This window comes from Thermosyntropha lipolytica DSM 11003 (assembly GCF_900129805.1).
Lineage (GTDB): Bacteria > Bacillota > Syntrophomonadia > Syntrophomonadales > Syntrophomonadaceae > Thermosyntropha > Thermosyntropha lipolytica.
Genome location: NZ_FQWY01000009.1, coordinates 1 through 57,671, shown reverse-complemented (window position 1 = coordinate 57,671; position 57,671 = coordinate 1). Strand labels below are relative to the sequence as shown.

Sequence of the window (57,671 nt, the reverse complement as noted above, 5' to 3'; positions counted from 1 at the left end):
ATTGAAGCCTATGTTGACCTTACTGGTTTAGCGGAAGGAAATTACAGGCTTCCGGTTAAGGTAAAGACTTTAAAAGGGGCTTTACTGACTACCGTAGAGCCGAAAGAAGTGGAAGTAAAGATAAACAGGATAAGCAAACATACTTTTAGTATAAATTATCGCCTGACCGGAAATTTACCGGAAGGCTACGAACTTTTAGGAGTTGATATTTTTCCCTCTACCTGTCTGCTTAAAGGGGAAGAAACTGATCTCAAGAAGGTGAGTGAAGTAATCTGTGATATCAACCTGTCCGGAGTAAGGGAAACAGCCATCATGGAACTTCCCCTGCGGGCCGTAGATGGCAAGGGGAACGAAGTTAAAGGAGATTTTAAGCTTCTTCCCCCCAAGGCTACGGTATATGTGGTGGCAGGCCAGATGCTTAAAAACAAAGAAGTGGCGATAAATCTGGTAGTGGAAGGGAATCTGGAAGCCGGTTTTACTCTGGGGGAAGTAAGCGTAATACCGGATAAAATTACGGTATTAGGTAATCCTACTATTATAGAAAACCTGGAAAAGATCGATACTTTGCCGGTAAGTTTAGAAGGCAAGACACTTTCCTTTAGTCAGAAGGTAAAGCTGGCCCTTCCGGATAAGGTAAAGGCTTATCCCGCTGAAGTGCTGGTAAATGTGGAAATAAAGAAAAAGGAAATCGAGTGAGGTATATGCGCATAAGAGTAAGGGATATAAGACTGCCTTTAGACCATACGGATGAAGAAATAAAGAGGGAGGCTGCTTGTAAGCTTAAGATAAGGCCGGAGGATATACAAAATCTTACTCTGATAAGAAAGGCAGTAGATGCGAGAAGAAAAGAGGTTTTTTTTACTTATATCGTCGATGTAGAACTGGCAGAAGGAATAAGAATAGAGGAAGCTTTATGGGCTTCTCCCCATATAGCACGGATAGAGGAGGAAGAAGAGGCTAAGCTGGTGCCGGGTGATGCCTTGCTCCCTTTTTCACCCGTAATCATAGGTTCGGGACCGGCCGGCCTTTTTTGTGCCCTCCTGCTGGCTCGCTATGGCTATAAGCCGGTAGTTATTGAGCGGGGAAAGGATATAGAAAGACGGATAAAAACAGTTAACGATTTCTGGCAAAAAGGTATACTAAATCCCCAGTGCAATACCCAGTTCGGTGAAGGAGGGGCTGGAACCTTTTCCGATGGCAAGCTTACTACCCGCATTGGGGATAAAAGAGTAGAATATGTTTTAAAAACTATGGTGGAATTTGGCGCTCCCTCAGAAATTATGTACCTGAAAAAGCCGCATGTAGGCACAGATAATATACGGCGGGTAGTACAGAAAATAAGGGAAGAGATTATAGGCTTAGGCGGTGAATTTTATTTTGATGCCTGTCTTACCGATATAAATATTAACCAAAAGTGTCTAAAAAGCATAGTAATAAATAACAGGTATGAACTTCCCTGTTCGGTGCTGGTGCTGGCCATAGGGAATAGCGCCCGGGATGTTTATCACCTGCTCAGGCGAAAAGGGATAGAGCTAAATCCCAAACCGTTCGCCGTAGGGGTCAGAATAGAACATCCCCAGGAATTAATTGACAAGCTGCAGTATGGTGATTTTGCCGGGCATCCCAGGCTTAAAGCGGCTGATTATCATCTTACCTATCAGGATAAAATAACCGGCCGTTCGCTTTATACCTTCTGCATGTGCCCAGGGGGATATGTTATTGGAGCAGCTTCGTCTCCCGGGCAGGTAGTAACCAACGGCATGAGCTATTATGCCCGGGATACCGGTATAGCCAACAGTGCTCTGGTTATTACGGTTAAGCCGGAAGACTGGGAATATGATCCTTTAGGAGGGATAAGGCTGCAGGAGGATCTAGAGCACAAAGCCTTTATTTTAGGAGGAGAGGATTATAAAGCCCCCTGCCAGAGGCTGATTGATTTTCTAAAGCGCAGGCCTACCACTTCTCTTAAAGGTAGTATTGCTACCTTCAGGCCAGGAGTAAAACCGGCTAATCTCTGGGAACTTTTGCCGCGGGAGTTTTGTGAAGTTTTACAGCGAGGCATTTATTACTGGGATAAGAAAATGCCCGGATTTATAGACGGGAGGGCAGTTTTAACCGGGGTAGAAACTAGAACTTCATCTCCGGTAAGGATAGTAAGGGATGAAAACTTAACTTCCGTAAGCAACCCTTTTATATATCCTTGTGGAGAAGGAGCTGGTTATGCAGGTGGTATAGTAAGTGCCGCCGTTGATGGGTTAAAAGTAGCCGAAATGATCATAAAAAGATATGCTCCTCCGCAGAAGGCAGTGGAGTTAAGAGGAGAAGAGATAGTAAGGGGGAGCCTTCTCTAGAATATCTTTATTGGAGGGAAGAAAGTGGGTACACTTTTTGGAACTGATGGGGTAAGAGGAATTGCTAATGCCGAGCTTACACCGGAAATGGCTTTTGCTTTAGGCAGGGCAGGGAGTTATGTCCTATCTGCCAGCAATTACCGCGCCAAACCTTGTATTCTGGTAGGCAGGGATACCCGGATATCAGGTGATATGCTGGAAGCTGCACTTATTGCCGGCATATGTTCTACCGGAGCTGATGTGTTGCGGGCAGGAGTTATAACTACACCGGCGGTAGCCTATCTGACCAGGGCTTACAAGGCTTCATGCGGTATTGTTATTTCTGCCTCCCATAATCCGGTAGAAGATAATGGCATAAAATTCTTCGGACCGGATGGGTATAAACTGCCGGATGAGGTGGAAGAAGAGATTGAAAAGCTGGTCAGGGAAGGAACTGATAGTTTACCCCGTCCAGTCGGTGCGGCAGTTGGCAGGATATATGAATTAGATGATGCCTTGTCGAAATATATAGATTATCTACAGGGGGCTTACGAGCTGGAGGAGGATTTAAAAGGGCTTACCGTAGTGCTTGATTGTGCCCATGGCGCTGCTTATAAAGCAGGTCCTATGCTCTGGGAAAGGCTGGGAGCTAAAGTAATCCCTATAAATAATAAACCGGATGGGGTAAACATAAATTATAAATGCGGTTCTACCCATATGGAAAGCCTTAAAGAGGCAGTAAAGCTTTACCAGGCGGATCTGGGTATAGCCTACGATGGCGATGCTGACCGCTGCCTGGCAGTAGATGAACGGGGAAAAGAGCTGGATGGGGATCAGATAATGCTTATTTGTGCCCTGGACATGAAAAGACGGGGAATTTTAAAGCCTCTGCAGGTAGTAGCTACGGTTATGAGCAATATCGGTTTAGAGGTTGCCCTGCGCCGGGAAAATATTTCTGTTATAAGCTGCAAGGTAGGTGACCGCTATGTTTTAGAAAAGATGAAAGAGACGGGAAGTATAATAGGAGGAGAACAGTCAGGGCACATAATTTTTTCCCGCTATGCTACTACCGGAGATGGGCTTTTAACCTCCATAAAGCTGGCTGAAGTGGTAAAACGGAGTGGCCTTCCGCTTTCCCAGCTGGCAGGAGAAATGACTAAATATCCCCAGATTTTAGTAAATGTAAGGGTGGAAAACAAAGAGGAGATTTTAAAAAGGCCTGCAGTGGTGGAAGTATTAAAGGAAGCGGAAGCGAGACTGGGGGATTGTGGAAAACTGGTAGTAAGGCCTTCCGGAACTGAACCTCTGGTGAGAATAATGGCCCAGGGTCCGGATGAAGCCCTTTTAAAGGAGGTGATTGCGGAGATAAAAGAAGCCGTAGAAAAAGAATCCTGATAGCCCTTAAAAGGGCAAAAAGCGCCTGACCCGAAGATACTTCGGGTGACGAGGAGAGGGTTTATCGAGTTTTCGGCGGGTGCCCTCCGGTGAGCCGCCACCGTAAGCCTGGCTACAAAACCGGCTAGCAATAGCCGGGACAAAAAGCCCGGCCGCGGCCATTTTCATTTGGGGACGGTTCTTTTTTTAAAAACTATTTCGATTCGAAATAATTGGGATAAAAACTTAGCTAATTAATGATAAATAAATAACAATAGATTTTTGATGGAGGTTTTTATATGTGTGGCATTATGGGATATATAGGCAAAAATGAAAGTTTGCCGGTAATAATAGATGGGCTCAGTAAACTGGAATACCGCGGCTATGATTCAGCCGGGGTAGCTTTTTATAAAGATGGTGAGATAAAGATAATAAAAAAGAAGGGGCGTTTAGCTGATTTAAAACAAGCTATTGAGCAAATGCCGGAAAGCGGTATTGGAATCGGCCATACCAGGTGGGCTACACATGGAGTGCCGAGTGATACCAATGCTCATCCCCATACCGACTGCAATGAAAGGATTGCTGTAGTGCATAACGGCATAATTGAAAACTATGCCCAATTACGCAAAGATCTAATACTGGAAGGACATGATTTCGTATCGGAAACTGATACCGAAGTTATTGTTCATCTTATTGAAAAATATTATGATAATAATTCGCTGGAAGAGGCGGTGCGCAAGGCCCTTAAGCATATGCACGGCTCTTTTGCCATTGGGGTTATATCCAAAGATGAGCCGGATAAGATTATTGCCGCTAAAAAAGACAGCCCGCTTATTGTAGGCATAGGAAAAGGAGAAAACTATATAGCTTCCGATATTCCCGCTATTTTAGGACGGACTAATCAGGTATATATAATGGAAGATAATGAGTTTGCGGTGGTTACAGCTGATAAGGTAGAATTTACCGATTTTGAAGGCAAGCCGGTAGAGAAAGAAATTTTTCAGGTTACCTGGGATCCAGTAGCAGCGGAAAAAGGCGGCTATGAACATTTTATGCTGAAAGAGATACATGAACAGCCGGAAGCCCTGCGCCAGACTTTGCGGGGAAAAATACGGGATGGAAAAGTAGATTTAGGAGATTTAGGCATTAAGCCGTCCAGGATTGGCAAAATTTATATAGTAGCCTGTGGAACAGCTTATCATGCGGGAGTGGTAGGAAAACTGGTTATTGAAAAACTGGCCCGGATACCGGTAGAAACTGACATCGCTTCGGAATTTAGATACCGGGATATCCTTTGGCAGTCTGATGATCTTATGATAGTGATAAGCCAGTCCGGAGAGACGGCTGATACCCTGGCTGCTCTGCGTGAAGCCAAACGTCAGGGCATAAAAGTTCTGGCTGTGACTAATGTAGTAGGAAGTTCTGTAGCCCGGGAAGCGGATAAGGTTATCTATACCCATGCTGGACCAGAAATAGCGGTTGCTTCTACCAAGGCATATTCTACCCAGCTTTTAATAATGTATCTTCTGGCTCTTTATCTGGCTCAGGAGAGAAAGACCCTTACGACAGAGGAAATAGAAATAATTACTTCCGAGCTTATGAAGATAGATGAAAAAGTGGAAGAAGTTTTAAAACAGGAAGAAAAAATAAAAAAATTAGCGGAAAAATATCAAAAAGTTGAAAGCACCTTCTTCCTGGGCCGCAGCTTTGACTATGCAGTAGCCATGGAAGGGGCATTAAAACTGAAAGAAATATCTTATATCCATGCCGAAGCCTATGCAGCCGGGGAACTGAAACACGGTCCTTTAGCCCTTATAAGCGAAGGGGTACCGGTTTTAGCCCTTATAACGCAGGATAATCTGGTAGAAAAGAGTATGTCAAATATAAAAGAGGTAAAGGCCAGGGGAGCAGTTGTAGTAGCTATTTGCAAATCCAATCTGCAGGAAGCATGTCAGGAATGTGATGAACAGATATTATTACCGGAAGTCCAGTCATTATTAACTCCTATTCTCTCGGTAGTCCCTTTGCAGATATTTGCTTATTACATGGCCGTATTCAAGGGAGCAGATGTTGATAAGCCGAGGAATCTGGCGAAATCGGTGACGGTGGAGTAGATGGGGGTTAAAAACTCTTTCCCTATGCGCAAAATAGTTCTTTTGAGGCAGGGGAAAAGAATAAGGGAGGATAAGTGATAAGGGCTTGAGAAATCAAGATTTTGCATCACTTATCCTTTTTTCCTTATTTTTTGTAAAAACTGCTTATAAATGAATAGCCTATTATAATGCCGATAGCATCTTTAAAGAAGCTGTTAATTACCACATGATAGCGAATAAAGATGTTTTGAACATTGAAAATTAATATTAGATAAAATACCAGAAAAGGAATTGTAAATACCGCTATTTGCAGTTTATCGATTTTCCATTTGCCATAAATATTATACTGGCGTGTTATGTGTATAATACCCAAAATGATGCCTAACATAATGTAAGCCAGATTAGTAATAGTTAACTGAACTGCAGCATTATATGTTTTGGAGTAATATTGATTAGAAAAATATACAACAGCAGACAGGATTCCTGTTGTCAACAAGACTATTAATAAAGCAAATAAATGTTTTTTAAGTTGCATGGCGAATAACCTCTCTTTTGTAGTTTTTATAAAGTTGGCGGGGGATTATTTGGCAGTTGTAAAATTCGACTGTTTGTTCCTGGCTGTTAAAGTAACACAAATTATTTTTTTGTATCACCTCCACGTAATTGTTGTCGTGAATCCGGCTCGAATAGCACCCCGGTCTTAGCTTGGATACATGAGGATATCCCTTCTGTATAATTCATAGAGACCAATATTTTGTTTTTATAATTTTTTGCTACTTTTTCAAAAATTTATCACTTTATTTCCTTTGTTTTAAGATAAATAAATTAAAAATGGCTGTCAACAAATATTTTGTCGACAACCTGATGTAGATGTATTTCAATTTTTAGCCATTTATCCCTTTTTTTCTTTTTCTCTTGCTTCCGTTTCTTCAAATAACTTTTTTCCTCAAATTACATATCAAATTGGAATTTATTCGGGAGTTTATTTACATATAACATATAACGAAAGCCTTCCAGAAAATGATATACAGGCTTTTACGGGCTTAAAAGAGCGAAAATGGAAAGGGTTTATTATTTAAGCAGTGGACATTTACAGCGGTAGCAGTAATCTTCGTTGATGTCGCAAAGGGTTCCACAGGCATTACAGAAAATGATAGTATCTTTTGATTTATCGTATTTTTCGAAGGAGTTTAGAAAACCGTGATAGCGGACTTTATCTCCGACCTGGTAGTAGTTATAAATTGTATCGTTGTCTTCTACGCTTATTGGGTGGATTTTCCCGTCTTCTCTGCGTATAAGGACGGTGTATAAGGTATAGTGTTCCACATATGTTCTTCTGTTATTTTCACTATCATATTCATCTCTGATGCGCTTTTTGTGCTCAATTTTTTTGTCTATTACTTCTCCATCCCAGGTTTTAGCTTTTTGCCTCCAGGAAATCTGAATAAGGGCAATAGCTATAAACATTCCGCCAATACCAAGCCCGATAAGTAAAGCTTCAGGGTTACTCATTTCGGAACTCGTCTCACCTGCAATGTAAAATCCGATAACAGCAATGAAAGCAAGTATTAGAGCAAAAATCAAGGACCAGCGGTTAGTTTTTCTCACATATTCCTCAAAAGCCGGATCGTTTATCCGGTAGGAATAGCCGATGCGTTTTAAGCCAGTTGACATAAAAATCGCCTCCTAAATATTAAAAATTGAGGGTATAAGGACGGTGGCAGAGAAACTTTAAATAACCTGATTCAATTTTATCATTAATACCTGAAGAAATGTACCAGGCTGGCATGTTTGTCATTGATATTGTCTACATAACATTTGATTACTTTGTGGATAAAAGGGTCATCTGCGTAGTAGTCGACATTTTTCCGCCATTCTAGGAAAGGTTGAAAAGTATAGGTATTATTGTGGTAAGGAACATACAAAGCTTAACCCTCCTTTAAAAAATTTTTATTCCTTACTGCTTTATAGAACTTATGCTCTTTTATGGATGCCATATGTGTTATTACGCTTGTAATAAATATATCATATTGTAATAAAAAGTTTACTTGCAGAAAAAATTTTTCCAAACTAAAGTTATCCGAAGATTATAGGTTTTGGGGAAATGGTGGTATAATTTTATAAATTGTTCTATTGGGGAAGGGAGACGGTGATGAGAAAAAGATGGTGGTTTTTTATAGTAGTTTTAATAGCTTTATCTGCCGGCATATATGCGGGTTTTAAGCTTTTGTACTATTTGCCTCCTCCGGCGTCCCAGGATTTTGCCGGAAGGGGCGAGCTTATTTTTTTACCGGGGCCGGTCTATAAAAGTGATGTTTCGCTTGAGGAAGCTTTAAAAAAGAGAAGATCGGTCAGAGATTATGCAAACCAGCCGGTAACTTTGCAGGAGTTAGGACAGCTTCTGTGGGCAGCCCAGGGAATAACCGATGAAGAAAGGGGATTAAGAACCGCGCCTTCCTCTTTTGCCCTTTATCCGGTAAAGGTATATGTGATGGCTGAGAATGTGGAAGGCTTATCTCCTGGTTTTTATGGCTATTTTCCCGAGCGTCATGCCTTAACCGCTTTAGATGCCCACAATTATAAAAACCAGATTTTCTTGGCGGTAAAGCAGCCGGCAATAAGAAGGGGAGCTGTTCTCCTGGTTATTGCCGGACGTTATGAAGAGATGAAGGAAAAGATGGGAAAAGGAGAAGATAAGGAAAAGCTGGCCGAGTTCTGCGTACATGCAGAAGCCGGCCATATTGCCCAGAATATTTATCTGCAGGCAGTCTCCCTGGGATTAGGTACGGTTTCGATTGGAGGATTTGATGATGCGGAAGTAAAAAAGATTTTGTCCCTGGATGAAAATGAGGACATTTTTTATATCATGCCGGTAGGCAGGTTAAAGGAATAAATAGCTTTCATTAACCTACTTTATGCAGGGCCTGGTAGGGGATTTCTACTATTACCCGGGTGCCTGGTTTTAGATATTCATATCCAGCCTGGTTAAGCTTATCTACCCGGATGAGGGAAGAGCCTACGGCTATGCTGTATACTACAATGTTTCCGCTCATATTAACATCGGTTATTTTGCCTTTACATATTATACTGTGAGGGTGGAGGGGAAAAGCTTCTTTTCCTTCATGGCAAGGGTAGATATTTATAGTTTCTGGACGCACGGCGTAAAAGGTGTTTTCTAATTTTTGCCTTCCGATTTCCCCTATGTCAGCGGGGGAGAACAGGTTGTAGTTGCCTATAAAGCCAGCGACAAAAAGATTACGGGGGTGGGTGTATATTTCTTCTGGTGTTCCTTCCTGTTCAATTTTACCTTCATTCATTACCAGTATGCGGTCGGAAATAAGCATGGCTTCTTCCTGGTCATGGGTTACGAATATGCTGGTAGCTCCAGCTGCTTTTATGATTTTGCGCAGTTCCAGGCGCAGGTTTTTGCGGATTTTGGCATCTAAGGCACTCAGGGGCTCATCAAGCAGAAGCAGCCGGGGATAGGGAGCTAAAGCCCTGGCCAGGGCTACCCTTTGCTGTTCGCCACCGGAGAGCTGGTGAGGCAGGCAGTAAGCCTTTTCCCGCAGGTCTATAAGATTTAGCATTTCCAGGGTTCTTTCCTGTATAACCTGTTTATTAAATTTTTTCATTTTTAAGCCGAAAGCAATATTGGCAAAAACGTTGAGATTAGGGAAAAGGGCATAGGATTGAAAGACTATGCCTATTTCCCTTTTTTGGGGGGGAAGATCAGTTATATCCCGGTTTTCCAGATAGATTTTACCGTTTGCCGGCTGGATAAGGCCGGTGATTATTTTAAGCAGAGTGCTTTTACCGCATCCGCTGGGACCTAGGATGCTTAAAATCTCATTGGGAGCCAGGGAAAAGGAGATATCATGCAAAACCGGTTTGTTATCATAATGATGGCTTATTTTTTCAACTTTAAGGAAGCTCAAGAAGATCACCTCTTTGCTTGATTTTAATCTGAGAAACAGGATTGAATTCTTTGGCGGCAGCTGTTTCTGCTTTTGTCTGGAAACGGTAGTCTTTAAGCTTAAAAGCCAGTATCGAAATGAGGCTTATGAGCAGAAAATAGAAACTAACGATGGCACTTGCGAGGTGCCCGTTTTGTTTGAGGGATTTAAAAAGATAAACCTGCACGGTTTCATAGGTTCCTCCTACCAGCAGATTGGCCAGAACAAATTCGCCCATAAGAAAAGAAAGGGAGAGCAGGGAGACAATTATGATACTCGTAATTATGTTAGGTATTATTACATAGACAAAACTTTGGAGGGGGGAAGCGCCCAGGCTGAGGGCGGTGTAAAACAATTCTATGCTGTTGCCTGATTTAAAGGCATTTTGCAGACCTTGATATATAAAAGGCATTATAATTATGAAATAAGCTCCTAAAAGGAGTAAAAACGGGGGGAAGGAAAAATAATTGTTATATAACCTTATTAAACCTACTGCCAGCATTATTCCTGGAAAAATGAAAGGAAGCATGGCGGTAAGAGAAACATATTTTTCTTTTTCCGGGTAGTATAGATTGATGGTGAAAACAGCAGGCAGCAGGACGATAAGTCCCAGTATTACGGCACCTGCCCCTACAATAAGTGAACGCATAAGGGCAGCTATAAAGCGGGGATCCCCCAGGAGTTCCTTATACCAGTTCAAGGTAAGGCTGGCTGGTAATATGCTGTTTTGCCACTGAGAGGATATAGAGTACAAAAAGGTGGCTCCTATGGGAAGCAGGATGTATATTAAAAAAAGGGCAATAACAAGATTATTTTTGGCTTTAAACATTATGAACATTCCTCCTTGCATAAGAAAGGCTTTTCTGATATATAAACATGCTGGCTATGAGCATTAAACCAAGGATGACGGTCATGGCTCCTGCCAGATGAGGATTTAAAAACAGGTCTCCTGCTATAAGCTGGGCTATGCGGATAGTAATCAGGTTAAAATTGCTTCCTGCCAGAGCATAGGCGGTGGCATAAGCCCCCATAGCATTGGCCAGCAATAGGGATAAAGTACCTAAAAGGCTGGGAAGCAAAAAAGGAAGTTCTATTTTTAAAGTAAATAGAAGAGGGTTAGCTCCCAGTGTAAAAGCTGCCTCGCGCCATTCTTTTTTTACATTGGCCATAGCAGGCAGGAGCAAAAGGACGGCCAGCGGAAGCTGAAAGTAAACATAGATGAGAATAAGCCCCCTCCAGGAATAGAGATCAAATCTGGAAGCCAGATCAAAACCAAGCTGGCCTAACAACAAGGTAAAAAGCCCGTTGGTACCCAGCAGGATAATAAAAGCGAAGGCAAGCGGCACACCGGCAAAATTAGATACCATGTTGGTGATTACCAGGAGTTTTTCCTGAGTGTTTGGGCTAAAGCCCAGTATAGATTTTACGATTATGATACCTGCCAGTAATGCAGCCAGAGAAGAAGCTATGCTTATGAGAAAGCTGTTTTTAAATGCCTGCATGTAAAAGGGGTTCTGCCATAATTCCTCATAGTGGGCAGTTGTAAACCCACCAGAGGAGGCAGAAGAAAAGCTGTCTTTTATTATAGAAAACAGGGGGGCGATTTGAAAAAGAGCAACCAGGATTATAAAAGGAAGTAATGAGTATAAGAGCTTTTGTTTTACTGCCATTGTTTTTACATCCTTTCTCTAGCGCAGATGGGATAAAACTTTTTCCTGCCAGAGAGCAGGCAGGTTTTTGGCACTTTCTTCCCAGGCTTTAAAATCGCGAATGGGGCGAGCATTTTTGTACTGTTCAGGAGGCAGAAGCTTTGCTTTAACCTCGGGTGGAAGTTCGACTTTTTCCCGGATCGGACGGGCATATCCTTTAGCCAGGTTTATCTGCCCCTTATCGCTTAAGATAAATTCCCGGGCCAGTTTGGCAGCATTAGGATGAGGAGCATATTTATTTATGATGGTGGCATAACCGCTCACTATACTGCCATCCTGGGGGATTACGACTTCAAACTGCTGGGGGTCGATCTGGTCGCGATAGCCTAAAGCGTTAAAATCCCAGAGAAGAGCGATGGGAATTTCCCCTTTTTCTATGTTGGTAAAACTCAGATCTGCTTTTAGCAGCTGTCCTTTCTTTGCCAGCTGGGTAAAATATTCGATTCCCGGCAGGATATTTTTTTCATCACCGCCGTTAGCAATAGCAGCAGCCAGCACGGCATGTTGTGCCTGAGAAGCTTTCATGACATCGCCCACGGCTACTTTGTAATTGCTGTTTAAGAGTTCGGCAAAGCTTTGGGGAGGATTATCTACCAGTTTTTTATTAATAAGGAAAGCCATGGTTCCCTGATAGCCGACTATCCAGTGTCCTTCTTTGTCCTTAGCCCAGTCGGGAATTTCATCCCAGTAGGAGGTTTTATAGGGCTGGGTTACTCCTTTGGCTACGGCTACAGGAGCAAATGCTATACCTACATCGCCGATATCAGCAGTAGGGTTATTTTTTTCTGCTTCAAATTTAGCAATTTCTTCCGCACTTGACATGTCGGTATCTGTATGTTTAAGACCATATAGTTCTTCAATATCACGCCAGGTTTCGCCCCAGTTGGCCCAGTTGTCAGGCATGCCTACACTGGCAATCATACCTTCTTTTTGCGCCTGTTTGATGATTTCTTCCAGGCTGGCTGGTTCTTTGCCGGCATCGGCAGTCGAAGAGTCGGCGGGACTTTTTTTACAGCCGGCAACAGGTAAGGTTAGAAGAAACAAAACAAGGGAAATTAACAGGATTTTTTTCGGTTTTTTCATTTCGGTACCTCCTAAAAAATAGTTATTTTTATTTACTGCCATTTTAGTCGGTGAAGTTTAAATAGATGTAAAAATCTGTATAGCAGTAAGTAAAAAAATGGCTAAAAATTAGCGGGCTTTTTTGAAAGCTACAATTTTTTCTTCCTGCCAGCCAGGCCAGGTTTTAAAGGGAAGAGGCATAACATTTTCCAGTTGCATCATTCTGGCAGCCAGAGGAGCTATTGCTGTCTGGGGAATTTCATGGCGGTAGTATCCTGCCTCAATAAGAGGAGTGATGGTGAAAAGAGGAACCTGTCTTTCTTTTAAGGTATTTCCCCCATGCATACCTTTTTCATCCATGCCGTGATCGGAAGTTATAATTATGTGATAACCTTCCCTGCACCAGACGGGAATCAGGCTGGCCAGGAGGCTATCTACAAACATTACTTCCTGCTGGTACTCTTTGGAATCGCCGCCGTAAAGGTGGCCTTTAAAATCGATGCTCATGGGATGGATGAGAAGAAGATGGGGATCATACTTCTTTCTTAGACTTTCCGCATCAGCAAACAGATGGGTACAGGGATAACTGTCTTCAAAATAAAAGCGGCCAAACTGGATGGGGTTTTCTTCATTTTCCTGTTCCCGTTCGGTTAATGGGTTGAAAGGAGCCCGGTTGTAAAGCTCACTTATCCAGGAATAAGCGGCAGCAGCAGTACGCAGGTTTTTTTCCCGGGCCAGGTGAAAAAGGCTGGGCACCGGTGAAGGTTTTAGATAAGTGTTGGTGGTTATTTCATGGATGGAAGAATTAGTTCCGCTGAAAAGGGTGGCATAACCGGGACGGGATAAGGTAGGCAGTTCAGCTTTTACAAGATAGAGGGCAGCTTTATCTGCTTCGATCAGGTGGTTAAGAAACCCCATGGAAGATAAAGCAACATCATAACGCAATCCATCTAAGAGTATAAAAATAAGCCGGGACATAGATTTTCCTCCTTCACTTAATTAAGATTTTTGGTACCTGATTGTATTCTAGAGCGTGTTTTTAAAATTACTTTTAAAATATCTGCAGTTGCAGGTAAAAACTTTTTTAAATAAGGAAAACTTTTTACAGGAAGTATTTGCTTGCTTGAAGAAAGGCATACCTCGCCAGGGTATTTTTAAGCGGTTATGATTTTTATCTGGACCAAGTTATTATGATGGAGTAGTAATGGGATGCGGAACTTATAATACAACTGCAGGCAGGGATAGAGAGAAGAAAACCAAAATAAATATCCCCCGGAGAACGAGGGAGAGGTTTTCCGGGGGATGGGGGGATGGACAAGAATATTTTTTGTAAGCCGTATCATTAGGCCACAGCCGGTTGGGGGATGCGGTCTAGTTCCTTTAATTCTCTGTAAGAACCAAGATCGGTGTGTACTTCTTCGCCCTTGAGAATATTTTTCTTGTATTTGAAGACTTTGTAGTAATGATATACAAATACAGCTATATTCGAAGCCAGAGACAATCCACTTACCACCATCAGGGCAGCAGGATCATGGGAAGATTTTACCGCAAATATTGAGGTATCAACAAAAGCCGGGAAAGTCATTACAAACATCATCCATATACCCAGGGTGTGAGCCCTGTGCTGCAGCCAGGCACCCTTGCCGCCGCTTAAGAAGGCAGGTATAGTACAGGAAAGCAGCAGAGCAGCTCCGGCATAGAAAGAATGATCAGGTACACAGTTATAAACATAGGCAAAGTTCCAGAGGTCATAAGCAATTATCCAGAACCAGAGCTGATCAGGCCATATCATATCCCGGCGCTTGCGGTTTTGGGATATATAAATACCAGCCCATCCGGAAATAGTTATAATATTTAAGATACCGGCAATCCCATTCATGATATTCCAGGGACCACCTATAATTAACATGCCGTCCACAAAACCGTTAAAGCTGAAACATTGAAAATCACGGATAACAGCTTCCAGGATATTAATAGAAAGAATAGCAGGGGGGAACATAAGGAAATATTTGTTTTGTGCAGCTCCTTTTACATAGCGTAGTGCTAGAAAACCCAGACATCCTGCCAGCGAGGAGTAGACTTTGGCCCAGTGAAACCAGGTGCCGACACTGCTGCCGGGGACTGCCGTTTTTGTCCATACGGCAAAAGTTAGTATCAAGGGGACTACAAAGAAGAGCAGAATACCGGTCCAGAGATTAGCCCGGCCAAATTCATTGAGCAGCATAAGGCCGCACAGTACAGCAATAAACATGAGGATTTGATACCAGGTAAGCGGTTCCCATAAAAACATAAGCTTTTTCCCTCCTTAAATAAAAAATAGAAGCAGATGATTTATCTGCCCCTATATTAAAAATCTATTTTTACAACCAGGTTAATTTTTTTTAACAATTTTGTAATAAATTTAACCCTGAACAGAAGAAAAAGCCTGGGGAAGGGAAAAATAAAAGCATACTCCCTTGGAGGTGTTTTTTACTCCATAATGGCTTTTATGGAGGTTAAGTATATTTTGGGTGATGGCAAGTCCTAAGCCGGTGCCTCTGTATTCTTTGCTGTGTGATTTATCAGTTCGGTAAAAAGGTAGCCATACTTTTTGCAGGTCTTTCTCTGCAAGATGTGATCCTTCATTTTCAATAGCCCAGAGAATATGTTTTTCTTCTTCTTGGATGTGAATAGTTATTTTTTGGCCGGGAGGAGTATTTTGAAGGGCATTGGTTATAAAATTAGTAAGGCATATTTCGATTTTTGAGTAATCACCGATTACCCGGGGATATGCTGTTTGGTTTATAATCTGGCACTGCAGGTTTTTCTCTTCTATCCAGCTTTGCCAACGCTGAATTATTTTCGCCGTGAGCTGATAAATATCAAATTCCTGTTTAGTTATTTCGGCATAGCCGTTTTCCAGTCTTGATAGATCAAGCATGTCATTTACCAGTTTACCCATGTAGGAGGTTTCATTGATTATGGTGTTCAGGTATTGTTCCTGTTTATTAGGTTTTAAGCCGTCTCTTAGAGCTTCAGCATAACTCTGTATAATACCGAGAGGGGATTTTAACTCATGGGAGGCAGCGGCGATAAAATCTTTGAGTATTTGTTCAAGTTTTTTTTCTTTTTCGATATCTTCCTGCAGACGATCATTGGTGTATTTAAGTTCGCTGGCTAGATGCAAAAGCTGCCGCATTGTGTAGGTTCCCATGCTTCCAGCCATTCCTGCCCAGGTATAGTTGAGATAGCGGATAAATTGTTCGGCTGCTGATCCCCCAGTAGGTATGGACTGAGGAAAAAATAAGGAAAACACATAATCACCGGCAATACAGAGAAAGGTAGCATATATAACCAGACGGTAATCGAAATAGAAAATAGAAAGTATTATGGTTAGATAAAGTATGGTATGTACTTCTAATGCCGCATAGGCGGCAGTGCGGAACATCATGAAAATAGAAAATATTGAGGTTATGACCAGCCACTTGCTGGCATTATGTTTACCGTAAACCTTGAGAATAGAACGTAAAAAAAGCAGAATCAGGGCGCTTGCGGTAACGACTTTTACTATATTGGTCAGGGAAAGATTAGGAGTAGTAAGGCCGCTGATTTTCATCAGGATAGTAACCGGAACGATCACGGCTAGCAGGAAAGAAACAAGCTTAAGTATAAAAAAGTTGTGATGCTGGGTGTTGTCTTCCAGCAGATGCGATATAAGACTATTATTCATGTTTTGTTCCTCCTTTAAGATTAAGGTTTTCTTTCCTTAAGGCTTATAGAGCTGAACTTATAACCGAATCCACGTACAGTTTGTATGAGATCGGCAAAAGAGCCTAATTTTTCACGAAGCCGGTTAATGTGAGTATCTACCGTACGGACATTACCGTAATAAGAACATCCCCATACGCCAGCTAGCAGTTGTTCGCGTGATAAGACTATTTCGGCATTGTTTATCAGGTAAAGCAGAAGTTCATATTCTTTAGGAGAAAGATAGATTTCTTCACCGTTTAAAAATACCTGGTGGGACAGACGGTCTATTTTGATAGGACCTACTTGCAGAAATCCGGTAGAAGAAAGATTTTTGTCGTGTACTCGTTTAAATAATGCTTTTATTCTGGCTACCAGCTCACGGGGGCTGAAAGGCTTGGTTACATAATCGTCAGCTCCCAGTTCAAAACCAAGCAGGCGGTCTTCTTCCTGGGAGCGTGCGGTCAATATTATAATAGGTATATCCGAAAAACTTCTGATTTTACGGCATACACTCCAGCCGTCCAGCCGGGGAAGCATTATATCCAGGATTATCAGATCAGGATTTTCGATTTTCATAAGGGTAAGGACATTTTCCCCGTTATCTGTTTCCAAAGCCGTAAATCCTTCTGCTTCCAGATAATCAGCTATTATTTCGCGCATTTTAGCATCATCTTCTACTAACAGGATCTTTTTTTTCATTTTGCCTCCACCTTTATTTCAGTTTGTAAATAATTTTAAATTTTTTGCCCTTCCTTGAAAAGAGAACAGTAATTTGCTTGCGAAATATGGCAGATTTTCTCCCCTATCTGCATGTTGACATCGATTAATATAATCATTAACATTATTGACATAAAAATTTAAAAAATAAATATTTTTTCAGGTTCTTTGCCTAGTGAGCAGGTGCTGCTTTTTAGCGGCTTAATAGGGAAAGCGGTGCAAATCCGCTGCAGCCCCCGCTACTGTAAGCACTGACCTTTCTTGGTATGTATGCCACTGGAAGATGGGGTTCTGGAAAGAGGGCTTATCTTCTGGGAAGGCTTAAAGAAAAGGGATGACGTGTAAGCCAGGAGACCTGCCTGCTTGGGATGCTGTGACTTTCTTCGGTGGGAAGTTAAAGTCATGGTGGTAAAGGCATTAATATTTTGTTGCCTTTTTGACTTATAATTTGTAGTTAATATATTAAGGCAAAAAGCCTTTACTGCCTGACAGTTTGAATTTTTTCCGGCAGTAAAGGCTTTTTAAATTTGATAAAAAAGATTAAGGGGGTTTTATCTGTGAAGTCAGTAGTAGGTTTTCCACGTATTGGTCCTCAGCGGGAACTTAAAAACTATGTGGAAGGATATCTGGAGGGGAAGGTAAAAAAGGAAGAATTAGAAAAGGCGGCTAGGGACTTAAGAAAATATCACTGGTTGTTGCAGAAGGAATATGGAATAGATCTTATACCCTCGAATGATTTTTCCTTTTATGATCATTTTTTAGATCATGCAGTAATGCTGGGAGCAGTACCTGCAGCGTATAGAATATTAGAGGACGAGATTGACTGCTATCTAGCTTTGGCCAAAGGTTATCAGCGGGATGGTATTGATCTGAAGGCTCTGCCGATGAAAAAATGGTTTTTTACAAATTATCACTACCTCGTTCCTACCTTAACCGCCGATACAGAATTTAAGTTATCTTCAGATAAGCCTTTTACTGAGTTTAAGGAAGCTTGGCATGAAGGCATAAAAACTAAACCGGTGCTACTGGGAGCATTAACTTTTTTAAAGCTGGCACGCAAAACAGGGGTTGATATTTATAATAAGCATTTCTGGGAAAAAATGCTTGAGGTGTATATAGAGATTTTATGCCATTTTAATACAGCAGGTGCAGATTTTGTGCAAATAGATGAGCCGGTGCTGGTTATGGATTTAGAAGAAAGAGATCGCAGGTTTTTAAAGGAATTTTATGGAGCACTTTTGAAAAACAAAGGCAAAACCAGGGTTATACTGCAGACTTATTTTGGAGACATAAGGGATGTTTATCAGGAGATAGTCTCTCTTGATTTTGATGCTTTAGGCCTTGATTTAGTAGATGGAAAGCTAAATTTGGAATTGATAAGCCAATATGGTTTCCCGGAAGACAAGCTGTTGCTGGCAGGAATAGTAAATGGGCGTAATGTATTTCGCAATAATTATCAAACCAGCATAGATATTTTGCAGAAATTAGCCCACTATGTTGACAAGGGAAGAATAGTGCTTTCTACTTCTTGTTCGTTATTGTTGGTTCCTTATTCACTGAAGTATGAAAATGAATTAGATGAAAAAGTTGTACCGTATTTAGCCTTTGCGGAAGAAAAACTACAAGAATTGTCGGAAATAGAAGAAATTTTCCTTTCTGGAGATTTCTCAAAACATTCTTTTTATTTAAAAAATGCGGAGCTTTGGAATCTTGTCGCTACTGATCAGAGTGGGGAAAAAGAAAAAGAGGAAGAAAATGAATATATAAGGGTTCCTGCATGGGAAGAGAGAATAAAAGTACAAAAAGAGGCTTTACAGCTTCCATTCTTGCCTACTACCACAATTGGCTCTTTTCCCCAGACACCTGATGTGAGGGCAATGCGGGGACGCTTTAAGAGGGGGGAAGTTACAAAAGAAGAATATGAAAGTTTTATAAAGGCCAAGATAGAAAGAGTTATAAAATTCCAGGAAGAAATAGGCCTGGATGTCCTGGTACATGGCGAATATGAACGCAATGATATGGTGGAATTTTTTGGCGAAAACCTGGAAGGCTTTGTAATTACGAAAAATGGATGGGTACAGTCTTATGGCACGAGATGTGTAAAACCCCCGATTATATTTTACGATATTAAGCGCAAGAAGAAATTAACAGTTGATTATATTAAGTATGCCCAGAGTTTAACTTCTAAGCCGGTAAAAGGTATTTTGACTGGTCCGGTTACAATTTTGAACTGGTCTTTTGTGCGCGAAGATATGCCTCCAGACCGGGTAGCTATGCAACTGGCGCAGGTTATAAAGGAAGAAGTTTTGGATCTGGAAAAAGAAGGGATAAAGATTATTCAGATTGATGAAGCAGCTTTGCTGGAAAAATTACCTTTAAGGAAAAGTGAACATAAAACATATTTTGACTGGGCAATAAAGGCTTTCAAAGCAGTTTGTGCCGGAGTAAAGCCACAAACCCAGATCCATACCCATATGTGTTATAGCAATTTTGACGATTATCTGGATGAAATTGCCCGCATGGATGTGGATGTTATTACCTTTGAAGCTGCCAAATCCGATTTTACACTTCTGGATGGTATACGGGAAAGTTCTCTGCAGGCAGAGGTGGGACCGGGTATTTTTGATGTTCATTCTCCCCGCATAGTACCGGTAGAAGAAATGGAGAAATTGATAACCAGGATGCTGGAAAAAATAGAGAAAGATAGACTGTGGATAAATCCGGATTGTGGTCTCAAAACACGCAAAGAAGAAGAGGTATTTCCTACTCTTAAAAATATGGTGGTGGCGGCAAGGGAAATAAGAAAGAAGTTTTAAACGGCCAAAGGGGTATAGTATTCCTCTATGCCCCTTTGGTTTTGTGTTAAAATTAAATAAATTAAAACTAAAGTGAGGTTGAAAATCATGAAACAAATATCTGATTCAACACATATTACCAGTGATGATTTGCAAAATGTCGCTTTACATCTGAGCTAGGCCATCCACATATAAAGCAAATGGTATTTTAGTGGACATATTGCTTTTTTAAATAAAATAGACATAATTTCTGGTAAGGAGGAAAAACATGGCTATTCAGCAGGTGCGGGAATATTTCAGAAAATGGGGACGGGAAAATGATATAATGGAATTTCCGGTTTCCAGTGCTACGGTAGAGCTGGCAGCCAGAGCATTAGGAGTTGAACCGGCACGGATTGCCAAAACCCTGGCTTTGCGGAATAACGGGGAAGGGGCCTTGCTTATAGTAACTGCGGGTGATGTTAAGATAGATGCGAAGAAGTTTAAAAGTGAATTTGGATTTAAACCTAGAATGCTTAATGAAAAAGAAACTCTTTTTTATACCGGACATCCGGTGGGAGGAGTGTGTCCTTTTGCTCTAGCGCAGGAGATTCCCGTTTATCTGGACATATCGCTTAAAAGGTTTGCTACTGTTTTTCCCGCCTGCGGTAGCAGTAATTCAGCTATCGAACTTACACCCGATGAACTGGCGGAATATGCCAGGTGCCAGGGATGGGTAGATGTCGCTAAGGCGCAAATTTGATAATTTTTCTCCTGGGGCATAAAATATTTTTATATATTAACTACTTTAAATTAATACATATTAGTGTTATCATAAATATCACAAAATAAAATATTTTACAAAATTTAGAACAATTTATAAGGAGGAGGCTGATTTCATGATGATGTGGGATCGTGAAAAGATGGAAAACATGTGGGCAGCAGGTATGAAAATGAGCGAAAGTTACTGGAGTATGTGGAAATCAATGATGGAAAATATGAACCTGTGGCAGGAAAAAGGACAGGAGATGTTGAATACTTATATGGCAAATAGTAAAGAAGTATGGGGAGAACAGGCTAAATGGCTGGATGCCTTTATCATGCAGGCCAGCAAAAGCCAGCAGCAGATGCAGACGATTATGAAGGAAGCCTGGATGGTAGCTATGGAAAATATGAATAATCCCCAGTATAATCCCTGGATGATGTGGAGCAAATTTTTAAACAGCGATAAACAGGCTTAAATCAATTTTGGGTGGATGATGATAATGGAGCTAAAAGATAGGCAGTATCAAGAGTATGCAGGTTTTTTGCGGGGTAATGTAGATTTTACCATCGGCAAAAAACTCGAAAAGGTAGCAGCACAAAAACCAGATTATCCGGCTTTTATTTACCAGGACAAACAGGTTAGCTATCAGGAATTCCATATAAGAGCGAACCGGTTTGCCTGGTTTTTTGTTTCTGAAGGGATAAGAAAGGGTGATGTGGTGGCCCTCTGGCTTAATAATTCCCCGGACTATCTGGCTATGGTCATAGGCTTGAGCCGGATAGGGGCGATTGCTGCCCTTATCAGCACAGAACTCAAGGGAGAAAAACTGGCCGAGGATATTAATCTAAGTGAAGCGCGCTTGCTCATCGTAGAAGACGGATTTAAAGAAAAACTGGAAGAGGCTAAAGATTTTCTGCGTCTTCGCTATCCCGGTAAAATACTTTTCTATTCCGAAGTATTAAACCTTCTTCCCGAACAGACAGAAAATCCCTCCTGCAGTGAAGTTAAGAATTTTGAACCTTTTGTCTATCTCTATACCGCAGGGGGGGTAAGCAGCCGCAAGGTAGTTCCCCTTAACCATTACCGCTGGCTCCTAACCGGAGAGACGGTAAGGATTTATGCCGATTTAACCCCGGAGGAAATAGGATATACCTGCATACCTTTCTGGCTGAACAGCGGTTTTAGCGGAGCTTTTGCTGCTATGCTGGCCAGTGAAAGCACGCTGGTTCTAGCACCCGGGTTTTCCGCCACGGCTTTTTGGGATAATATATGTAAGTACAATACTTCCTATTTTTTAGGGACAGGACAGATGTTTCGCTATCTCTGGGCGGTAGAGCCAGGTGAAGCCGAGAAAAAACACGGGGTAAAAAAGGTCTTGAGCAATGGGATGCCGGCAGATCTTTTTACCCCTTTTAAAGAAAGGTTTAATATCCCCCGCATAGTGGAAATCTACGGCACAACCGAAAATGTGGGTATCCTGGTTAATATAGACGAGATACCAGGCATGTGCGGATGCTTGTATCTGGGAGGAGAAAAGCAGGCTGAGGTTGTGAGATATAATGAAGAAACGGATGATTTTGCCCGAGATGAAGAAGGTAGGCTTATTAGATGCAGTGCCGGGGAAGCTGGCATTTTGCTGTTAAAGGTGGACGAATATGAAAATTTTGAAGGGTATATAAATAATTTTGAAGAAACCGAGTACCGGCTGCTAAAAAATATATGGGAAAACGGTGATCTATATTTTAATACCCGGGATCTGGTCAGATTACATGCCAATGACTATATCGAATTTGTAAAAAGGCTGGATGAGATTTACAGATGGAGAGGGAAGACAGTTTCGGCTTACCGGGTAAGGGATGTAATACGTAAGTTTTTCGGACCAGTTGATGATGCCTATGTGGTAGGCGTGCCGGTCCGCGGCTATGAAGGAAGAGCAGGCCTGGCTGTAGTAAAGCTTCTGGCAGGAGAAAAGCTGAACTGGGATAAGTTTACCGAATATCTTAAAAAGAGGCTTTCGCGAGCGGAAATGCCGGTTTTCATACGCTTGACCACGACAGGCAAGCGGCTTAAGGACAACCGAAATAGATATATAGAAGAAGGCTTTGATCCTTCCCGGACAAAGGAGGAGTTATTTGTATACGATCAGGAAAAAGAAGCCTATGTGCATCTTGATGAGCAGATTTACCAGGATATTTTATGCCATAAATTCTGGATATAGTTAAGAAGGGGGGATAATATGTTGGGGCCGGCGGTAGATGAAAAAATGCTGAAAGCGAGCATGAACCTCTTTTTTATGCCCTGGGCCATGTGGTGGGATAAATACCAGAAGCTGGAAAGATATTACCAAATTCTATCCAGCCTTAAAAATCCGCAAAACGAATGGTGTACTCCCAATAACATAATATATGAACATCAGACTCTACGCTTAAGACATTTTCCTAATCCCGAAGAGACAACAGCTAGAAGGCCTATTCTCATCCTGCCACCTCAGGCAGGACATAGTTCTCATCTGGCTGATTATTCTCCGGCTCAGAGCCTGGTGAGAGTATTTCACCGCTATGGCTATGATGTATATGTTACCGAATGGTTGTCAGCAACCCCTGAATATAAAGATCTAGGGATAGCTGATTATATAAGGCTTACTGATGAGGCAGTAGAAGAGATCAGGAGGAGAACAGATATTTATAAAATTCACATTATAGGCCAGTGTCAGGGAGGATGGCAGGCGGCTATTTATACCTCCCTTTACCAGGAAAAAATAGCTACTCTGGTTATATCAGCTTCTCCCATCGATGTCAAAGCAGCTCCAGCTGAGATAATAGAGTATGCCCAGCTGCCGCTGGAGTTTTTTGAATATCTGGTGGCCAGGGGTAATGGCCTTATGGACGGAAGATATATACTGATGGGTTTTAAAAGTTTACAGGCCGATGAGCATTATGTGCGCAAATATAAAAGGCTCTGGGATATGATTGAAAAGGGAGATGAAGATGGCATAAAACGTTTTATTCGCTTTGAAAACTGGTATGAATATACCCAGTTCTTGCCGGGTAAGTTTTACCTTGATGCCATAAGGAATATATTTAAAGATAACAATCTGACTAAACCGGGGGTATGGAAGCTGGATGGCAGGGCGATAGATCTGGGTAACATAACCTGTCCAGTCATAATAATGGCCGGGAAGAAAGACCATATAACCCCGCCCCCGCAGGCTTTTGCCTTACGCAAATATGTGAGCACTCCGGAGGAGAATATAATCGAAATACTTACCGAAGGGGGCCACATTGGCACCCTTATGGGTACAGAGTCTCTGCGGGAAGACTGGACCCGGGTGGCAGAAGTGATGAAACTGGTGATATAAATTATGATGTTAATAAAAAAAGGCTGTTTCCTTCTTTAAAGAAGGAACAGCCTTTTTGCGTGCCCTGGTTTAATTAATGATTACCGGTGTTTTCCATGAGACATACTTTCTCATCGGTACATTCTTTGTCTGTAGTGAGAGAAAGTGTAATTATACCAATAATGGCTGATAGCAAAGATGCGCTTAAAATCCCGATTTTGGCTTCTTCAATATATACCGGATTTACAAAAGCCAGATTAGTGATAAAAAGTGACATGGTAAAACCTATACCAGCCAGGCAGCTTACTCCGTATATATGCTTGAAAGTTATACCAGATGGGAGAAAAGCTATTCCGGCTTTTACACCTAGATAGGAAAATAGTGTAATACCCAGCTGCTTGCCTACTACCAGTCCTAGAATTATACCCAGAGTTATGGGGTTTAAAAAGTCTATATTTGCTTCTGAACTGGTAAAGTTTACACCTGCATTAGCCAGTGCGAAAACAGGAATTATAAAATATGATGCTACAGGCTGCAGGGCATGTTCCAGTCTTTGCAGAGGAGTATTGATTTTATTTAAAAGATATTTCAGTTCTTCAATAGTACGATACTGGTTTTCATCTGTACACATAATCTGAAATTCTTTTTCTGGAAACTGTTCTAAAAGATAATAAGTTTCATTTTTAAATTCTTCAGCCCCAATTTTGGCCCGGGAAGGAATGGTAAAGGCCATTAGGACACCGGCAATGGTGGCATGTACTCCTGATTGCAGGAAAGCAAGCCACAGGAATAATCCCAGTAGTGCATAAGGCCAGGTTCTTCTTACTCCCATAGCATTTAAGACTAATGATATTCCTAAAAATACGAAGGCAGTAATAAGACTGGCTGTACTTATCTGTTCTGTATAGAAAATTGCAATTACCAGTATAGCTCCTAAGTCGTCAACAACCGCCAGGGCTAGGAGAAATACTTTCAGGGCCAAGGGCACCCGATTGCCAAGCAGCATAAGGGCTCCCAAAGCGAAGGCGATATCAGTAGCCATAGGTATTCCCCAGCCGCTTATGCTGTCGGTTCCGGCATTTAAGATAATGTAAAAAATGGCAGGAACTACCATTCCTCCCAGGGCAGCCAGCATAGGCAGGCTTGCCTTTTTGAAGCTGGAAAGTTCGCCTACCATGAATTCTCGTTTAATTTCCAGTCCTATTACGAAGAAGAAAATCACCATAAGGCCGTCATTAATCCAGTGCCCTAAAGTGTCAGATAGGACAAAATTGCCAATTTGAAAACTTACTTCTGTTTTCCATAAGGCAAAATAGCTGGCTGCATATGCTGAGTTGGCCCAGATTAAAGCGGTTATGGTAGCGAGGAGGAGTAATCCGCTACTTAAAAGCTTGGCATCCAAAAACTTACGGATAGGCTGTAAGAGATAGAGGTCAAACGGAGTTTGTTTTTTCATAGCAACTTCCTTCCTTCGTTAGTATTTTTATAATCTTTCTACATTTTAGCACATCTTAATAAATTTATTAAATAATTAGTTTTTTATAGTGCTTTGAGCAGGATTTATATGAGAACAGGGAACTCCGCTTATACATTTGCCGCATACATCAGCAAAACCGAGCCGGGAATGGAATTCTGCATTTTTTAGCAGATATTCATAACACTTAAAGCGATCAAAACCTTCAATAGTCAGAGCATTGACCGGGCATCTTTCCACACATTTCATGCAGCTGCCGTTAAGGTAGTAAAGGCAGTAGCTGGGGGCAGGTTTGGTTTCAATAGCAAGTGGAACATTAGTAACTATGCTTCCTAACCTTCCACTGCATCCTGCTTCGGTTATGAGCAGGCGGTGCAGTCCTAGGCTTCCCAGTCCTGCTAACTGAGCTATATGCCGGTGCGACCAGTTGCTGATAAGTTTTTTTTCGTCAAAATTATGGGTAGCCGGCAGGTTGCTGCAGGTATAACCGTAATAAGATAATTTTTCATGCAGATAATGGTTGATTTCTCCTATAAGCTTATTTGTTTGTATATAGGCATAAGCCCATTCTCTAGAGCTTAATTTGCCATTTTTATTACTTGCGGTTATGCTGTGGTTAAAAGGTATGAAATATACTATTAATGACCTGGCATCAGGCAGCAGATCTTCAGGCATGAGGTGAGAAGGGCTTACGGTTTGTTTCAGGGTTTTAAACCTTTCATCATCAGCTGGCATAAAAGCGACAAGTGGTTTTTGCCAGATATTGAGGGGGAGCGAATGGCCCTTAGCATATTGGGCAATGTATTCTTCTATCCAGCTTTGCATCAGTTCTTGCATGATGAAATAACCGGCCTCCTTTCAAGCTCATGTTTTAATTGTAGCAGATCAGGGGTATTTTCAATTTATAAAAAAATTATGATAAAGTTCTACAAAATAATGAATAATATGTTATAATTATATATTATTTGCAAAAAATTCTATGATCTTGTAATTTTCAAGCAAAGCACATATTTCTTAGCCAGGAAGAAAGGAGCAGGATGGGGATGGGGAAAATGAGTAGAAGAACTACTTTGCGCCGCCGTTTTTTGCTGGCGGTATTGCCGTTAGTTTTAGCGATTTTTATTGCCCAGGTGGTTTTAAGTACAGTAAATTTCACCAGTGCTCTAGAGAGCAAAACCAGAGAGGCTTTGCAGCTGCAGGCGGAAAATGAAGCTAGAAGACTGGAAGGCCAGTTTGAGGAAGCAGCTTTGGTAGCCAAGGTTTTGGCTGATAATCTGGAAGTAGCTTCGAATTATGATGTTAAGGGTTTTGAAGCCTTGATGAAAGAATACATAAAGGAAAATGAAAATATAATCGGCACGGGATACTGGCTGGAGCCTTATATGTATAGCCCGGAATACAAGTATTATGGGCCTTATGTTTATCGTGAAGGTGAAAATATAAAGCTTACCTGGGATTACAGCAATGAAGAGTATGATTATTTCCAGTATGACTGGTATAAATTAGGTTTTACCGGTGGAAAAGAGGTGAAATGGACAGAGCCTTATCTGGATGAAGTCAGCGGGGTGGTTATGATAACCAGCACTAAACCTGTTATAAAGGAAGGGAAAATAATAGGGGTTACTACCTGTGATTTAGGGCTGCCCGGCCTTACCGATTATATGAAGGCCATAAAGGTGGGGCAGACCGGATATGCTTTTTTACTCAGCCGGGATGGATATTATCTGGGATACAGGGATGAAGGAAAGAATTTTAAATTGAAGATGGAAAATGAAGAAGATGAAAGAACTGCGGTTTTGGGAAGAGAACTTACCAGGGCAAATGGTGCTGTTGTATTGAAAGGCTTTTTGGAAGGAAAAGAAGTGCTGGTGTCTGCTGCTCCGGTAGGCAACAGCGGGATTAAAATGGTACTGGTAATTCCAACTAAAGAGGTCTATGCTACCAAAACCCGGGTTTTGACTTTGGTGGCTGTATCTCTGGTTGCTGCTCTTATGCTTTTGGGATGGCTCTTATGGTTTATGATAACCCGTTATATAGCCAAACCGCTTAAGGAAGTAACTGATTATGCTGATTTAATGGCACAGGGGGATTTTACCGGGACGCTTTCTTCTCGATATGCTGAACAGGGTGATGAAATAGGCAGGCTGGTTTTAAGTTTTGGCAGATTAAGAGATAATGTTCATCTGGTAGTCAAAAATATAAATAATATATCGGAAGCTCTAAGCCGGTTCAGTTTAAAGGTAGCTGATATGGCTCAGGACATAGCTGCTTCTATGCAGGAAAATACAGCTTCTATTGAGCAGATTGCTTCAGGTATGGAAGAAATTGCTTCAGCTGCGGAAGAGATAAATGCTTCCGGGCAGGAAATAAAAGGCACCCTGCTGCTGATAAATGAAGAGGCGGCAAAGACTAATCAGAACATTAAAGATATAGAAAAGCGTGCCTATGAAGTAGAAGAAGGGGCTAACTCTTCATGTCGGACGGCAGTCCAGATGTACAACCAGATTAAGGAGGCTCTGGAAAAAGCTATTACAGATGCCCGAATAGTAAATGAAATAAGTGCTATGGCCCAGAATATTGCCGGTATTGCTCAGCAAACCAATCTTCTGGCACTTAATGCGGCTATTGAAGCGGCAAGGGCCGGTGAGCAGGGAAAAGGCTTTGCGGTGGTGGCCGATGAGGTGCGAAAGCTGGCAGAAAATTCAGCTACGGAAGTAGAGAATATTCAGAGGATAACGCTTCAGGTGGGAGAAGCCATCGACAGGCTTATTTATGACAGTCAGCAGATGCTTCAGTTTATAAACAGCCAGGTGATACCTGATTATGAACTTATGGTAGATATAGGGAAAAAATACCGGGAAGACAGTCAAAATATTGGCGAGCTTACTTACAGGATAACCAGCAGTCTGGAAAAGGTTATGCAGGCGATGGGAGATATAGTTGATGCTATGGAAAATACTGCAGCCAGTGTAGAGGAAGTCAGTGCCAGTTCACAGGATATTTCCAGAGCCAGCGAAGGATCAGCCAGCAAAGCTGTGTCTCTGGCGGAAATAGCGGATAAATTAAAAGAGAGTGCGGAAAAATTAGAAGAGATGATGCAGAGTTTTAGGCTTTAAAATAAGCATAAACATATAGCCAAGAGAGGGAAACCTCTCTTTTTTTTGGTATTCAAATCATATATTGGAAAAGAGATGGCAAGGGACAACCTTGCCATTTATAGGTATATAAGTTAAAATTCTTTGTATTAATGGGACATTTTTATTTTTCGACTGGTATTTTGTGGTATAAATAAATTATGAAAAAGTAAAAAATAGATAAGGGGGAAAGCTGATGGACAGTTTTTATGAAGGGTTTTACATAGAAGGAGCACAAGGGGAGAAAATCTATCTGCACAGCTGGGCAAAAGTTAGCAGCCCAAGAGGGGTGGTGCAGATTTTTCACGGCATGGCCGAACATGGCAAAAGATATGAAAGATTGGCCAGGTATCTTAATGAGCAGGGGCTGGTTGTTTTTGCTGATGATCACCGGGGGCATGGCAGGACAGCCGGCAGCCTTGAGAATCTGGGGTATATAGGGGAGGATGGCTTCAATTTAATTGTGGAAGATGAATATAAAATAAGCTGTTGGCTGCGCGAAAAATATCCGGGGGTGCCCCTCTTTATAATCGCCCACAGTTTTGGTTCTTTTATAGCCCAGGAATACATAATACGGTATGGCAAAGAAATAGAAGGGGTAATTTTATGCGGCTCGGCGGCGATGGATACGATAAAAGCGAAGGCAGGATATATAGTAGCCTCCCTGGTTAAAATGATAAAGGGGGAAAAGCATAAGAGCCCCTTTTTAGACTACCTCAGTTTTGGTTCTTTTAACCGGAAAATAAAAGACAGCAGGAGCAAATTTGCCTGGCTTAGTACCGATGACGAAGAAGTAAAAAAATATGAAGAAGATCCCTTTTGCGGCACTCTTTTTACTGCAGGTTTTTTTTACTACCTGGCCCGGGCTTTTTTGCATCTTTACAAGCAGGAGAGGTTAAATAATATTCCTGCTGATCTGCCTATATTAATAATAGCCGGCAGCGATGATCCGGTGGGAGAATATGGAAAACTGGTGCAAAAACTCTATTATATGTATAAGAATATAGGCTGCAATGATGTGGATATAAAGCTTTATCCCGGCAAAAGGCATGAGCTTTTTAATGAAAAGGGCCGTGAAGAAATATATAAGGATGTTAATGCCTGGCTGCAGAAGAAAATAAACAGGTATTAAAAAATATTATACTGCTAAAAAAATACAAACTATACAAAAAATCTCCATAATATGCTAAAATGAACTGGAAAATGGAAATTACGAAGATCAAAGGTGGTTGACAAGGTGAAGGAAGATCTCTGCCGGGAAGTAATCGAAAAAGCTCCTTTTGGCTATGCCCTGCATAAAATATGCCTGGATGAGGAAGGCAGAGCCGATGACTTTGTCTATCTGGATGTTAATCCGGCTTTTGAAAGGATAATCGGCCTTTCCCGGGAGTCGGTGCTTAATCGGCGGGTAACCCAGGTTTTACCCGGAATTAAAGAAGACAGTTTTGACTGGATAAGCATCTATGGCCGTATAGCCCGGGAGGGAGGAGAAGAGGAGTTTAGCCGCTATTATAAGCCTCTTGATCGCTGGCTTCGCATAAAAGCTTTTTCTCCTGCTCCAGGGTTTTTGGTAACCCTTTTTGTCGATATAAATGAAGAAATGGCGATGATAAATGAGCTGGCAAGACAAAAAGAAGAGATTGAAAGCTTAAACAGCCAGCTTAAACTCATTTTTGAAAGCACGCAGGATGCCCTGTTTCTGGCCAAATATGAAAGAGGAAATTTTTATTATCTGCATTCTAACCCTACCCACCAGAGGCTTACTGGCTACCGGCTGGAAGATATTAAGGGCAAAACCCCAGAAGAGGTGCTGGGAGAAGAACTAGCCAGTAAGGTTAAAAAAGGCTATATGCAGTGTATCGAAAAGAAGGCTCCAGTAACCTATGAGGAAACTTTGCTTTTGCCGGGAGGAGAGAAGACCTGGCAGGTTTCCTTAACCCCGGTTTGTCATGAAGGAGAAGTCTGTTATATTATAGGTTCACGTCAGGATATTACCCTGCAGAAAAAACAGGAGGATAAGCTGCAAAAAAAGCTTACTTACGAAAGGATTGCAAGTACCATTTCCAGGCTGGCTCTTAAGGAGCAGGATAAAGATACTTTTGTAAATCAGGCTTTACGGATAATAGGGGAAGGGGCAGGGGTCAGCCGGGTTTATCTTTTTGAAGAAGATCCAGGGAAAAATACGGTAAGCAATACTTATGAATGGACAGCTCCTGGGGTGGAATCACAGCAGGAAAAGCTGCAGGAACTTAAAATAGATCTTTTTGATTGGTGGATGGAAAGGATCTATAACAGGGAAGTTATAAGTTTTAGGTCAGTAGAGGAGATACCTGATGAGTTTACCCGGCTTTTTCTCAAGGAACAAATGATAAAGTCGATTCTGGTTTTGCCTGTATCAGCGGAAAAAGGGGAAGTAAGCTTTATTGGTTTTGATGAATGCCTGCAGGAGAGGATATGGGACGAAGATGAGGTTATTCTTCTCAGCATAGTAGCCGATATTTTCAACCAGTATCTGAAGCTGCGCCGCTATGAAGAAGAAATGGTTTATAAAAGCTATCATGATGCTTTAACTGGACTCTATAACCGGAGGTTTGTGGAGGACAGGATAAAGGACCTGGATATACCGGAAAATCTTCCTCTAGCTGTTCTTGTTCTGGATGTGAATGGCCTTAAAGTAGTAAATGATGCCTTAGGTCATGCCGCTGGTGATAAGATGCTTAAAGCAGCATCTGAAGTGATCAAAAAAAGCTGCCGCCGTCATGATGTCGTTGTGCGCTGGGGTGGAGATGAGTTTTTAGTGTTTCTTCCCCTGACGACGGCGGAAAAGGCTGAAGAAATAGTGGAAAGAATAAGCCGTAACTGTGAAAAGGTTAAAGATTTGCCGGTTAAGATAAGTTTGGCGGCTGGTTTTGCGGTTAAAACCCGGAAGATACAAAAAATCGACAAGGTTTTGCGCGAAGCCGAAGAGTGGATGTACCGCAATAAATTGTTAAAGGAAAAAAGCAGCCGGCGGGCGATTATCGATACTTTGCTTTCTACCTTGATGGAAAAAAGCGCTGAGACCAGGGAACATGCTGAACGCATGCGGGACTGGGGGATAAAGATAGCCAAACACCTTAGGCTTTCTGCGCGCGAGCTGGATGAGATTTCCCTTCTGGCCCTGCTGCATGATATAGGCAAAGTTGGTGTTAAAGAGGAAATCCTTAAAAAACCGGCTCCTCTTACTGAAGATGAATGGCGGGAGATGCGCAGGCACCCGGAGATTGGTTGCCGCATAGCGCAAAATACGGCGGAGCTGCTCTCAGTAGCTGATTATATACTGGCTCATCATGAACGCTGGGATGGCAAAGGCTATCCCAAAGGGCTAAAAGGGGAGGAGATTCCGCTTTTAGCCCGCATAATTGCCGTGGTCGATGCCTATGATGCCATGACCAGCGACCGTCCTTATCGTAAGGCTTTGACACATGAAGAAGCCCTGGAAGAAATAAGAAGGAATGCCGGAACCCAGTTTGATCCGCGAATAGTGGAAATTTTTATAGATATAATTGAAAAGGAAAAAAATGAAGATACAAAGTAGTAGCTGCATTAAATAGAATAAATAGTGCGGAATCCCTGCTGTTTTCCTGAATAGGATAGGGCAGGGATTTTTGTTTAGACGGAATTTATAATTTGGGTAAATTCTCCGCCAGCATATTGTATTATAATGGATTAAAGAGGGAAGATGATAGGGGGGAATTTTATAAATACTTTAGGAATTTTATCACTCCTTGCTGCCATGTTTTATTTATGGCTGGGTATTTTTGGTTTCTACCTTTATACTCAGGGCAGGATAAATAAGCTTTTTTTGGGGATAAGCCTGTGTCTGGCCTGGTGGTCTTTTGCCTATGGATTTTTTTATGCTGCTCCGGATAAAACGGCCGCCTGGTTCTGGTTTCGCCTTTCCTCACCGGGCTGGATTTTGTTGCCGGCGTTCTTGCTTCTTTTCGGGCTGGAAGTGGCAAGAAAATTGAAACTGATGAAAAAATATATAATAGGGCTTATATTTTTGTGGCCAGCGATTGAACTTTATAGAGCAATAACCGGTGTACTGACAGCCGAAGATTTTGGATTTAAACCTTATGGGACCGTAGAGGTTATTTCTCTTACCAATCCCTGGTACTGGTTGCACATGCTTTACTATATTTTATATGTAGGTCTTATGTTTTTGATTATATACCGGTGGGGAAGACGAAGTCCCTTAAAAAGAGAAAAGATGCAGTCCTTGCTTATTATTTTGTTTGGACTAGTTATACTCTTGAGCGGGATATTTACCAACCTCGTCATGCCCGCTTTGAGCAGAGGATTTTTAGGTGTGGCCCACTTTTTCGGTATTGTATGGGCCGCAGGTTTTCTATATGCTGTTGCCCGCTATCGGTTTATGCGCTTTGACTATAAGCAGATACTGGAAAATGTTCTGGCTAATATTAATGATGTAGTTTTTATCCTGGGTTATGATTTGCGGATTTTACAGGTAAACTATAGAGCAGAAAAATTACTAGGCTTAAGCAGAGAGGATATTAATGGTACACCTTTTGGGGATTGGTTAGAAAAAGAAGAAGACAAAGAGCGACTCTTTACCCGTATAACAGAACGTTCTTTTTTGCATATGCCTCTTACTCTGGTAGGAAAAGGAGGCCGCAGGATAATTACCCGCTCTTTTATTAATGCTATAAAAGATGATTTTGGAGACATTATAGTGATAACGGTGGTAAGCCAGGATATAAGGCTGATAACGCGTCTGCGGCGGGAAATAAAAATAAGGAGAGAGAAGGAAAAAGAGCTTAAATATCTAAGTTTTCATGACCCTTTAACCGGCCTTTTTAACCGGACGTATTTTGTGGAATGGATGCGAAAATTGGATGAGGAAAAAAAGACGAGGGTAGGTCTTATTATATGTGATCTGGATGGTTTAAAAGAGATAAATGACCGCCTGGGACATTTAAAGGGGGATGAATATATAAAAAGGGCAGCCGATGTTTTACGGAGATGTGTGCGGGAAAAGGATGAGGTTATGCGCATAGGCGGTGATGAATTTGCTGTGCTGCTCTTTGATGTTGATGAGGAAGTGGTAAGGAAGGTGGCTTTAAGAATAAGAGAGGTTTTTGCCTGTGAAGGAAAAGAAATGGGTGATGTTTGTGCAGCTGGGATTTCAGCAGGATATGCCTACCGGAGTGATGCTGATATATCAGCAGAAGAGCTTTTCCGGCAGGCAGATTTAAATATGTATGAGGATAAGTATAAAAAAGAAGTGAGGAGTGATAGGAATGCTTAATTTTGTTTTTCACAATCCGGGCAAGATTATATTCGGGCAGGGGCAGATAAAGATGTTAGGAGAAGAGATAAAAAAATATGCCCGCCGGGTTTTACTGGTTTATGGAGAAGGCAGTATAAAAAGGAATGGGATTTACGACGAGGTGGTAAAAATCCTTAATGATAATGGGATTTTTTATGCTGAACTGTCGGGAGTTAAGCCTAACCCTCGTATTGACAGTGTAAGGGAAGGGGTTAAGCTGTGCCGGGAAAATAATCTGGAGCTGGTTCTGGCTGTAGGGGGAGGAAGTGTTATTGATTGTGCCAAGATTATTGCTGCTGGCTTTTACTATACCGGTGACCCCTGGGATTTTTTTACCCGTCAGGCTAAAGTAGAAAAGGCTTTACCGGTAGGTGCAGTTCTTACCCTGGCGGCTACCGGTTCGGAAATGAACGGAAATGCGGTAATAAGCAATGAAGAAACCAGGGAAAAGAAAGGTTTGGGAAGCCCTCTTCTTATTCCTAAATTTGCGGTGCTTGATCCTACTTATACTTATACCGTTTCTCCCCTGCAGACGGCAGCAGGTGTTGCTGATATTATGAGCCATGTATTTGAACAGTATTTCAGTGCCAATAATGATGCCTACCTGCAGGACCGCATATGTGAGGCAGTTTTGAAAACCTGTATCCATTATGCCCCGATAGCCTGCGCAAAGCCTGATAATTACGAGGCCAGAGCCAATCTTATGTGGGCGAGTACCCTGGCTTTGAACGGTATTTTAGCAACCGGCAAGCTTACCGATTGGGCTACCCATATGATTGAGCACGAGATAAGTGCCCTCTATGATATAGCCCATGGGGTAGGGTTGGCTATCCTTACTCCCTTCTGGATGGAATATGTTTTGACAGAAGAAAACCTTGCTAAATTTGTCCTTTATGCCGTCAATGTATGGGGAATAGTAGATAAAGACGAAAAAGAGATGGCGGATATGGCTATCGAAAAAACCCGGGGATTTTTCAAAGCTTTAGGGCTTCCTTCCCGCCTCCGGGAGGTAGGAGTAAAAGAAGACGACCTGGAGTTTATGGCAGCTAGAGCAGTAGAAAATGGCAGTCTGGGGAGGTTTAAAGAACTGGATAAGGATGATGTGCTTAATATATTGAAAATGGCTTTTTAGCTTAAATAAAGAAATAGCTGTATTTAATGTATTCCTCATCATATTTTAAAGCCAGCTTAAGAAGAAAATTTTTTATATTTTTGAGACCTGTTTTATCTTCTGACCATTCCCGCATCAGTTTATGAAAGCGGGCTTTTTCTCTGGCATCAGCTCTGTTTTTGAAATATCCCCATATATGGTTGACGGCATTTATTTCCTCCTTTTTATTAGGAGGAAGACTTAAGCAGTATTCAATTTTTTCATAAAAAGAAAGAGGGTTGCTTTTTGATTTATCTTTAAGCAGTTCCCTTATTTCCAGATAAATCTGCTGGGAGCGTCTTAAAACCAGGTATTTGTACCTGGCCCATTCTTTTTCTAAAGCAGAAACTGGAAGTTTATCTGAAGTTATATGAATACATTTAAGGGCCGACAGGTTTTTATCTTTTACTTCCAGCATTATATCAGGATGCAGGCAGTTTTCCTTAAGCTCCTGATAAAAATGATAAAAAGTTTTGCTGTTTATAGTTAGTGAGTGGGCCCCTTTTTTCCCGTTCGGGTCCTGCTCGGAGTAATGGATTTTCGGGTTGCCGTCTTTAGGAGACCAGGTTTGGGAAGAGATTTTAATCCACTCTATAATCGAGTTATTACCAGCCGGGTTTATAGTATGGTGAAGATTATCAAATACTACAGGTATATTCAGTTTTTCTCCTATATAAAGGACATCTTCAATATGGAAACACTTTTCATCATTTTCAATTACCAGTCTTTCTTTAACTATGTGGGGAAGTTTATGATAGTTATTTATAAACCGTAAGGTTGCTTCTTTTTTATCCCCGTATAATCCCCCGAGATGCAGAATAATTTTATGGGAGGTATCAACCTGCAGGGCATCCAGGAACCGGGCATGGTATAAAAGGTCAAGAAGGGCATTTTGGACTACTTTTTCCTCCGGTGAGTTTAGAACCGTATACTGTCCCGGATGCATAGAAACCCTGATGCCGGCTTTTTTTATTTTTTCCCCTATAGCCGCAAGCGTTTCCCGGTATTCCATCCACCATTTGATATCATTGGCTTCATGGGAAGCAAAAGGGATTATATCCGAACTTATGCGGAAAAGCTTTATGTTATGGGCTATGTTGTAGTCAATCATTTTATCCAGCACGGAAAGGTTGTGTTTTATTACCTCATGCAGTTTTTCCCCTTCTGCATTTTTCAGGGTAAGGCCTTTTAGATTACATTCGGGAACTCCCAGCAAAAGACAGGCATATCCAATACGCATCTTTAGCCAACCTGCTTTCTTTTTTATTCTCCTTTCTATTTTAACTGCCGGTTTTAAAGAAGGGAATAAAAAAGCCGGAAAGCCCGGCAAAAATATTTTTATTTAAGATGTATTCTTGCTCATTAAGCTTATATATGCAAACAATTTCTTCTACTCTTCAGCAATATCTGTAATATCAGGGTAACTTATGGTATTTTCTTCTATTGTTTCTGCTGATGTCGAGTTTTCCCCGGATACATCAGCAGCCTCAGTTGCCGTTATTTCCGCTTCGTCTGGGTTCATAAGATCAGAAGCAGAGCAGCTATTTTCTGTTTCTCCATCTGCAACCACAGCATAATCGGCAGGCAGACTGGTAAGCAGCTTAGCTATTTCCAGGTACCAGGGGCAGGGATTCCACAGAGTGCCGATACCGATTATATCCATATGATCAAAAGTATCCATAACCCCCATGTAATTCCAGACGCCAGGCTGCGGATTTCCGTTGAAGTTTATTATAGTATCAGTAGAATTGATTTTTGGCCCATTTTGGGAGATGAGGCTTACCAATCCATCATTTGGCCACCAGGAACTATCGATAGGAATTTGGCCGGGGATATTACGGGTATAACTGCCGATATGTAAGGCAAAAGGATAAAGGAAAGGATTCATGCTCAGTATAGGAACCTGATAATTAGAAAACAGAGATTTGCGGGTAGCATTAGTAGCCCAGGAGAAATAGTAAACATCAGGCTGTGCTTTTACCCAGCCGTTAAGCTCGCGGGCTCCTTCCACAGTCAGATCCCAGTTAGAAAGATCGCGTGAAGTTTTCCAAAAACTGCTGTTAAAAACCCGCTTAAGGTAGTCAGCTACCTTTTCACCCTGGCATCTGGTCAGGCCCCATTGATCCAGCTTGAGGTCGTAAAGGGAATTGGGAGTGCTGAGTGTAGACATAAACCCTACAAAGCTTTGCAGCCATGGTAACCCATTATTAATGGCATTGTCCAGTGAAGTGCCGTCATGAGGTGTAGATATGGTAGTAACACTTTTTACCCAGTTATTCCCTCCTGCAAACAGAGGAGACATATTGTCCTGGGGAAAGCTTCTTTCCTCCGCATCACCTTCAGCCAGAAGCTGTACCAGGGTTCTTACGGTCTGCCCTCCCATACTGTGCCCGATAAGGTGAACCTTTTTTACTTCTCCGGTTTGCGGATCAACTTTTCCTAAATCGGGTATAAGACCTTCATAAGTGCGCCCATAGCGGGCATGTCCGTATTTAGCGGCATGGGCTGCCCCATAATCTACCCTGCCTCCGACTAATTGGGCATAGAGTTCACAGGCTCTATCCCAGTTGCTGGAAACAGGTCCTACGGCTACGGTGTAGACTTCATAACCCTGAGCTTTGAGATATTCTTGAATGTCATACAATCCACCCCAGTACTTAAACCCCAGCATTTCATCGCGGCCGAATCCCCCCAGGCCATGAACAAGGACGATGGGGTATTTGTTGTTACTCGAAATTTCTTGAGCCAGGACCGGGTTTGTTAGAAAGATATTAAAAACAAAAGACAACAAAAAACAAAGCGCAATTGTAGAATTTTTTTTAAGCATTTTTTAACCTCCTCCTCCCATATTGACTAAGATGGCAAGATGTTATTATGTGATAGAATAATTATTACAAAATATTAATTCTATGTCAATTTTCTCATAAATATATTAAATATTGTTATTATTTGTATTTAAATTGCCGACAAATAAATTTAAAATAGACTTTTGAACATGCCTAGATTTTTTTGTCATTTTGTACGATATAATTGAATAAAGAGTTAAATTTTAAAAGATGAGAGCTGTAGAGGGTAATGGCTTAGTTGGGGGTTGTAATTTTTATGAGGGAAGAATTAAGGGATTGTAGGGAAGGATGCCAGTTTATAAAAAGGATAGGGAAAGAAAGTATTCAGGCATTACAGGATTCGCTATCGGAGATGCTAAATATGAGTTTTTGCCTTTGGGATAGTAAGGGTAATCGCTTGACTGTATGGTCTAATTCTTCACTCTTTTGCTATACTATAATTTCCAAAAACAAAGAGCGATGTAAAAAGCAAAAGCAAAATATCATTTCTCAAGTACGGGAAAAAAAAGAGCCTGTTGTGGCTACCTGTTATATGGGTATGACTTTTTTTAGTATTCCTATTTTATACCAGGAAGAGCTGATAGCTATATTTTATGGAGGAGGTTTTGTTTTAGGAAATAAAACTGCGGGGTCAGAATACATTTCTAGGCTTGGTTATAATATCCCTGTAATTAGTGAATTACAGCTGAATAATACAATAAATTTTCTGGAAAAATTTTTTTCTGTGCTTAAAAGAGAGGTTGCTTTTTATGAATATAGTGATGATTTGAAAATATCTAGAGAAGAAACTGATATTTTCTTGCTCCATAATCATCTGAGTTTGAGAGAACTTGAGATAGCTAAATTAGTACTTGCCGGGATGAGTAATAAAGAGATAGCTAATTATTTGGGTATAAGTGAAAAGACAGTAAAAGTCCATGTAGGCAGTATTCTCAAAAAATTGCAGTTGAAGGATCGTAAACAGCTTATCATTTTTTGCCAGCAGCAGCTAGGAAAAAGGTGAAGATGATGAGTATCCGCCAAAAGTTGATGATTTTAATTGTTTTTTTATTAGTTTTTCCCATGGTAAGTTTACTGGTAATTTCCCGCTTTGTACTGGTAAAGCAGATTGAAAATAGTGCGAGAAACTATTTGGTTAATGCTTCTAAAGTTGCCCAGAGTATAATGCTTTCGCGGGCAGAAAAAATGGAGCAGACAGCGACTTCACTGGTTCGAACCAATGATTTTTTAATTGCCGTCCAAAAAGGAGATAAAAACGGTATTTCTCAGGAAATTAAAGTTTTGCATGAAATAAGTGATTTTCCTGATTACACAATTTTTTTTGATAGGTATGGGAAAGTATTATATGCGGAGCCAGATTCTGTTCAGCCGCAGATATATGAATTGCAAAGACTTTTAGACAAAGCACAGGAGCAGAGAAAGCCCTTAATCAGCCATCAAGCTATAGCCCTAGATCGTATTTTTGCCATCGGGAGCAAGGAATATTTACAATTCCAAATACAGTTGCAAGAAGATAAAGGCTATTTTAACTATGTGCATAGTCTGACAGTGATAATTCCTGTATGGGATGAACAGGGAAACTATCAGGGAACATTGTTGATAGGAGATATAACTAATAATGATCCTTTTTTGCCTGAGAGATACAGCTGGTATATAAAAGATTCTTATTTATCACTTTCTCTATATGATGTAAGGATAACCTCAAATATCAGAAGCAATTATAAGACCAATTTTATAGGGAGTGTTATTCCAGTTAAGGTTGATTCTCTGGAGGAAGGAGAAAAAGATTACTATTTCGGAAAAGTGCGGATAGATGATGAAATGCATTTTTTTCTTGATTGTCCTATTTATGGTGATGAAAATAAAGTGATAGGATTCCTGGGGGTAGGCATACCTGAGCAGAAGTTTAATATTTTGCAGAGAGTTAACAATAATCTTATTGTGGGGCAGACTTTCATTTTGTTGTTGGTAATGCTGTTGCTTGGAAAGGTAATGTCAGATAATATAACAGAACCTATTTTGGAAGCTGCTCGTTGGGCTGAGGAAATAGCTAGGGGGGAGAGGGAACCGGTTATCAAAGAAAAATTTTTACATAATTCTTATACCGAAGGTATGCTTTTGCTTTCTAATTTACAGAGGATGGCAAGAGAACTCAAGATACGGGAAGAGGAAAAAAGAGAAGTCCTTGAACAGCTTGCCCAGGAACATCAAAAACAAAAAGAATTGTACCAGCAGTTGCAAAAAATGAATGATGAACTGGAAATTAAGGTGCGTTTAAGGACGCAGGAACTTGAAGAAGCCGTAAAAATTCTGCAAAAATCAGATCAGGTGAAAACAAGATTTTTGGCTAATATGAGTCATGAGTTGCGAACTCCTCTTAATATAATAATTGCTAGTGCTCAGGCTTTAGCAGAAAAAGTGCTGGGAGAACTTAATGAAAAACAGGTTAAATATGTGCAGAATATTGAAACGGCAGCTCGACATCTATTGCACATCATAAATGATATTCTTGATATTGCTAAAATTCAGGCGGGAAAGATGACGCTGTCTTTAGGGATATTTTCGATTAGTGAATTGGTTGCCAGCAGTGTGGATGAAGTTAGAAGCTGGGCGGAAAATAAAAAATTACAGATTAAGTCTGTGCATTTAACTGAAGATTTTCTGGTTATGGTAGATAAGGCGAAATTCAAACAAATTATGTATAACCTGATTTCCAATGCTATAAAATTTACTCCTGAAGGCGGTGATATAGAGATAAAGATTTGGAAAGAACATAATTTCTACTGGATTGCGGTTAAGGATAATGGTATAGGTATTCCGCTTGAGTATCAAGAAAAAGTTTTTGAAGAGTTTGAGCAGCTTAAAAACTCTTATGAGAAAGAATATGCAGGTACAGGTTTAGGTTTACCTCTTACTAAAAAGCTGGTTGAACTTCATGGTGGAGAAATATTTTTATTTAGCAGGGTAGGAGAAGGAACAGAAGTGGTAGTGAAAATGCCAATAGTGTTAACTGCAAGTGCTAATTTAGCAGGAGATGATTTGTATGGCCAAAATACTTTTAGTTGATGATAACGCTCTTAGTTGTGAAGTAATGGAAGATGTTTTCAAAGCTTGGGGTCATCAGGTATACAAGCTTTTTGTAGGGACGGGGGTTTATGAATTTGCGTTAAAGTATAAACCTGATATTGTCCTTCTCGATGTAATGCTGCCAGGCATGAATGGTTTTGAAGTTTGTAAAAAATTGAAAGAAGATGCCCATACTTTTCCCATACCAGTTATAATGCTTACTGTTCTGGATGCGGTGGAAGACAGGATAAGGGCTTTTGATGTAGGAGCTGATGCCTTTATAACTAAACCTGTAAATTATAATGAATTAAAAAGTATGATAAGTTCTTTCTTGCGCAGGAGGGAAAACTGCCGGTATTTTGAGACGAGAAGAGCAGTAGTGATGAGTTTTTTAGAACTAATTAAATTTCATAATGAAGATTTGTATAATCATGCGCTAAAAACAGCTTACTATTGTGAAAAAATAGCCCTACTTTTAAACCTAAGCCGTGAGAAAATTGAGGTATTGCTTGATGGAGCATATTTACATGATGTTGGTAAATTGGTAGAAAGGGGGAAAGAACATCCTGAAAAAGGTGTAGAAATTTTAAAAACACTTAGTATGCTGAATGAAATTTATCCTTTTATATACAGCCACCATGAAAGGATGAATGGAACAGGATTTCCGGAAAAGATTAAAAGGGAAAGTTTTACAACTGAACTTAAAATACTTATACTGGTTGATGAATATTTAAATTTATTAGGTAAAGAAAAAGACAAAAAAAGAACGCTTGATATTTTGGGCCAAAAGGTTAAAGAAGGAGCCTTTGATGAAAATACTTATAATGCATTGTTGCAGGTTTTAGAAGATGAAGAATTCTGGGAAAATTTAGGCATAAATTAAAAAGTAGGTTTAGGGAGATGAATAAGACTTTTTTAATACCCGGGAAATATATTCAGCTTTTTCCCGGGATTTTTTTTGGTTAAAATAGGCCTTTTATAGTTCTGAGGGTCAATGTTGTTTCAGTGTTATTAGTAATAAAGTTTAAAGTGAAAAGGGAAAACGACTAAATAGCAGACAATAAGGGGGTGTTAAGGTCAAACTTACTTTGCAAACAGCATTTTATCAAAAGCGAAAAAAGTGAAAGGGAGGTAATTTTAGGTGGCTGCTAACCGGAAAGTAAAGTTAGAGGAGATTTTGGCCGAAAAAGGGATGCCCATAAGTTTCCAGTATGGAGGTAAAGCTCCTGAGGAAATGGTAGACCGAGAAGTAAAGAAGGAGCCCTGTGAAAGAGTAAAAAAATTGAAAGAACTTTATTTCCAAACTTTGTCTTCGGCAACTGTAGAATTTCCTTATTGGTATACGCGCAAATATGATGAACTGGAAGGGGAAATTCCGGTTGTACGCAGGGCTGCGGCCTTAAAACATGCTTTTTCTCATTTGACTCCTACTATATTCCCGGGCGAACTTCTAGTGATGGGAAAAGCTCATTATTATAGGGGATCTTTCCCTATGCCTTGGTTGTCGGAAGGTTATTTTATGGCCAAAGAAGATGAACTTTATCAGTCTGCGCTTTCTGCTGGACGTACTAGTGCTGATGAGGTTTCCAAATTTGGAACGGGAGGCGGTAATGTAACCCAGAGTTTTGGTAATGTGGTTTCTATTGCGGGTAAATTTGGGATTCGCAAAGAAGAGGTTCCGGCTTTGGTAAAACTGGCTAAAGCCTGGGTAGGACGTTCGGTTGATGATTTAGGGCAAAAATACGAAAAAATGGTTCCGGAATATCAGCTCAAGGAAAATATAATGAAATCAGTTATTTGCATGTTTGACTCTGGTTACACTCTGCCTCAAGGCCGTGAAGTAATAAATTATTACTATCCCCTGCAGTATGGTTTTGATAAGCTGATTGAAATGTGTGAAGAAGGGAAGAAGAGAGTAGCTGGAAAAGCGGATGGAGACGGTATTATTGGAATGGACCGGCTCTATTTCTATGAAGCGGCCAAACTGGTATTGGAGGGGATACAGGCTTGGATACTGAACTATGCCGCCGAAGCTAGAAGACTAGCTTCTATAACCGAAGAAGCAAAGCAGAAAAAAGAATATGAAGAAATTGCTGAGTGCCTGGAATGGATTGCCCATAACCAGCCCAGAACTTTCCGGGAAGCTTTGCAACTGGCTTATACTATTCATATTGCTGTTCTTAATGAGGATGCTATTTCTGGAATGTCCCCGGGAAGATTAGGGCAGGTTTTATATCCGTGGTTTGAACAGGATATGGAAGCCGGACGTATAACAGAAGAAGAAGTTATTGAACTTTTAGAATGCCATCGTATGAAAATGACTCTCATTGATTGTTTTGCCTCTATGGGAGTAGTAGGCGGAGTTCTTTCTGGTAATACCTTTAATAATCTTAGTTTGGGCGGTCTTACCCGTGATGGCAAGCCGGCAACCAATCGTCTAGAAATGCTTATTCTGGAAGCTGCTATGCGCAATCAAACTCCACAGCCTACTTTATCTGTACTTTATGATGAAAAATTACCTGAAGAGTTTCTGCTTAAGGCTATTGAATGCAATAAGACGGGAACTGGTTATCCGGCTTGGATGAATTTCCAAGGAGGTTTACAGTTTATACTTGACCAGTATCAGGCTGAAGGAATGACAGTAGAAGAGGCCAGAGCCTGGGCTATTGGTGGATGTCTGGAAACCTCGCCTTGTGCTTGGATGCCCTTAACTCTTAATGGTAAGAAATACGAAATTCCTGGCGGAGCAGGACAACCTACCAGTGTCGGAGTACACTTTATTGCCAACCCCAAGGTTTTGGAATGTGTGCTTTTTAATGGTTATGATCACAGAACAGGAATACAGGTTTATCCGCCGCATAATCGCAAGCTGGAAACCTATGAAGAGCTGTGGGAAACATTTAAAGAATATTATGAAATGACGGTTGACTGCTTAGCCAAATGTAACAACATTCAGCATGATATTTGGCGTAAGAATAATATGGCTATATTTAATTCCTTGCTTAAACCTGATTGTTTAACTAAAGGACATCATATTGGCAATATGGGATATAGATACAATGCCACATTTAATGTAGAAAGCTGTGGAACTATAAATCAGATTAATTCCCTGGCTGCCATCAAGAAGTTAGTTTATGACGAAAAGAAGTATACCCTTGATGAATTGCGAGATGCTCTGCTTAATAACTTTGGGTTTAAGACAGCAGCGGAAGTAGGAAGCTTTTCGTTGGCTGAACAGGAAAAACGCCCGGATGGGGATAAATATGACCGCATCTACAGCGATTGTCTGCTGGCTCCCAAGTACGGTAATGATGATCCTTATGTTGATTCGATACTGAAAGAATATGAGGATTGGTTCTGCGCTATGTGCCGCCGTTATGAATCCTTATATGGCAAACCTCTTTATGCTTGTCAGATTTCTGTATCTACCCATGCTCCTCAGGGGGCAGCTACTTTAGCTTCTGCTGATGGCAGGCTGGCAGGAACCACATATGCTGATGGATCAATGTCGGCTTATCCGGGAACTGATCGCAGTGGGCCTTATGCTTTGTTTAATTCTGCGACGGTTTGGGATCATAGCAAATCGCAGAATTCGCAAATGAATTTGAAGATACATCCGAGTGCCATCAAAGGTGAAGAGGGAGCACGTAAACTTTTGGATCTTACCCGTGCTTATATGCGTAAGGGCGGGTTCCATATCCAGTATAATATCGTTGATTCCAAAATTCTGAAAGATGCCCAGAAAAATCCGCAAAATTATCGTGATTTAATGGTACGTGTGGCTGGATTTACTCAATACTGGGTCGAAATAGGAAAACCGATTCAGGATGAAGTAATAGCACGTACTGAATATGAAGGAGTGTGATTTAAATGGCTAATGGAATTAAACATAATGATTGTCGTAATTTTGCGCCCGTTGATGTAGCTAAAGGCATCTGCAGAGTGAAGAATGAACTTATTTTTATCGATGGGGAACCTTGCGAGAAATTCGAAATGTTGCCTAAATGCAAAAATTGCAGCAATTTTATAAATGTGGATAAGGATGATATTGGAACCTGTAAAGGATTTAAAGACGATTATTGGTCTTTTGGTGAAAATATTGCGGTTACCTGTGAAGCATATCAAATAAAGTGCCAAAATTAAGCTTTTTAAACGAAAAGGGTGCACTTTGGACGGCACCCTTTTCGTGAAAATACTGGTTTTACGAAGGTAAATACCTTAAGGGGAGGAACTGAGTATGGATGAAGCGCGTAAAGTGAGCATGGGTAGAATGGTAGTAGCAGCTTCCTGGTTGGCGGTTTTTTGCCTCTTTGGATATAGAGCAACCTTTTCTGTTTTATTAAGACCTATGTCGGAAAGTATGGGCTGGAGTGTAACCCAGTTGTCACTGGGGTATTCTTTAATGATGAGTGTATATGCCATAACTGCTTTTTTCAGTGGTATGATAATTGACCGCTGGGGGACCAGACCCGCATATGCTATAGGTGCGGTTTGTGCAGCTTTAGGGTTTTATATTACGAGTAATGCTACAACTTATCTGGAATATCTTATTCCCTATGCCTTGTTTGCTGGTATAGGTACAGGGATGTTGTGGGTTTCCTCAACTGTTTCCGTACGTAAATGGTATGTAGGAAACACTTATGCCAGTATGTGGGGAATAGCCTTCATGGGGGCTCCTATTGCTCAGGTGGTATTGAGTTTAGGGGTAAAACAGATTTTGCTTACTATGAATTGGCAACATGCTATGAAAGGATTGGCCGTGGTGGTCTTTGTAGCTTTGGCTATGGCAGCTTTACTAGCTCGAAAAAATCCAGAAGATTATGGTTTGGAGCCTTTTGGGCTGGTTAAAGCTCCGGCTGGAAGTGGGCCTAAGCCACAGGAATACATATGGAATTTGGGAGATGCCTTTAAAAGATATGCTATATGGGGTGCTATAATTGCTTTTCTTACTAGTATGCTGGCCGAATTTTTAATTTGGACCCAGGTTGTTAACTACTGGACTAATGATGTTAATCTTTCCTTGGCTAGTGCAACCAATCTTTATGTGATAATAGGTATAGCTGGTATATTTACCATGCCTTTGATGGGAAAAGTAGCTGATAAAGTAGTGGCAAGATATGCTGTTGAAAGCCAGGGGCGTAAAGTTATGCTGATATTTGCTCCTTCAGTTGGCGTACTGGCCTGTATCTGCCTCTTGCTTACGAAGGTTAGTTATTTATTTGGAGTTTTGGCCTGTATTCTGTTCGCAGTTTACTGGGCTATTGAGCCAGGTGGAGTTGCAGGTTATGCAGGCTCAGTTTATGGCCGGCAGTCTTTAGGTAAAATATGGGGATTGGCAACTCTGATCGTAATGGGAATTGGGCCGGCTGTAGGAGTTTACATGGGAGCTTATCTTTTTGATATATCAGGAAGTTATATGAATTCAATATTGTTTGCTACCGGTGCTTTCTTGGTTTCTGCAGTTGTTGCTGCTTCATTACCTCTTAAAGCAGAACCACCGGTGTGCGTTGATAGTACAGCTTCACTTCATACAAGTTAAATTAATTTGTTAACCTCATCCCCCAATTTTTAACCTCATCCCACAACATGCGGTCAGGGACAGAATTTTTTCATATAGTTCTCTGCCCTGACCGGAATTTTTTCTAATTGATTTGCTCCCAAATCAATTAAATAGGAGTTGATATTTATGAATAGAGAGGGTAAAAAAGGTTTAATTTTTGATATTCAGAGCTATTCAGTTCATGACGGACCTGGATGTAGGACACTTATATTTATGAGCGGGTGTCCATTACGCTGTGAGTGGTGTGCCAACCCCGAGGGTTTGCTGGTTAAAAAACAGGTTATGTTTAGTAACATCAAGTGCAAACACGATAGTTATAATTGCATGTATTGTATTGATGCCTGCCCGCATGATGCGATAAAAGTTAGTCCTCAGGGGGAAAACCTTCTTTATTTTGAACGCAATTTATGTCTTAACTGTGATGAATTTTTATGTGCTGCTGCCTGTCCTTATGAAGCTATAAGGATAGTTGGCAAGTGGATGTCTGTAGATGATTTAATCTACATTTTAGACAGAGATCGACAATATTGGGGATCAGGAGGTGGAGTAACTTTTAGCGGAGGTGAACCTTTGGTTCAGCACGAGTTTTTGCAAGAAATGCTAATGCTTTGCAAAGACAAATATATTCATACAGCTATTGAAACTAGTGCTTATGTGGATACAGGAATATTTTTGCGAGCTTTTCGTTATATAGATTTTGCTTTTATAGATGTAAAACATATGGATGATGAACAGCACCGTGCTAAGACAGGGGTAAGTAATAAACTTATTTTACACAATATAAGAGCTCTTACCGAATCGGGATGGCAAGGGAGACTAGTTTTGCGAATGCCTGTAATAAGAGGTTATAATGACAGTGCAGAAAATATAAATATGATTATAAGGTTTATGAAAGAATTAGGGCTTTTTGAAATAAATATACTTCCTTTTCATCGTTTAGGAGATTCTAAATGGAAACAGCTGGGGTTAGTTTATAAATATGCGAATGAGAGTGCTACTCCTCGCGAAAAGCTGGAAGAGATTCAGGATCAATTTTTAGAAGCGCGCATAGCTTGTTATATAGGGCATGAGACCTGTTTTTAGGCCCTTATATTATCCGTATATTATCCCAATATAGTTGTGGGAGGAGGAAGTTTTATGAGTAATGAAGGGCGAAGAGGAAGTTTGCGCAATAAGCTGCTGGCAATTATATGTAGCATATTTTTGCTTAACAGTATTTTGCTTATATTAGTTTCGCTTAAAACTTCCAGTTATATTGTGCAAAAAGAAATAGAAACATCTATGTATAAAGTAGTCAAACAGGCAGCTGCTACCATAGGTGCTCGCAATGATGCACGTTTGTGTGTTCTAGAAGGGATGGCGGCCAATGAGGTAGTAGGCTCAAATGAGTTTTCTTTTGCCCGGAAAGCAGATGTTTTACGCCAGGAGTTTATGCGAAATAAAGATAAGTTGTATTTTTTGGATTTAGTTTTGTCTGACGATAAAGGAAGATTGTATAGCATAAATAATTCTGACCTGCTTGATTATTATTATGAAGAACTTCATGCTATTGCTTTAAACCCGGTTTCAGTTTCCAGCAGTCTGGTAGATGAAAAAAAGAGAGTCATATTTGTTTATTCAGTTCCTATTTATGACAAAAAAAGTGGGCAAAAAAACGGGGCTATTTTAGCTTTAGTGGATGGAAAAAAGTTTTCGGAAATGATAAGTGCTATGGCCTATGGTAGGACGGGGTATGCTTTTGCTGTTGATCAAACGGGAAAGACGATTGCCCATAAGGATTTTACGAAGGTTCTAAACGAAGAGAATATTCCCCAAATTGCAGAGAAGAATGAAAAAATGAGGGGTATTGCGGAAGTAATACGCCAAATGATTAAAAAGCAGTCAGGTGTAGCTGTATATGAGTACGGGGGAGAAAAGAAACTAATGGCTTTCGAGCCTGTACCTGGAAGTACATGGAGTGTTGCTTTGACTGCACCGATAGGAGAGGTATTGCATCCTGTGATAGTATTAAAACAAAGGCTGCTACTTATTTCTGGATTTTTACTTATTGTTATACTTGGAGTTTTATATTTGGCTATAGGACGTATAACAGGTATGATAAAGGCTGTCTCTGAATTAGCATTTTGTATGGCTCAGGGTGATTTTCGCGAAAAAGGAGAAGGAGGGTATAGCAGGAGAAATGATGAAATTGGTATATTGACCAGAGCTTTTAGTGATATAAGAGACCGTTTGGGAAATATTTTGAGACAGATGGCGGGGGCTGCTGATAGCAGTCGTCAGATGGCGGGAAATATAACTAACTATGTGCGTGATATAGGACAGAGAGGAAAAGAGATTGGGGATGCCCTTGGGTATATTGCTGCTGGCATGCAGGAAGCTAGTGCATCGATAATGGAAATTAATAATGTGATGAATAATATAAACCGTAAGGCACAGTTTTTGAGTGAAGAAGCTGTGGCAGGCTTTGAGCGAATAAAAGAACTGGAAATGAGTGCTGAAACTATGCGTTTAAATGCAGTAGAGGCTAAAGAAAAAGCCTGTCGTATTTATAAAGAAAAGCAGGAAGTTATAGGACAAGCAATTGCCTCTGCCCGTGTGGTAGAAGAAATATCAGCTATGGCAGATAGTATAACTGATATTGCCGCCCAGACAAATTTATTGGCTCTTAATGCGGCTATCGAGGCTGCTCGGGCAGGAGAACAGGGGAAAGGATTTGCGGTAGTAGCTGCTGAGGTTCGTAAACTGGCTGAGCATTCAGCTATAACTGCAGAATCGATTCAGAGAGTGGTAACAGACGTAAATACTGCAGTTAAAAATCTTACCGAAAATATTGGCGAAGTTTTGGATTTTGTTGAAAATAATGTAATAAATGATTATTCAGATATGGTGGCGGTTGGGGAAATGTATGTAAAAAATATGAAAGTAGTGGAAGATATAACCTCCCGTTTTACTTCTTCAATGCAGGAGATAGCTGGAATGCTTGAGGTAGCTAATAAAAATATTGAGGGAATAACAGCTGCTGTAGAAGAAACAACTGCTTCTACTACTACTGTAAATCAGCATGTAGATGAAGTTATACATATTTTGGATAAATTAGAGGTAATGGCGGAAGAACAGGCTGATACAGCAGATGTGATGGCTAAGAGTGTTGAGTTTTTCAAACTATAAAAAACTTGTATAATTTTTCTAGTTAAAGTAAAAGGTATGAAAGAGAAAGGTACCGGCACAGCAGATTTTCTTGCTTTTTCCTTTTACTAATTTTTAACACGTTTTTGATTTCAACAATAAAATAAGGTGGATTAATAAAAATATTTAACAATAGAAACAGGCTTTTCGTATTTAACATATATAGGTACAATTTACAAATTTGTATTTTTGAGTTTGCCTGTTTTCAGGCCTTTTTAAGGGATTAACTGATAAAGTCAGGAGGAAGCCTTATTTTATTTTAAAGGCTTCCTCCTCTTTTTTATTCGGGCAAAGTGCTTTTCCAGGCCTTAAATACCATTTCCCGGCTCTTTTCTTTTATAACCGGGTCGTTTAAGGCAATCTGGTAAGCTTCTTCTTCGGTTTGGGTGTGGTAGGGGATGATCCCGAGGTATGTTATGAAGTATGTTATTAATGTCAATTTTGGTTAGACATGTGTTGGAGATATATAAATTAATAGTACAATATTGTTATAGAACATTTATGTTTGGTTAAGTTTATTTTTTTACTGATGGGTGGTTAGAAATAGGGGGGTTATTATGAAAGTTAAAGAATTTATGACCCGAGATGTAGTATGTATAGATCCCGATGCTACCCTGGAGGAAGTTGCCCAGATTTTTTTGGAACGTAAGATTGATGGGGTTCCAGTAGTTGATGGAGAGGGTAAGCTGGTAGGTTTAATTACTAAAACGCATCTCATAAGGGCGATAAAAAATCATCTTTCTTATGATAGTAAGGTTAAAGATGTTATGACTGTAAAACTAGTTACAGTAACTCCGGAAAAAGAAATCAAAGAGATTATTGAGGAGTACCAGATAGGACGTTTACCAGTAGTAGAACAGGGGAGACTGGTAGGAATTATAACCCGTACAGATATAATGTGGGCATATTATAGCATGCTAGAAGAACTTAACAGTTTTGTTACTGCTTTACTGGATTCTATGTCTAATCCAGTTTTAGCTATTGATCGCAGGGGGGTTATAAAACATTGTAATAAAGCCCTGGCTGCTCTTTTTAAACGCGAAGTCAAGGATTTGATTGGACTTCCATTGAAATCAGTTATTGCGGATTCACCGCTGATGGAGATTGTAAAGACTGGGCGCAAAGAAGTGGCACGAAAGATAGTTATTGAGGGGAAAACTTTTGTGTCTAACCGTACCCCTATATATATAGATGGCAAGATTGTGGGAGCGGTAGCTTTGCTACAAGATATATCAGAATTAGAACAAATATCCAGTGAACTTGCTTATACTAAAGAAATTAGCCAGGAATTAGATGCTATAATTGAATCTTCATTTGACGGCATTTTTGTAACTGATGGTGAAGGGAGGGTTTTAAAGGTTAATCGGGCCTATGAGAGGATAGCGGGGATAAAGAAAGAATATGTTCTGGGACGGTATATGAGTGATCTGGTAAGGGAAGGTGTGTATAATGAATCTGTAACTTTAAAGGTTTTAAAGAGTAAGCAGGTAGAAACTATAGTGCAAAAGGTAGCTACGGGAAAGACAATTCTGGTTACAGGAAATCCGATTTTTGATGAAAATGGCTCTATATTTCGTGTTGTTACCAATGTGCGTGATATTACCGAGTTAAATGAATTGCAGGAAAAATTGCAAAGGTTGGAAGACATGAGGTTTCATTATGAAAAAGAACTTTTGCATCTCAAGCAGCAGATGGGTTATGCGGAAAACATGGTTTGCAGGTCTCAGGAAATGCAGAAAGTATTGAGTCTTACTCTTCAACTGGCCCAGGTCGATTCTACAGTGTTAATTCAAGGAGAATCAGGAACAGGAAAAGAATTGATAGCGGATATAATTCATAAAAACAGTATGCGGCGTAATTTTCCATTTATCAAGATTAACTGTGCTGCTATTCCGGAAAATCTTTTGGAAACCGAACTTTTTGGGTATGTGGAAGGAGCTTTCACTGGGGCTCAGAAAGGGGGAAAACCAGGTGTATTTGAACTGGCAAATGGTGGTACGATTTTTCTGGATGAAATAGGTGAAATGCCCCTAAGTTTGCAGGCTAAGGTTTTAAGGGTTTTACAGGAAAGACAGATAATGCGGGTGGGAAGTAGTAAGACTGTAGATGTCGATGTTCGTATAATAGCAGCAACTAATCGCAATTTAGAAGAAATGGTAAGGCGTAATAGTTTTCGCGCTGACCTGTATTATCGCTTAAATGTAGTTCCCATATTTGTTCCTCCTTTGCGTGAACGCAGAGATGACATTGTACCGCTGGTACAGTTTTTCCTGGATAAAATAAACAAAAGATATGGTTACAGTAAAAAGATTGATGCTAAAGTGTTTGAATTTTTTATAAAATATGATTGGCCGGGAAATGTAAGAGAACTGGCTAATCTGGTTGAAAGACTAGTGGTAACAACAACAGGAGAAATAATAACCTGTAATGAAATTAAAAATTACTTGAAGAATCATAATAACGAAGAACCCTCTGCTAGATTATTTTCAGATATAAAACCACTTAAAGAAGTGGTAAAAGAGGCAGAGAAAGAGGTTCTTATTAAGGCATTTGCTCGATATAAAACTACGCGTAAAGTAGCCCAGGTTTTACAGGTAAATCAATCAACAGTTGTGCGCAAAGCTGCTTTATATGGAATTAAGGTAAATGAGTAAAAAGTCAGGATAGTCTTATAAGATAGGCGGTGATGTTTATATGCATCACCGATGTTTTTTTGCATCACAAAAAAATCAAAATTTTGCCCTCTAATTCCAGTCAATATTACCCCTCTGATGCTTTTATGCATCAAAATATACTTTTCTCTTTCCGTTCAGTTATTTTTCCCTTTGGCATTCAGGCAATATGGGAGTTTTTTGCTTCGGTTTTTTGGCATGATTTTTGCTTTTGAAGATAGGCAGGATAGGCCTATCCTGCGGTTTCTGTAATTATTGAAGAGAGGAGAGATGTGATGATGATGACAGCGCAGGAGTATATCGAAAGTTTGCGCAATTTAAGGCCCCGCAAGATATATCTTTTAGGAGAAAAAGTAGAAAATCCGGTGGATCATCCTATGATTCGTCCCTCTATAAACTGTTGTGCCATGACTTATAAATTGGCAGAACTTCCAGAATATCAGGATATAATGACAGCCAAATCAGCCCTTACCGGTAATACTATTAATCGTTTTGTCCACCTGCATCAGAGTACAGAGGATCTTATAAAAAAAGTAAAAATGCTGCGTTTAGTGGGGCAGATGACAGGTGCATGTTTTCAGCGCTGTGTAGGAATGGATGCCTTGAATGCTGTTTGGAGCACAACTTATGAGATTGATCAAAAATACGGCACTAATTATCATGAGCGTTTTAAACAGTATTTAATTGAATGGGAAGAAAAGGACTGGACTGTCGATGGATGTATGACTGATCCGAAAGGAAATCGTAGTTTACCTCCTTCCAAACAGGCAGATCCTGATCTGTATGTGCATATAGTGGAAAAACGTAGTGATGGAATAGTGGTACGGGGAGCTAAAATGCATCAGACAGGTATTATAAATTCTCATGAGATATTAGTAATGCCTACCATGTCTTTATCTCTAGAAGAAGCAGATTATGCGGTATGCTTTGCTGTACCTTCTGATGACCCTTCTCTCATCTATATTTACGGCCGACAATCCTGTGATACCCGCAAACTGGAAAAAACTACGGTTGATGTTGGCAACATCAAATATGGAGGGCAGGAAGCCATTGTAATATTCAATGATACTTTTGTTCCCTGGGAAAGGGTATTTATGTGTGGCGAAACTGACTTTGCTGGAATGCTGGTGGAAAGATTTGCTGGTTATCATCGCCAGTCTTATGGTGGCTGTAAGGTAGGTAATGGAGATGTGCTTATTGGCGCGGCAGCAGCTATTGCTGAGTATAATGGAGTGGCGAAGGCTTCTCATATAAAAGATAAGATTATTGAAATGGTGCATTTAAATGAAACGCTTTATTCCTGCGGTATAGCCTGTTCGGCTGAAGGGCGCAAAACTCCGGCCGGAAATTATCTTATTGATATTATGCTGGCTAATGTATGCAAACAAAATGTTACTCGTTATCCCTATGAAATAGCCAGGCTGGCTCAGGATATTGCAGGAGGAATTGTAGCTACTATGCCTTCAGATGCTGATTTTAAGTCTCCGGAAATAGGACACTGGTGCAATAAATTTATGATTGGCGATGCTAAGTATTCAGCTGAAGAAAGGCAAAGGATGCTCAGGCTTATTGAAACTATGACTATGGGAGCCATAGCGGTAGGTTATTTAACTGAATCTATGCATGGAGCAGGTTCTCCTCAGGCACAGCGTATTTTGATACAACGTTATGCTAATCTGGAGGCTAAAAAAGCATTGGCGCGAAGAATATGTGGTATAGATGAAGATAATTTGCTTTAGAACGCATAAAAGTTGATTGAGGAATGATTTTTAGATGAAGATCAGGATTAAGTATTGTGGTGGGTGTAATTCAGGTTATGACCGGGTAAAGTTTGTTAAGCTTATTGCCAAAGCTTATAAGGATATGAAAGGAGAAGATTTGAGTCTGGCATATTTCGATGCCGAAGATATAGCAGCAGGTTTGATGGTTTGCGGCTGTTCTGTTTGCTGTCCTGATCGTGAGGATATAAAAGATGGATTATATCCCTGGTATGTAATAACAAATAGTAGTTTTAACTATTTCTCAATGGATGAAGCTGAGGTAATAAAAAAAGTAGTTGACGCCATCAGCAAGGGGGAAAGGAGGTAGAAACAGATGGACTGGAGGACGTATTACCAGGAAAGGATAGTACCAGCAGAGGAAGCAGTAAAATGTATAAAATCTGGAGATCGTGTAGTTTTAGGACATGCGTGTGCCGAACCGGAGTTACTGGTAGATGCAATGGTTAAAAGGGCAGAAGAGCTGACAGATGTAGAAATAGTGCATATGGTAGCCATGGGTAAAGCGGAGTACTGCAAACCAGAGTATATAAAATCTTTTCGCCACAATGCCTTATTTGCGGGCGGCAATACGCGTCAGGCTATAAATGAAGGCAGAGCAGATTATACACCCGTTTTTTTTCACGAAGTTCCAAGACTTTTTAGAGATAAGACTATTGAAGTAGATGTAGCCATGGTTACGGTAACTCCTCCTGATAAACATGGCTTTGTAAGTCTGGGTATATCGGTTGACTATACTATGCAAGCAGTATTGAGTGCTAAAAAAGTTATTGCCGAAGTGAATCCGAATATGCCTTATACTCTGGGCAGATCATGCATCAAGGTTACTGATATTGATTATTTTGTTCCTGTGGAGAGGCCGATTATTGAGCTTAAGCCACCGGTAATTGGGGAAGTTGAGGAAGCTATAGGCAGGCATGTAGCTTCGCTTATAAAAGATGGTGATTGCTTGCAACTGGGGATAGGAGCTATACCTGATGCGATATTGGGCTTTTTGCAGGATAAAAAAGATTTGGGGATTCATTCGGAAATGATTTCTGATGGAGTCATGCATCTGGTGGAAAAAGGAGTGATAAATGGCAGATCTAAGAACCTTCATCCCTATAAAATAATAGTAAATTTCGTCATGGGAAGCAAAAATTTTTATGAATGGCTGCACTATAACCCTATGGTTGAGTTTCATCCGGTAGATTATGTTAATGACCCTTTTATAATAGCACAAAATGATAATATGGTGGCAATCAATTCAGCCTTAGCTGTGGATTTAATGGGACAGGTGGCTGCTGATATGCTGGGTAATAAACAATTCAGCGGTGTAGGCGGGCAGGTTGATTTCGTAAGAGGAGCTGCCCGCTCTAAAGGGGGAAGGAGTATTATAGCTCTTCCTTCTACGGCAGCCCAAGGCACGGTATCGCGTATTGTTCCGGCTTTAGGAAAGGGACAGGCGGTAACTACTTCCCGTAATGATGTAGATTATGTGGTTACTGAATATGGAATTGCCCATTTGAAAGGCTTACCTGTGCGCAAAAGGGCAGAAAGGCTTATAAGTATTGCTGCTCCTCAGTTCAGAGAAGAACTGGAAAGACAGTTTAAAGAGATTTACGGTGTTTAATGGGGGAAAGGAGGAATTATCTTATGAGTAACTGGCAGGAAAAAAGACCTTATGGGCAAGAGGCACCATATATACCATTATGGAAATTCAAGATGCGTTTTCCGGGAATTCATTATCGCTGGGAATGGCCTGATTATATTCAGGGGCTTTTAATGGGAGCCGTGTGTTTATCTATTATACCTGTACTTATGGATGTTCTGGGAATGCCTTTTGAAGTAGCTTTAGCTATAGTAATACTCAATGGTTTTCTTTACTTGTGGCATGCATGGCTGGGAGACCCGGTTGTTCCAGGCTGGGTAACCCCTGCGATTCCTTTATTGATAGCCTATGTAAGTGCTTTCCCTGCTGGTCCTGAGAGAATGCATGCTTTGATTGCATTTGAACTTTTACTAGGTATATGGTGTATATTCCTGGGTGTTACCGGGCTGGCAAATAAAGTAATAAGTATGATCCCCAGGGCGATTAAAGTAGGAGTTATTTTAGGTGCTGGGGTAGCAGCTATAAAATTAGTATTTGATATTGGTGGAAGATATGATACTATGCCGATAACTGTTAGTATTTGTGCTTTAGTTGCTCTATTTATAATGTACAACCCTATGTTCAGAAGTTTTGCAGCTAGAAATAAGGTGGCAGGTTATATTGCTAATTTAGGTATTTTGCCGGCAATAGTTGCTGCAATAATTATTGCCTGGGCGGTGGGAGAAGCCAAGTTTGCAGTAGAATGGGGAATAAGCAAACCTGCATTTGGCCAGTTGTGGCGAGATTGGGTACCCTGGGGGACATTAGGATGGCCATCTTTTGATATGTATATTAAGGCTATTCCAATGGTTTTAGCCTCGTATATAGTAATATTCGGAGATGCTGTACAATGTCAGGCCATTATAAGGGATGCCGACCCGTATAGACCGGATGAACCTGTAGAGTATGATCCAGACCGTGCCCATATTATAGTAGGACTTCGCAATTCCATTATGTCTATTTTGGGACCTGATATATCGATGTGTGGGCCGATTTGGGCAGCGATGACAGTAGTAACCTATGAACGCTGGAAAAAAGGACGGGACAAAATGGATTCTATTTTCGGTGGGGTAGGCAGTTTCCGTTTCGGTACCTTTACTACCTACTGGCTTTTGCCTCTTGTAACGATAACCAAACCAATTCTGGCCGCTGCACTTGCGCTTACTATGATAATACAGGGGTTTGTATCCGTCTATGTTGGTGTACGTGAAGCCAGAAGTCTTACTGATTTGGGCATAGGCGGAATTGTGGCCGGAGTACTTATAGTAAGAGGCGCGGCTTGGGCTTTTATTGTAGGTATTATAGCAGTTCTGGTGATATATGGCAGAAACTTCTTTAAAGGGGATGTTGAAGCTGCACCTCTGTGGGCTTTTCAGGTAAGTGAGAAAGATATTGCGACTAAATAATTGCGACTGAAAGGGTTCAAGGTTTTACAGCCTTGAACCTTAGTCTTAAGTTATTAGAGAAAATTAATTACAAAACGAGGTGAAATATATGCCGGATCAGGTAATAGTAAGTGCCTGCCGTACACCGATTGGCACCTTTGGCGGGCAGCTCAAAGATGTAAGTGCCGTTGAATTAGGGGCTCTAGTTATGAAAGAAGCCTTAAACCGTGCCGGTTTAAAGGGGGAACAGCTGGATGAAGTTATTTTCGGCTGTGTTCTGCAGGGGGGACAGGGACAGAATGTAGCCCGCCAGGCAGCTATAAAAGCCGGCATACCGGAAACAGTTACTTCATTTACCATCAACAAGGTATGCGGCTCTGGCCTCAGGGCGGTAAGCCTGGCAGCCCAGATTATCAAAGCAGGGGATGCAGATATAATTCTGGCCGGGGGAACCGAGAACATGTCAGCAGCTCCTTATCTTCTGGAAAAAGCGCGTTTTGGCTATCGCATGAACAGCGGGGTACTGGTGGACATGATGATCAAAGATGGCCTCTGGGATGCTTTTAACGACTATCACATGGGAATAACCGCGGAAAACATAGTAGAACAGTGGG

44 protein-coding genes and 1 riboswitch (1 of these 45 running past the window's edge) are annotated in these 57,671 nt (G+C 40.8%); of the genes, 29 read left to right on the top strand and 15 right to left on the bottom strand.

The window, feature by feature from the left end; translation table 11 throughout:
• From BUB92_RS03925 to glmS, 4 genes are all read left to right on the top strand, one after another.
• Positions 1 to 696 carry the 3' portion of a CdaR family protein gene (locus BUB92_RS03925; RefSeq protein WP_159432305.1) on the top strand. It extends 228 nt beyond the left edge of the window, so 696 of the gene's 924 nt are visible here — the last part of the coding sequence; its start codon lies off the left edge, out of view; it ends in the stop codon at positions 694 to 696.
• Between the two features lie 5 nt (positions 697 to 701).
• Positions 702 to 2,351 (top strand): NAD(P)/FAD-dependent oxidoreductase, encoded by a 1,650-nt coding sequence (locus BUB92_RS03920; protein ID WP_073090401.1) that lies wholly within the window; start codon positions 702 to 704, stop codon positions 2,349 to 2,351.
• A gap of 24 nt (positions 2,352 to 2,375) precedes the next feature.
• Positions 2,376 to 3,725 carry a phosphoglucosamine mutase gene (glmM, locus tag BUB92_RS03915; RefSeq protein ID WP_073090354.1) on the top strand — a complete coding sequence of 450 codons (1,350 nt, stop codon included), beginning with the start codon at positions 2,376 to 2,378 and terminating at the stop codon, positions 3,723 to 3,725.
• A gap of 278 nt (positions 3,726 to 4,003) precedes the next feature.
• Positions 4,004 to 5,818, top strand: coding sequence for a glutamine--fructose-6-phosphate transaminase (isomerizing) (gene glmS, locus BUB92_RS03910; RefSeq protein ID WP_073090351.1), 1,815 nt, complete (start codon positions 4,004 to 4,006; stop codon positions 5,816 to 5,818).
• A 124-nt stretch (positions 5,819 to 5,942) separates the two neighbouring features.
• Here the strand turns inward: glmS and BUB92_RS03905 are convergent, their stop codons facing one another.
• From BUB92_RS03905 to BUB92_RS11510, 3 genes are all read right to left on the bottom strand, one after another.
• A complete protein-coding gene (locus tag BUB92_RS03905) occupies positions 5,943 to 6,332 on the bottom strand; it encodes a hypothetical protein (protein ID WP_073090349.1) in 390 nt (129 codons plus the stop codon).
• Positions 6,333 to 6,868: 536 nt separating this feature from the next.
• A complete protein-coding gene (locus tag BUB92_RS03900) occupies positions 6,869 to 7,471 on the bottom strand; it encodes a mechanosensitive ion channel family protein (RefSeq protein ID WP_073090346.1) in 603 nt (200 codons plus the stop codon).
• An 83-nt stretch (positions 7,472 to 7,554) separates the two neighbouring features.
• Positions 7,555 to 7,722 carry a hypothetical protein gene (locus BUB92_RS11510; protein WP_159432304.1) on the bottom strand — a complete coding sequence of 56 codons (168 nt, stop codon included), beginning with the start codon at positions 7,720 to 7,722 and terminating at the stop codon, positions 7,555 to 7,557.
• Between the two features lie 227 nt (positions 7,723 to 7,949).
• Here BUB92_RS11510 and BUB92_RS03895 point away from each other — a divergent pair, with 227 nt between their 5' ends.
• Entirely contained in the window at positions 7,950 to 8,690 is a 741-nt protein-coding gene (locus tag BUB92_RS03895; RefSeq protein WP_084728321.1) for a SagB/ThcOx family dehydrogenase, read from the top strand.
• A 10-nt stretch (positions 8,691 to 8,700) separates the two neighbouring features.
• Here the strand turns inward: BUB92_RS03895 and BUB92_RS03890 are convergent, their stop codons facing one another.
• The 8 genes from BUB92_RS03890 to BUB92_RS03855 form a co-directional block, all read right to left on the bottom strand.
• Positions 8,701 to 9,732 (bottom strand): ABC transporter ATP-binding protein, encoded by a 1,032-nt coding sequence (locus BUB92_RS03890; protein ID WP_073090343.1) that lies wholly within the window; start codon positions 9,730 to 9,732, stop codon positions 8,701 to 8,703.
• Positions 9,719 to 10,579, bottom strand: a complete 861-nt coding sequence (locus tag BUB92_RS03885; RefSeq protein ID WP_073090340.1) for an ABC transporter permease — start codon at positions 10,577 to 10,579, stop codon at positions 9,719 to 9,721. The genes BUB92_RS03890 and BUB92_RS03885 overlap by 14 nt, the downstream gene beginning before the upstream one ends.
• The gene (locus tag BUB92_RS03880; protein ID WP_073090338.1) at positions 10,572 to 11,420 is read right to left on the bottom strand and encodes an ABC transporter permease; all 849 of its coding nucleotides are present in this window, start codon (positions 11,418 to 11,420) and stop codon (positions 10,572 to 10,574) included. The genes BUB92_RS03885 and BUB92_RS03880 overlap by 8 nt, the downstream gene beginning before the upstream one ends.
• An 18-nt stretch (positions 11,421 to 11,438) precedes the next feature.
• Positions 11,439 to 12,542, bottom strand: a complete 1,104-nt coding sequence (locus tag BUB92_RS03875) for an ABC transporter substrate-binding protein (RefSeq protein WP_073090335.1) — start codon at positions 12,540 to 12,542, stop codon at positions 11,439 to 11,441.
• Positions 12,543 to 12,650: 108 nt separating this feature from the next.
• Positions 12,651 to 13,499, bottom strand: a complete 849-nt coding sequence (locus BUB92_RS03870; RefSeq protein WP_073090332.1) for an alkaline phosphatase family protein — start codon at positions 13,497 to 13,499, stop codon at positions 12,651 to 12,653.
• Positions 13,500 to 13,863: 364 nt separating this feature from the next.
• Complete coding sequence (locus BUB92_RS03865) at positions 13,864 to 14,811, bottom strand: DUF5692 family protein (protein ID WP_073090329.1); 948 nt, start codon at positions 14,809 to 14,811, stop codon at positions 13,864 to 13,866.
• Between the two features lie 111 nt (positions 14,812 to 14,922).
• The gene (locus BUB92_RS03860; protein ID WP_073090326.1) at positions 14,923 to 16,230 is read right to left on the bottom strand and encodes a sensor histidine kinase; all 1,308 of its coding nucleotides are present in this window, start codon (positions 16,228 to 16,230) and stop codon (positions 14,923 to 14,925) included.
• Positions 16,231 to 16,250: 20 nt separating this feature from the next.
• A complete protein-coding gene (locus tag BUB92_RS03855) occupies positions 16,251 to 16,949 on the bottom strand; it encodes a response regulator transcription factor (protein ID WP_073090323.1) in 699 nt (232 codons plus the stop codon).
• 182 nt (positions 16,950 to 17,131) lie between these two features.
• A riboswitch (cobalamin riboswitch) is annotated at positions 17,132 to 17,344 on the top strand.
• Between the two features lie 180 nt (positions 17,345 to 17,524).
• On the opposite strand from BUB92_RS03855, the gene metE reads away from it, so the two are divergent.
• The 5 genes from metE to BUB92_RS03830 all read left to right on the top strand — a co-directional run bounded on the left by metE (position 17,525) and on the right by BUB92_RS03830 (position 23,865).
• The gene (gene metE / locus BUB92_RS03850) at positions 17,525 to 19,783 is read left to right on the top strand and encodes a 5-methyltetrahydropteroyltriglutamate--homocysteine S-methyltransferase (protein ID WP_073090320.1); all 2,259 of its coding nucleotides are present in this window, start codon (positions 17,525 to 17,527) and stop codon (positions 19,781 to 19,783) included.
• Between the two features lie 247 nt (positions 19,784 to 20,030).
• Positions 20,031 to 20,504, top strand: a complete 474-nt coding sequence (locus BUB92_RS03845) for a YbaK/EbsC family protein (RefSeq protein ID WP_073090316.1) — start codon at positions 20,031 to 20,033, stop codon at positions 20,502 to 20,504.
• Between the two features lie 136 nt (positions 20,505 to 20,640).
• Positions 20,641 to 20,982: a hypothetical protein gene (locus tag BUB92_RS03840; RefSeq protein ID WP_073090313.1), complete on the top strand. Its 342-nt coding sequence runs from the start codon at positions 20,641 to 20,643 to the stop codon at positions 20,980 to 20,982.
• A 24-nt stretch (positions 20,983 to 21,006) separates the two neighbouring features.
• A complete protein-coding gene (locus BUB92_RS03835; protein ID WP_073090310.1) occupies positions 21,007 to 22,725 on the top strand; it encodes an AMP-binding protein in 1,719 nt (572 codons plus the stop codon).
• Between the two features lie 18 nt (positions 22,726 to 22,743).
• Positions 22,744 to 23,865 (top strand): alpha/beta fold hydrolase, encoded by a 1,122-nt coding sequence (locus BUB92_RS03830; RefSeq protein ID WP_073090307.1) that lies wholly within the window; start codon positions 22,744 to 22,746, stop codon positions 23,863 to 23,865.
• Positions 23,866 to 23,938: 73 nt separating this feature from the next.
• Here BUB92_RS03830 and nhaA read toward each other — a convergent pair whose 3' ends face one another.
• Entirely contained in the window at positions 23,939 to 25,300 is a 1,362-nt protein-coding gene (nhaA, locus tag BUB92_RS03825; RefSeq protein WP_073090304.1) for a Na+/H+ antiporter NhaA, read from the bottom strand.
• A 75-nt stretch (positions 25,301 to 25,375) separates the two neighbouring features.
• On the bottom strand, positions 25,376 to 26,155 hold the full coding sequence (locus tag BUB92_RS03820; protein ID WP_073090301.1) for an epoxyqueuosine reductase: 780 nt from the start codon (positions 26,153 to 26,155) through the stop codon (positions 25,376 to 25,378).
• Positions 26,156 to 26,361: 206 nt separating this feature from the next.
• On the opposite strand from BUB92_RS03820, the gene BUB92_RS03815 reads away from it, so the two are divergent.
• The 5 genes from BUB92_RS03815 to BUB92_RS03795 all read left to right on the top strand — a co-directional run bounded on the left by BUB92_RS03815 (position 26,362) and on the right by BUB92_RS03795 (position 34,916).
• A complete protein-coding gene (locus tag BUB92_RS03815; protein ID WP_159432303.1) occupies positions 26,362 to 28,434 on the top strand; it encodes a methyl-accepting chemotaxis protein in 2,073 nt (690 codons plus the stop codon).
• Between the two features lie 214 nt (positions 28,435 to 28,648).
• The gene (locus BUB92_RS03810; RefSeq protein ID WP_073090277.1) at positions 28,649 to 29,584 is read left to right on the top strand and encodes an alpha/beta hydrolase; all 936 of its coding nucleotides are present in this window, start codon (positions 28,649 to 28,651) and stop codon (positions 29,582 to 29,584) included.
• Positions 29,585 to 29,689: 105 nt separating this feature from the next.
• The gene (locus tag BUB92_RS03805) at positions 29,690 to 32,029 is read left to right on the top strand and encodes a sensor domain-containing diguanylate cyclase/phosphohydrolase (RefSeq protein WP_073090274.1); all 2,340 of its coding nucleotides are present in this window, start codon (positions 29,690 to 29,692) and stop codon (positions 32,027 to 32,029) included.
• 144 nt (positions 32,030 to 32,173) lie between these two features.
• Complete coding sequence (locus BUB92_RS03800) at positions 32,174 to 33,763, top strand: histidine kinase N-terminal 7TM domain-containing diguanylate cyclase (RefSeq protein WP_073090272.1); 1,590 nt, start codon at positions 32,174 to 32,176, stop codon at positions 33,761 to 33,763.
• On the top strand, positions 33,756 to 34,916 hold the full coding sequence (locus BUB92_RS03795) for an iron-containing alcohol dehydrogenase (RefSeq protein ID WP_073090267.1): 1,161 nt from the start codon (positions 33,756 to 33,758) through the stop codon (positions 34,914 to 34,916). Before BUB92_RS03800 ends, BUB92_RS03795 begins: the two co-directional genes overlap by 8 nt.
• Position 34,917: 1 nt before the next feature.
• Here the strand turns inward: BUB92_RS03795 and uvsE are convergent, their stop codons facing one another.
• Both uvsE and BUB92_RS03785 read right to left on the bottom strand, forming a co-directional pair.
• Complete coding sequence (gene uvsE / locus BUB92_RS03790; RefSeq protein ID WP_073090394.1) at positions 34,918 to 36,174, bottom strand: UV DNA damage repair endonuclease UvsE; 1,257 nt, start codon at positions 36,172 to 36,174, stop codon at positions 34,918 to 34,920.
• A 150-nt stretch (positions 36,175 to 36,324) separates the two neighbouring features.
• Positions 36,325 to 37,761 (bottom strand): esterase/lipase family protein, encoded by a 1,437-nt coding sequence (locus tag BUB92_RS03785; RefSeq protein WP_073090264.1) that lies wholly within the window; start codon positions 37,759 to 37,761, stop codon positions 36,325 to 36,327.
• Between the two features lie 275 nt (positions 37,762 to 38,036).
• Here BUB92_RS03785 and BUB92_RS03780 point away from each other — a divergent pair, with 275 nt between their 5' ends.
• The 14 genes from BUB92_RS03780 to BUB92_RS03715 all read left to right on the top strand — a co-directional run.
• Positions 38,037 to 38,783, top strand: a complete 747-nt coding sequence (locus BUB92_RS03780; RefSeq protein ID WP_073090261.1) for a LuxR family transcriptional regulator — start codon at positions 38,037 to 38,039, stop codon at positions 38,781 to 38,783.
• Between the two features lie 5 nt (positions 38,784 to 38,788).
• Positions 38,789 to 40,846 (top strand): ATP-binding protein, encoded by a 2,058-nt coding sequence (locus BUB92_RS03775; RefSeq protein WP_159432302.1) that lies wholly within the window; start codon positions 38,789 to 38,791, stop codon positions 40,844 to 40,846.
• Complete coding sequence (locus tag BUB92_RS03770; RefSeq protein ID WP_073090254.1) at positions 40,824 to 41,729, top strand: response regulator; 906 nt, start codon at positions 40,824 to 40,826, stop codon at positions 41,727 to 41,729. Before BUB92_RS03775 ends, BUB92_RS03770 begins: the two co-directional genes overlap by 23 nt.
• Before the next feature lie 258 nt (positions 41,730 to 41,987).
• Positions 41,988 to 44,711, top strand: a complete 2,724-nt coding sequence (hpdB, locus tag BUB92_RS03765; RefSeq protein WP_143156857.1) for a 4-hydroxyphenylacetate decarboxylase large subunit — start codon at positions 41,988 to 41,990, stop codon at positions 44,709 to 44,711.
• Between the two features lie 5 nt (positions 44,712 to 44,716).
• Complete coding sequence (gene hpdC, locus BUB92_RS03760) at positions 44,717 to 44,989, top strand: 4-hydroxyphenylacetate decarboxylase small subunit (protein WP_073090251.1); 273 nt, start codon at positions 44,717 to 44,719, stop codon at positions 44,987 to 44,989.
• A 94-nt stretch (positions 44,990 to 45,083) separates the two neighbouring features.
• Entirely contained in the window at positions 45,084 to 46,385 is a 1,302-nt protein-coding gene (locus BUB92_RS03755; RefSeq protein WP_073090248.1) for an MFS transporter, read from the top strand.
• 147 nt (positions 46,386 to 46,532) lie between these two features.
• On the top strand, positions 46,533 to 47,489 hold the full coding sequence (gene hpdA, locus BUB92_RS03750) for a 4-hydroxyphenylacetate decarboxylase activase (RefSeq protein WP_073090245.1): 957 nt from the start codon (positions 46,533 to 46,535) through the stop codon (positions 47,487 to 47,489).
• A 54-nt stretch (positions 47,490 to 47,543) separates the two neighbouring features.
• On the top strand, positions 47,544 to 49,574 hold the full coding sequence (locus tag BUB92_RS11505; RefSeq protein WP_073090242.1) for a methyl-accepting chemotaxis protein: 2,031 nt from the start codon (positions 47,544 to 47,546) through the stop codon (positions 49,572 to 49,574).
• A gap of 575 nt (positions 49,575 to 50,149) precedes the next feature.
• On the top strand, positions 50,150 to 52,246 hold the full coding sequence (locus BUB92_RS03740; protein ID WP_073090238.1) for a sigma 54-interacting transcriptional regulator: 2,097 nt from the start codon (positions 50,150 to 50,152) through the stop codon (positions 52,244 to 52,246).
• A gap of 290 nt (positions 52,247 to 52,536) precedes the next feature.
• On the top strand, positions 52,537 to 54,003 hold the full coding sequence (locus BUB92_RS03735) for a 4-hydroxyphenylacetate 3-hydroxylase family protein (protein ID WP_423230194.1): 1,467 nt from the start codon (positions 52,537 to 52,539) through the stop codon (positions 54,001 to 54,003).
• 34 nt (positions 54,004 to 54,037) lie between these two features.
• Positions 54,038 to 54,352 carry a hypothetical protein gene (locus BUB92_RS03730; RefSeq protein ID WP_073090234.1) on the top strand — a complete coding sequence of 105 codons (315 nt, stop codon included), beginning with the start codon at positions 54,038 to 54,040 and terminating at the stop codon, positions 54,350 to 54,352.
• Positions 54,353 to 54,358: 6 nt separating this feature from the next.
• Positions 54,359 to 55,654 carry an acetyl-CoA hydrolase/transferase family protein gene (locus tag BUB92_RS03725; RefSeq protein ID WP_073090231.1) on the top strand — a complete coding sequence of 432 codons (1,296 nt, stop codon included), beginning with the start codon at positions 54,359 to 54,361 and terminating at the stop codon, positions 55,652 to 55,654.
• Between the two features lie 23 nt (positions 55,655 to 55,677).
• On the top strand, positions 55,678 to 57,078 hold the full coding sequence (locus tag BUB92_RS03720; RefSeq protein WP_073090228.1) for a solute carrier family 23 protein: 1,401 nt from the start codon (positions 55,678 to 55,680) through the stop codon (positions 57,076 to 57,078).
• A gap of 88 nt (positions 57,079 to 57,166) precedes the next feature.
• A partial coding sequence (locus tag BUB92_RS03715; RefSeq protein ID WP_278280493.1) for a thiolase family protein occupies positions 57,167 to 57,671 on the top strand: 505 nt, incomplete at its 3' end.

Coding starts and splice junctions, on each gene's coding strand:
- BUB92_RS03920 (WP_073090401.1), top strand. CDS start 702: ATGCGCATAAGAGTAAGGGATATAAGACTGCCTTTAGACCATACGGAT.
- glmS (WP_073090351.1), top strand. CDS start 4,004: ATGTGTGGCATTATGGGATATATAGGCAAAAATGAAAGTTTGCCGGTA.
- BUB92_RS03905 (WP_073090349.1), bottom strand. CDS start 6,332: ATGCAACTTAAAAAACATTTATTTGCTTTATTAATAGTCTTGTTGACA.
- BUB92_RS03900 (WP_073090346.1), bottom strand. CDS start 7,471: ATGTCAACTGGCTTAAAACGCATCGGCTATTCCTACCGGATAAACGAT.
- BUB92_RS03895 (WP_084728321.1), top strand. CDS start 7,950: ATGAGAAAAAGATGGTGGTTTTTTATAGTAGTTTTAATAGCTTTATCT.
- BUB92_RS03885 (WP_073090340.1), bottom strand. CDS start 10,579: ATGTTTAAAGCCAAAAATAATCTTGTTATTGCCCTTTTTTTAATATAC.
- BUB92_RS03880 (WP_073090338.1), bottom strand. CDS start 11,420: ATGGCAGTAAAACAAAAGCTCTTATACTCATTACTTCCTTTTATAATC.
- BUB92_RS03875 (WP_073090335.1), bottom strand. CDS start 12,542: ATGAAAAAACCGAAAAAAATCCTGTTAATTTCCCTTGTTTTGTTTCTT.
- BUB92_RS03870 (WP_073090332.1), bottom strand. CDS start 13,499: ATGTCCCGGCTTATTTTTATACTCTTAGATGGATTGCGTTATGATGTT.
- BUB92_RS03865 (WP_073090329.1), bottom strand. CDS start 14,811: ATGTTTTTATGGGAACCGCTTACCTGGTATCAAATCCTCATGTTTATT.
- BUB92_RS03860 (WP_073090326.1), bottom strand. CDS start 16,230: ATGAATAATAGTCTTATATCGCATCTGCTGGAAGACAACACCCAGCAT.
- BUB92_RS03855 (WP_073090323.1), bottom strand. CDS start 16,949: ATGAAAAAAAAGATCCTGTTAGTAGAAGATGATGCTAAAATGCGCGAA.
- BUB92_RS03845 (WP_073090316.1), top strand. CDS start 20,031: ATGGCTATTCAGCAGGTGCGGGAATATTTCAGAAAATGGGGACGGGAA.
- BUB92_RS03840 (WP_073090313.1), top strand. CDS start 20,641: ATGATGATGTGGGATCGTGAAAAGATGGAAAACATGTGGGCAGCAGGT.
- BUB92_RS03835 (WP_073090310.1), top strand. CDS start 21,007: ATGGAGCTAAAAGATAGGCAGTATCAAGAGTATGCAGGTTTTTTGCGG.
- BUB92_RS03830 (WP_073090307.1), top strand. CDS start 22,744: ATGTTGGGGCCGGCGGTAGATGAAAAAATGCTGAAAGCGAGCATGAAC.
- nhaA (WP_073090304.1), bottom strand. CDS start 25,300: ATGAAAAAACAAACTCCGTTTGACCTCTATCTCTTACAGCCTATCCGT.
- BUB92_RS03820 (WP_073090301.1), bottom strand. CDS start 26,155: ATGCAAGAACTGATGCAAAGCTGGATAGAAGAATACATTGCCCAATAT.
- BUB92_RS03815 (WP_159432303.1), top strand. CDS start 26,362: ATGGGGAAAATGAGTAGAAGAACTACTTTGCGCCGCCGTTTTTTGCTG.
- BUB92_RS03810 (WP_073090277.1), top strand. CDS start 28,649: ATGGACAGTTTTTATGAAGGGTTTTACATAGAAGGAGCACAAGGGGAG.
- BUB92_RS03800 (WP_073090272.1), top strand. CDS start 32,174: ATGATAGGGGGGAATTTTATAAATACTTTAGGAATTTTATCACTCCTT.
- BUB92_RS03795 (WP_073090267.1), top strand. CDS start 33,756: ATGCTTAATTTTGTTTTTCACAATCCGGGCAAGATTATATTCGGGCAG.
- uvsE (WP_073090394.1), bottom strand. CDS start 36,174: ATGCGTATTGGATATGCCTGTCTTTTGCTGGGAGTTCCCGAATGTAAT.
- BUB92_RS03785 (WP_073090264.1), bottom strand. CDS start 37,761: ATGCTTAAAAAAAATTCTACAATTGCGCTTTGTTTTTTGTTGTCTTTT.
- BUB92_RS03780 (WP_073090261.1), top strand. CDS start 38,037: ATGAGGGAAGAATTAAGGGATTGTAGGGAAGGATGCCAGTTTATAAAA.
- BUB92_RS03775 (WP_159432302.1), top strand. CDS start 38,789: ATGAGTATCCGCCAAAAGTTGATGATTTTAATTGTTTTTTTATTAGTT.
- BUB92_RS03770 (WP_073090254.1), top strand. CDS start 40,824: ATGGCCAAAATACTTTTAGTTGATGATAACGCTCTTAGTTGTGAAGTA.
- hpdC (WP_073090251.1), top strand. CDS start 44,717: ATGGCTAATGGAATTAAACATAATGATTGTCGTAATTTTGCGCCCGTT.
- BUB92_RS03755 (WP_073090248.1), top strand. CDS start 45,084: ATGGATGAAGCGCGTAAAGTGAGCATGGGTAGAATGGTAGTAGCAGCT.
- hpdA (WP_073090245.1), top strand. CDS start 46,533: ATGAATAGAGAGGGTAAAAAAGGTTTAATTTTTGATATTCAGAGCTAT.
- BUB92_RS11505 (WP_073090242.1), top strand. CDS start 47,544: ATGAGTAATGAAGGGCGAAGAGGAAGTTTGCGCAATAAGCTGCTGGCA.
- BUB92_RS03740 (WP_073090238.1), top strand. CDS start 50,150: ATGAAAGTTAAAGAATTTATGACCCGAGATGTAGTATGTATAGATCCC.
- BUB92_RS03730 (WP_073090234.1), top strand. CDS start 54,038: ATGAAGATCAGGATTAAGTATTGTGGTGGGTGTAATTCAGGTTATGAC.
- BUB92_RS03725 (WP_073090231.1), top strand. CDS start 54,359: ATGGACTGGAGGACGTATTACCAGGAAAGGATAGTACCAGCAGAGGAA.
- BUB92_RS03720 (WP_073090228.1), top strand. CDS start 55,678: ATGAGTAACTGGCAGGAAAAAAGACCTTATGGGCAAGAGGCACCATAT.